At 73.3% G+C, this 43,743-nt stretch carries 40 protein-coding genes, 1 pseudogene and 1 riboswitch; of the genes and pseudogenes, 18 read left to right on the top strand and 23 right to left on the bottom strand.

Annotation, left to right across the window (positions count from 1 at the left end; genetic code table 11):
* Positions 1–1,401 (bottom strand): GTP-binding protein (locus ABD224_RS23740; protein WP_344053219.1); only part of this gene is annotated, 1,401 nt, incomplete at its 3' end.
* Between the two features lie 7 nt (positions 1,402–1,408).
* On the bottom strand, positions 1,409–2,728 hold the full coding sequence (gene selA, locus ABD224_RS23735; RefSeq protein WP_344053217.1) for an L-seryl-tRNA(Sec) selenium transferase: 1,320 nt from the start codon (positions 2,726–2,728) through the stop codon (positions 1,409–1,411).
* Between the two features lie 336 nt (positions 2,729–3,064).
* Between selA and ABD224_RS23730 the strand changes: the two genes are divergently transcribed.
* Positions 3,065–3,676 carry a hypothetical protein gene (locus ABD224_RS23730; protein WP_344053215.1) on the top strand — a complete coding sequence of 204 codons (612 nt, stop codon included), beginning with the start codon at positions 3,065–3,067 and terminating at the stop codon, positions 3,674–3,676.
* Positions 3,677–3,713: 37 nt separating this feature from the next.
* On the opposite strand, the gene ABD224_RS23725 is transcribed toward ABD224_RS23730, so the two are convergent.
* The 3 genes from ABD224_RS23725 to ABD224_RS23715 all read right to left on the bottom strand — a co-directional run bounded on the left by ABD224_RS23725 (position 3,714) and on the right by ABD224_RS23715 (position 6,347).
* On the bottom strand, positions 3,714–4,127 hold the full coding sequence (locus ABD224_RS23725) for an SRPBCC family protein (RefSeq protein WP_344053213.1): 414 nt from the start codon (positions 4,125–4,127) through the stop codon (positions 3,714–3,716).
* Between the two features lie 82 nt (positions 4,128–4,209).
* Positions 4,210–5,382 carry an AI-2E family transporter gene (locus ABD224_RS23720; protein ID WP_344053211.1) on the bottom strand — a complete coding sequence of 391 codons (1,173 nt, stop codon included), beginning with the start codon at positions 5,380–5,382 and terminating at the stop codon, positions 4,210–4,212.
* A 218-nt stretch (positions 5,383–5,600) separates the two neighbouring features.
* Positions 5,601–6,347: an SOS response-associated peptidase gene (locus tag ABD224_RS23715; RefSeq protein WP_344053209.1), complete on the bottom strand. Its 747-nt coding sequence runs from the start codon at positions 6,345–6,347 to the stop codon at positions 5,601–5,603.
* A 127-nt stretch (positions 6,348–6,474) separates the two neighbouring features.
* A riboswitch (cyclic di-AMP (ydaO/yuaA leader) is annotated at positions 6,475–6,647 on the top strand.
* A gap of 9 nt (positions 6,648–6,656) precedes the next feature.
* Here ABD224_RS23715 and ABD224_RS23710 point away from each other — a divergent pair.
* Together ABD224_RS23710 and ABD224_RS23705 are read left to right on the top strand one after the other, a co-directional pair.
* A complete protein-coding gene (locus ABD224_RS23710; RefSeq protein WP_344053207.1) occupies positions 6,657–8,669 on the top strand; it encodes an NlpC/P60 family protein in 2,013 nt (670 codons plus the stop codon).
* 526 nt (positions 8,670–9,195) lie between these two features.
* Complete coding sequence (locus tag ABD224_RS23705; RefSeq protein ID WP_344053205.1) at positions 9,196–9,396, top strand: hypothetical protein; 201 nt, start codon at positions 9,196–9,198, stop codon at positions 9,394–9,396.
* A 117-nt stretch (positions 9,397–9,513) separates the two neighbouring features.
* Here ABD224_RS23705 and ABD224_RS23700 read toward each other — a convergent pair whose 3' ends face one another.
* A complete protein-coding gene (locus ABD224_RS23700) occupies positions 9,514–10,788 on the bottom strand; it encodes a SpoIIE family protein phosphatase (RefSeq protein WP_344053202.1) in 1,275 nt (424 codons plus the stop codon).
* A gap of 458 nt (positions 10,789–11,246) precedes the next feature.
* Between ABD224_RS23700 and ABD224_RS23690 the strand changes: the two genes are divergently transcribed.
* Both ABD224_RS23690 and ABD224_RS23685 read left to right on the top strand, forming a co-directional pair.
* Complete coding sequence (locus tag ABD224_RS23690) at positions 11,247–11,789, top strand: DoxX family membrane protein (RefSeq protein ID WP_344053199.1); 543 nt, start codon at positions 11,247–11,249, stop codon at positions 11,787–11,789.
* Positions 11,790–11,875: 86 nt separating this feature from the next.
* Positions 11,876–12,409 carry a hypothetical protein gene (locus ABD224_RS23685; RefSeq protein ID WP_344053197.1) on the top strand — a complete coding sequence of 178 codons (534 nt, stop codon included), beginning with the start codon at positions 11,876–11,878 and terminating at the stop codon, positions 12,407–12,409.
* Between the two features lie 157 nt (positions 12,410–12,566).
* Here ABD224_RS23685 and ABD224_RS23680 read toward each other — a convergent pair whose 3' ends face one another.
* The 5 genes from ABD224_RS23680 to ABD224_RS23660 all read right to left on the bottom strand — a co-directional run bounded on the left by ABD224_RS23680 (position 12,567) and on the right by ABD224_RS23660 (position 18,441).
* A complete protein-coding gene (locus ABD224_RS23680) occupies positions 12,567–12,740 on the bottom strand; it encodes a CsbD family protein (protein WP_344053195.1) in 174 nt (57 codons plus the stop codon).
* Positions 12,741–12,992: 252 nt separating this feature from the next.
* On the bottom strand, positions 12,993–14,495 hold the full coding sequence (locus ABD224_RS23675) for an MFS transporter (protein WP_344053192.1): 1,503 nt from the start codon (positions 14,493–14,495) through the stop codon (positions 12,993–12,995).
* 391 nt (positions 14,496–14,886) lie between these two features.
* Positions 14,887–16,470, bottom strand: a complete 1,584-nt coding sequence (locus ABD224_RS23670) for an FAD-dependent oxidoreductase (protein ID WP_344053190.1) — start codon at positions 16,468–16,470, stop codon at positions 14,887–14,889.
* Positions 16,467–17,198 carry a methyltransferase domain-containing protein gene (locus ABD224_RS23665; protein ID WP_344053188.1) on the bottom strand — a complete coding sequence of 244 codons (732 nt, stop codon included), beginning with the start codon at positions 17,196–17,198 and terminating at the stop codon, positions 16,467–16,469. The genes ABD224_RS23670 and ABD224_RS23665 overlap by 4 nt, the downstream gene beginning before the upstream one ends.
* A 49-nt stretch (positions 17,199–17,247) precedes the next feature.
* Positions 17,248–18,441 carry a lycopene cyclase family protein gene (locus ABD224_RS23660; protein WP_344053186.1) on the bottom strand — a complete coding sequence of 398 codons (1,194 nt, stop codon included), beginning with the start codon at positions 18,439–18,441 and terminating at the stop codon, positions 17,248–17,250.
* A gap of 430 nt (positions 18,442–18,871) precedes the next feature.
* Here ABD224_RS23660 and ABD224_RS23655 point away from each other — a divergent pair, with 430 nt between their 5' ends.
* Genes ABD224_RS23655 through ABD224_RS23645 form a run of 3 tightly spaced genes read left to right on the top strand, consistent with a single transcriptional unit; the run spans position 18,872 to position 22,547 of the window.
* Positions 18,872–20,413 carry a phytoene desaturase gene (locus ABD224_RS23655; RefSeq protein ID WP_344053184.1) on the top strand — a complete coding sequence of 514 codons (1,542 nt, stop codon included), beginning with the start codon at positions 18,872–18,874 and terminating at the stop codon, positions 20,411–20,413.
* Positions 20,410–21,447 (top strand): phytoene/squalene synthase family protein, encoded by a 1,038-nt coding sequence (locus ABD224_RS23650; protein WP_344053182.1) that lies wholly within the window; start codon positions 20,410–20,412, stop codon positions 21,445–21,447. The genes ABD224_RS23655 and ABD224_RS23650 overlap by 4 nt, the downstream gene beginning before the upstream one ends.
* Complete coding sequence (locus tag ABD224_RS23645; protein WP_344053180.1) at positions 21,444–22,547, top strand: Rieske (2Fe-2S) protein; 1,104 nt, start codon at positions 21,444–21,446, stop codon at positions 22,545–22,547. Before ABD224_RS23650 ends, ABD224_RS23645 begins: the two co-directional genes overlap by 4 nt.
* A gap of 111 nt (positions 22,548–22,658) precedes the next feature.
* On the opposite strand, the gene ABD224_RS23640 is transcribed toward ABD224_RS23645, so the two are convergent.
* Entirely contained in the window at positions 22,659–23,576 is a 918-nt protein-coding gene (locus ABD224_RS23640; protein ID WP_344053179.1) for a DMT family transporter, read from the bottom strand.
* Between the two features lie 170 nt (positions 23,577–23,746).
* On the opposite strand from ABD224_RS23640, the pseudogene ABD224_RS23635 reads away from it, so the two are divergent.
* The 3 genes and pseudogenes from ABD224_RS23635 to ABD224_RS23625 form a co-directional block, all read left to right on the top strand.
* Positions 23,747–24,528 (top strand): annotated as a pseudogene (locus ABD224_RS23635) (hypothetical protein); the annotation flags it as partial.
* A 127-nt stretch (positions 24,529–24,655) separates the two neighbouring features.
* Positions 24,656–25,753, top strand: a complete 1,098-nt coding sequence (locus tag ABD224_RS23630) for a YihY/virulence factor BrkB family protein (protein WP_344053177.1) — start codon at positions 24,656–24,658, stop codon at positions 25,751–25,753.
* Positions 25,754–25,900: 147 nt separating this feature from the next.
* Positions 25,901–27,181 (top strand): hypothetical protein, encoded by a 1,281-nt coding sequence (locus ABD224_RS23625; RefSeq protein WP_344053223.1) that lies wholly within the window; start codon positions 25,901–25,903, stop codon positions 27,179–27,181.
* 37 nt (positions 27,182–27,218) lie between these two features.
* Here the strand turns inward: ABD224_RS23625 and ABD224_RS23620 are convergent, their stop codons facing one another.
* A complete protein-coding gene (locus ABD224_RS23620; RefSeq protein ID WP_344053175.1) occupies positions 27,219–28,376 on the bottom strand; it encodes a hypothetical protein in 1,158 nt (385 codons plus the stop codon).
* 216 nt (positions 28,377–28,592) lie between these two features.
* Between ABD224_RS23620 and ABD224_RS23615 the strand changes: the two genes are divergently transcribed.
* The 3 genes from ABD224_RS23615 to tgmB all read left to right on the top strand — a co-directional run bounded on the left by ABD224_RS23615 (position 28,593) and on the right by tgmB (position 30,243).
* Positions 28,593–28,934: a YkvA family protein gene (locus ABD224_RS23615; protein ID WP_344053173.1), complete on the top strand. Its 342-nt coding sequence runs from the start codon at positions 28,593–28,595 to the stop codon at positions 28,932–28,934.
* 118 nt (positions 28,935–29,052) lie between these two features.
* Positions 29,053–29,244, top strand: coding sequence for a putative ATP-grasp-modified RiPP (gene tgmA, locus ABD224_RS23610; protein ID WP_344053171.1), 192 nt, complete (start codon positions 29,053–29,055; stop codon positions 29,242–29,244).
* 15 nt (positions 29,245–29,259) lie between these two features.
* A complete protein-coding gene (tgmB, locus tag ABD224_RS23605) occupies positions 29,260–30,243 on the top strand; it encodes an ATP-grasp ribosomal peptide maturase (RefSeq protein ID WP_344053169.1) in 984 nt (327 codons plus the stop codon).
* A gap of 85 nt (positions 30,244–30,328) precedes the next feature.
* Here tgmB and ABD224_RS23600 read toward each other — a convergent pair whose 3' ends face one another.
* From ABD224_RS23600 to ABD224_RS23590, 3 genes are all read right to left on the bottom strand, one after another.
* On the bottom strand, positions 30,329–30,586 hold the full coding sequence (locus ABD224_RS23600; RefSeq protein ID WP_344053167.1) for a DUF5133 domain-containing protein: 258 nt from the start codon (positions 30,584–30,586) through the stop codon (positions 30,329–30,331).
* A gap of 138 nt (positions 30,587–30,724) precedes the next feature.
* Complete coding sequence (locus tag ABD224_RS23595; RefSeq protein WP_344053221.1) at positions 30,725–30,970, bottom strand: WhiB family transcriptional regulator; 246 nt, start codon at positions 30,968–30,970, stop codon at positions 30,725–30,727.
* Positions 30,971–31,287: 317 nt separating this feature from the next.
* A complete protein-coding gene (locus ABD224_RS23590) occupies positions 31,288–31,833 on the bottom strand; it encodes a hypothetical protein (RefSeq protein WP_344053165.1) in 546 nt (181 codons plus the stop codon).
* Between the two features lie 185 nt (positions 31,834–32,018).
* Between ABD224_RS23590 and ABD224_RS23585 the strand changes: the two genes are divergently transcribed.
* Together ABD224_RS23585 and ABD224_RS23580 are read left to right on the top strand one after the other, a co-directional pair.
* Positions 32,019–32,249 carry a DUF397 domain-containing protein gene (locus ABD224_RS23585; RefSeq protein WP_344053163.1) on the top strand — a complete coding sequence of 77 codons (231 nt, stop codon included), beginning with the start codon at positions 32,019–32,021 and terminating at the stop codon, positions 32,247–32,249.
* A 97-nt stretch (positions 32,250–32,346) separates the two neighbouring features.
* Positions 32,347–33,270: a helix-turn-helix domain-containing protein gene (locus ABD224_RS23580; protein WP_344053161.1), complete on the top strand. Its 924-nt coding sequence runs from the start codon at positions 32,347–32,349 to the stop codon at positions 33,268–33,270.
* Positions 33,271–33,280: 10 nt separating this feature from the next.
* On the opposite strand, the gene ABD224_RS23575 is transcribed toward ABD224_RS23580, so the two are convergent.
* Together ABD224_RS23575 and ABD224_RS23570 are read right to left on the bottom strand one after the other, a co-directional pair.
* On the bottom strand, positions 33,281–34,099 hold the full coding sequence (locus ABD224_RS23575) for an SAM-dependent methyltransferase (protein WP_344053159.1): 819 nt from the start codon (positions 34,097–34,099) through the stop codon (positions 33,281–33,283).
* A 391-nt stretch (positions 34,100–34,490) separates the two neighbouring features.
* On the bottom strand, positions 34,491–34,769 hold the full coding sequence (locus ABD224_RS23570; protein ID WP_344053156.1) for a GlsB/YeaQ/YmgE family stress response membrane protein: 279 nt from the start codon (positions 34,767–34,769) through the stop codon (positions 34,491–34,493).
* Between the two features lie 330 nt (positions 34,770–35,099).
* Between ABD224_RS23570 and ABD224_RS23565 the strand changes: the two genes are divergently transcribed.
* Positions 35,100–36,299, top strand: a complete 1,200-nt coding sequence (locus ABD224_RS23565) for a glycoside hydrolase family 64 protein (protein WP_344053154.1) — start codon at positions 35,100–35,102, stop codon at positions 36,297–36,299.
* A gap of 154 nt (positions 36,300–36,453) precedes the next feature.
* On the opposite strand, the gene ABD224_RS23560 is transcribed toward ABD224_RS23565, so the two are convergent.
* The 3 genes from ABD224_RS23560 to ABD224_RS23550 form a co-directional block, all read right to left on the bottom strand.
* Positions 36,454–36,894, bottom strand: coding sequence for an Lrp/AsnC family transcriptional regulator (locus ABD224_RS23560; RefSeq protein WP_344053152.1), 441 nt, complete (start codon positions 36,892–36,894; stop codon positions 36,454–36,456).
* Between the two features lie 50 nt (positions 36,895–36,944).
* Positions 36,945–38,294, bottom strand: a complete 1,350-nt coding sequence (locus ABD224_RS23555; RefSeq protein WP_344053150.1) for a transaminase — start codon at positions 38,292–38,294, stop codon at positions 36,945–36,947.
* Between the two features lie 636 nt (positions 38,295–38,930).
* On the bottom strand, positions 38,931–40,490 hold the full coding sequence (locus ABD224_RS23550) for a helix-turn-helix domain-containing protein (protein ID WP_344053148.1): 1,560 nt from the start codon (positions 40,488–40,490) through the stop codon (positions 38,931–38,933).
* Positions 40,491–40,855: 365 nt separating this feature from the next.
* Here ABD224_RS23550 and ABD224_RS23545 point away from each other — a divergent pair, with 365 nt between their 5' ends.
* On the top strand, positions 40,856–41,476 hold the full coding sequence (locus tag ABD224_RS23545; protein ID WP_344053146.1) for an L-threonylcarbamoyladenylate synthase: 621 nt from the start codon (positions 40,856–40,858) through the stop codon (positions 41,474–41,476).
* A gap of 59 nt (positions 41,477–41,535) precedes the next feature.
* On the opposite strand, the gene ABD224_RS23540 is transcribed toward ABD224_RS23545, so the two are convergent.
* Both ABD224_RS23540 and ABD224_RS23535 read right to left on the bottom strand, forming a co-directional pair.
* Entirely contained in the window at positions 41,536–42,513 is a 978-nt protein-coding gene (locus ABD224_RS23540; RefSeq protein WP_344053144.1) for a TauD/TfdA dioxygenase family protein, read from the bottom strand.
* 193 nt (positions 42,514–42,706) lie between these two features.
* Complete coding sequence (locus ABD224_RS23535; RefSeq protein ID WP_344053142.1) at positions 42,707–43,237, bottom strand: hypothetical protein; 531 nt, start codon at positions 43,235–43,237, stop codon at positions 42,707–42,709.
* Between the last annotated feature and the right edge of the window lie 506 nt (positions 43,238–43,743).

Genomic DNA, 43,743 nt, shown 5'->3' with positions numbered 1-43,743 from the left:
GTACAGGCGTCCGCCGCGCCGCTGCAGCCGCGGCTCGCCGGGTGTCCGGGCGAGTGCGTCCACCAGGGCCCGGTCGGGCAGGCCGAGCAGGTGCCGGGCCGCTTCGGCCGGCAACCCCGGCTCCAGGGGGTGCCGCTGCGCGTACCGCTCGACCTCGGCGGCCAGCCGTTCCCGCAGCCGGGCCCAGTGGTCCCGGTCGGCCAGCCAGTCCCCGGCGACGGGCTCGCAGGGCGGGGGCACGCCCATGGCCAGCAGGCGGGAGCGGCGGACGAGGCCGCGGCGCCGCAGCTCCGCCGCGCCGTCGGGGCGGCCCGTCATCGTGGCCAGTTCCGCCGCCCTGGCCCGTCCGGCACCTCGCCGGGTCAGCTCCGGCGGGCACACGTCGAGCACGGTCGCGGCGCGGGGCATCCGCCGCCCGCCCGGTTCGCGCAGGACCGCCCGGTCCCCGACGCGCAGGGGCAGCGGACGGCGCAGGGCCAGCCGGGCGGTGTCCTCGCCGAAGGGGCGGACGGTGACCTCCACGGCCGCCGTGCCGATGTGCAGGGCGACGGAGCGGGGCAGTTCGCCGACGGCTCCGCCGGTGACACGGACGTCGATCCGGTCGGTGGACAGCCAGCGGCCCGGGGTCAGCAGCGCCTGTCCGCGCCGCAGTTCCCCGGCGAGCGGGCCGTGCACATTGACCGCGACCCGGGCGACCCCGCTGACGGTGTCGCGCTCCTGGCGCAGGCACTGCAGCCCGCGCACCCTCAGGGGGGCGTCCGGGCCGGCCCCGGCCACCAGCAGCCGGTCGCCGACGCGCAGGGTGCCCGCGCCGAGGGTGCCGGTCACCACGGTGCCGTGCCCGCGCACGGTGAAGGCGCGGTCCAGCCACAGCCGTACGTCCGCGTCGGCGGGCGGCACGGGCAGCGCGCGGGCCAGCCGGGCCAGTTCGGTGCGCAGCTCGTCCAGTCCGGCGCCGGTCACCGCGCTCACCGCGACGGACGGCACGGCGCCGAGCGAGGTCCGGGCCAGCCGTTCGAGGGCGGCGGCGCGCACCGGTTCCGGGTCGGCCAGGTCGCTGCGGGTCACGGCGAGGACGGCGTGCCGGACGCCGAGCGCGTCGAGGATCACCAGGTGCTCCTCGGACTGCGGCTGCCAGCCCTGGTCGGCGGCGACCACGAACAGCACGGCGGGCACGGGGCCGACCCCGGCCAGCATGGTGGCCACGAACTTCTCGTGCCCGGGCACATCGACGAAGGCGAGGTGCCCGCCGTCGTCGAGCCGGGTCCACACGAAGCCGAGGTCGAGGGTGAGTCCCCGGCGCCGCTCCTCCTCGTAGCGGTCGGGTTCCATGCCTGTCAGCGCCCGCACCAGGGCCGACTTGCCGTGGTCGACGTGTCCCGCGGTGGCCAGGACCCGCATGGCCCGTCTACCTTTCCGCCGCCGACCGCACGGCGTCGGCCAGCCGTTCGTCGTCCTCCTCGGGCACCGCCCGCAGATCCAGCAGGCACCGTCCGCCCTCCAGCCTGCCCACGACCGGCACCGGGCCGGTGCGCAGGGCGGCGGCGTACCGCTCGGGCAGGGACAGGGCGGCGCTGGGCAGGGCCACGCCGGGCGCGCCGCCGCCGCCGACCGTGGCGGCGCTGGGAACGGCCCGGACGTCGATGCCGGCGGCGCCCAGCGTGGCGGCGAGCCGTTCGGCGCGGCGTGCGAGCCCGGCCGCGTCGGCGGCGAGGAATACGGCGGTGGGGGTGTCGGGGCCTCTCAGTGTCGCCTCCAGGGCGGCCAGGGTGAGCTTGTCCACCCGCAGGGCGCGGGCCAGTGGATGCCGGGACAGGGTGCGCACGAGCTCCGCGTCGCCGAGGAGCAGTCCGCACTGGGGGCCGCCGAGCAGCTTGTCCCCGCTGGCGGTGACCAGGGCCGCGCCGGCCCTCAGCTGGGTCTCGGCGTCCGGTTCCCCGGGCAGCAGCGGATGGGGGGCGAGCAGCCCGGAGCCGATGTCGGAGACCACCGGCACGTCCAGCGCCGCCAGTTCGCGGATGCCGGCGGCGCGGGTGAAGCCGGTGATGCGGAAGTTGGAGGGGTGCACCTTCAGCACGAAGGCCGTCTCGGGGCCGATCGCGGCGGCGTAGTCGTCCATAGTCGTACGGTTCGTGGTGCCGACCTCACGGAGCCGGGCCCCGGTGGACACCAGCAGGTCCGGCAGCCGGAAGCCGTCCCCGATCTCCACCATCTCGCCCCGGCTGATGACGATCTCCCGGCCCGCGGCGAGGGCGGTGGCGGCGAGGACGACGGCCGCGGCGTTGCTGTTGACGACGTGCGCCGCCGCGGCGGACGGCACCCGGCCGCGCAGCGCCTCCAGGGCGGTGCGGCCCCTGCGGGCCCGCACGCCGGTGCGCAGGTCCAGTTCGACGTCCGTGGGGCCGGCGGCGTCCTGCACCGCCTGCCGGGCCGCCGCGGACAGGGGGGCCCGGCCGAGGTTGGTGTGCAGCAGCACCCCGGTGGCGTTGATCACCGGGCGCAGTCCGCCGACCGCGCGCGGCAGCAGCGCCACGGCGGTGTCCGCCACCTCCTCGGGGGCGAGGGCGCCGTGGCGTGCCCGCTCCTGGGCCTGCCGGACCGCGGCCTTGACCGGTCCGGGCCCGAGCCTGCTCGCCGCGTCCACCAGACGCGGGTCCCGCAGAACGGCGTCGGTGCGGGGGATCCGCCGCCGGGCGTCGCTCACCCGCCCCATGACCTGTTGTTCCATTCGGCCCTCCGTCCCCGGCACGCCCCCGTGACTGTCCCGGCAGGCCCATCGTCCCCCGGTGCCCGGGGCCGCCCACGTGACACGCCGTACGGCCGTACGCCAGGACGCGGGTCGCTCGCTCCCCCGGCGTACGGCACACCACCGTGCCGCCGCCCGTGTACCCGGGCGGCGGCACGGGAACCCGCACAGGCTCCGCCCGCCTCCGCCGGCGGCGGGAACGGACCAGGGGCGAAGGAACGGAGCAGGGGCGAAAGCGGCCCGGGAGCGAACCTGGGAGCGAACCTGGGAGCGAACCTGGGAGCGAAGGGGAGTGAAGAGGTGCCGGAGAACAGCCGGATGAGCGGAAGACGCGCGCGGTGGATCTTCGACGGTCATGTCGCCGGGATCGGCACGGCCTCCGGCACCCGCCTGGTGCTGGGGTGCTGGGCGCACTCGCCGTTCGGGCCGTTCGGCGACGTGATGATCGAGCGGCGCGACGGACACCGTGTGCTGCTGGCCCCCGACCCCCGAACGGCGCGTTTCATCGCCGCCACCTATGTCTTCGACGAGGTGCGCGTCGAGCCGGTCCGGGTGACGGCCAAAGGCGGCGGCTGGACCGTCGCCTCCGACTCGCTGGCCCTGCGTTTCACCACCGGCCGGCGGGGGCCGCCGGGGCTTGTGCTGCGCGCCGTGCCACGGGTGCTCGCCGTCCGTCCGCGCTGGATCGAGGCGGTGGGGCTGCCCGCACGCCTGCTGCGGGGAGTGCGCACCTGCGGCACGGCCGGCGCCGGCCGCCACGAGTGGTACGGCGCGCGGGACCTGCACCCGATCCGGAGCGCCGGCGCCGTCTTCGAGGGCGCGGACCTGGGGCCGCCGGCGGCGGTCGTGCCGCCCGTGCGCTTCGGCTTCGGGTCGACTCCGCGCCGGCCCTGTCTGGTGCGGGTCACCACGACGGTGGAGGAGCGGTGAGGAGGACGGACGGCGGGCACGGCGGGCGCCGGCCCGGTCAGCCGGCCGTGTTCCCGCCCCGCAGACGTACCTGCTCCTCCAGACGGCGCAGGCTGCTGTCGAGGGCGTCGCGGGCGGCTCGTTCACCCGGGTCGTGCGTGTCGTCGAAGAACGACAGATGGACGGTCACCTCACTGGTTCCGCCGTCGAGACCGGCGACCTGGAGCCAGCCCGCGTAGCCGCCCCGTTCCCGGGTGCCCCACTCGATGCGCATCCGGTCGCGTTCGGTGCGCAGCAGGGCGGAGGTGTCCTCGCCGGTGCGGTCCTCGTGCACGGTGACGGCGGGCGGCTCCTCGGGATGCACGTGCAGGGCGTCGGGCAGCCAGGCGTCGAACTGGGTGATGTTGGCGGCCTGGTCGAAGATCTGCTCGGGCGCTGCGGGCATGGTGCGTGAACGTTCGTACTCGGCCATGGCGGCACCGTTCCTCTGCTCGGGGGTCGTACCCCGACCGCGTGCCCCTTCTGACGCGGCCGAAAAGCCCCGGTCCGGGGTGTCAGGGCGGGGTGGAGCGCAGAGCGCGCAGGACCGCCCAGACGACCGAGACGAACGGGACGGCGACAACGGCGCCGACGATGCCCCCGACGATGCTGCCCGCGACGACGGAGACGGCGATGACGAGGGGGTGCAGACGGACCGCCCAGCTCATGACCAGGGGGTGGAGCAGATGTCCTTCGAGCTCTCCGATGACGACGATCAGGACGAGCACGGCCAGCGCGGTGAGCGGGCCGCGTCCGGCCAGGGCGACCACCGTGGCCACGCCGAGCGCGACCGGTGACCCCACCAGCGGCACGAACGCGGCGAAGAACTCCAGCAGCGTCAGCGGCAGCGCGAGCGGGACGCGCAGCACCAGCAGAGCGACACCGACGAGGACGGCGTTGACGGCGGCCACGACGATGATGCCGCGGGTGTATCCGGAGAAGGCCCACCAGGCCGCCCGCCCCGCGCGGTCCCACACCGGCCGGGCCCCGCGGGGCAGCAGCTCGTCGCCGGCCCATCGCCAGAGTTCCTCCCCGGAGTGGATGAAGAAGACGGACAGGAAGAGGGCGAGGGCACCCGCCGTGACCAGTTCCACGAGCCGGCCGAGCCCGCTCAGGAGCGTGTCGAGCAGGCCGGCACGGTGGGTTGACAGATAGGACAGGGCCTGTTTCCACAGGTCGGTGAGTGTGCCCGGGCTGATCCGGAACGGCGGGCGCTCGAGCCATTGCTCGATCCGGTGGACGCCGCCGCCGAACTCGCCCGCCAGCTTCGCCCACTGCCCCGCCACCGTGTTGCCCACGAGGGCGAGAAGAGCGAGCAGGACGAGCAGGCTGCCGACCAGGGCCACGGCGACGCTGAGCGGCCGTGGCAGAAAGCGGTGCAGCAGGTCGGCCGCAGGGCGCAGGACCGCGGTGACGACCAGGGCCAGGAAGACGGCCACGGCGATGAGCTGGAAGCGGCCGAGGACGGTGAAGGCGCCGTAGACGACGATGCCGACGAGGATGATCCGCCAGGCGTAGGCGGCGGCGATGCGCAGCCAGGGGACCGTGCGCTCCGCCTTCGTGGCGGCGGGAGCGGGCCGGGCGCGCGGCGGGAGGCGTACGGAGTACGCCGGGCGGCTGCCCAGCACGGTGCCGCCCGCCCGGCGCCTGCGGCCCCGCTCGGGCACCGGACCGCCCGCATCCGCCACCGTGCCTCCCGTTGTTGACCGGCCGTCACCTCCGGACCGTCCTCACGCCGCCTGTGACGGTCGCGTCCAGAGCACGGTAAGGGCCGAGGGGGCGGGGACGCGGGTGCGGTTCGTCCGGTCGGGCGGTCGTCGGGGCATCGGGGGGAACGGATGCCCGTCCGGCGTACGGCGTCGCGCGAGGCGGGCCGGCACCGGTGGCCGACCGGTGGGCCGGCCGGTCACGGCGGGGGCTCCTCCAGCAGGGCGGGGCCCTTGTTGCGCACATTGTTGACGGCCGGGGAGACGGGCCGGGCTCCGAGGTGCCCGCCCGCCGGAGGGCTCAGCAGTTCCCGCAGCTCGTCGGGGTCCTGGTGACGGGGGTCGAGCCAGGCGTCGTAGTGCTCGGGATCGAGGGCGAGCGGCATGCGGGGGTGGATGCGGCCGGCGGCATCGGTGGCCTCGGTGGTGATGATGGTGCAGGTCGTCAGCCAGGCGGCGGGGTCGTCGTCCCGCTCCACCTCCGGGTCCCGCCAGTATTCGTACAGTCCGGCGAGCGCCATCAGCCGGCCGTCCTCGGGGCTGATGTAGTAGGGCTGCTTGCGGGTTTTGCCGGTTGTCCCGGACGGGACCTGCTGCCATTCGTAGAAGCCGTCGGCGGGCAGCAGGCAGCGGCGCCGGGCGAAGGCGCGGCGGAAGGCGGGCTTCTCGTGCACGGTCTCGGCCCGCGCGTTGATCAGCCGGGCGCCGATCCGCACGTCCTTCGCCCAGGGCGGGACCAGACCCCAGCGCAGCGGCCGCAGCTCCCTGCGCACGGAGGCGGCCTCCTCGCGGCTCTCCCGCGGGGCGCGTTCCAGTACGGCCCACACCCGGTTGGTCGGGGCGATGTTCCAGCTGGGCTCCAGTGCCTCCTCCGGACTCCACTCGGTGACCCCGAAGTGCCGGACCAGGTCCTCGGGGCTGCGGGTGGAGACGTAACGACCGCACATGGCCCTATCCAAGAAAGATCACATTTACGTATCGGACATATCGCACTTCAATCTTCACATGAGGCACACACGTTCGCTAAGTTGACGTCCAGGCCGCACGATTGCCTCCGGCGAGTCCCGTCGGATCGTGCGACCTCCGCCGAGTCCGGTACGCCCCACGGCATCCGGAGCCGGGGACCCGATCGGCATCGGGGTGAATCGGCTTCCCCGTCCCTTCGGACAGGAGCCGCGGGGCACGCCTTCCCAGAACATCCGCCCGAACCCGGCAGCTGACTCGGCGGGCGGCCTATGGTAAGGAGTGCGTCTTCCTTGGCGCCGGAACGACCGAGCGACGACAAACCCAGTCCCGCCGAGGTGCAGCAGCGGCTCAACAGCCTCTACGACCAGGCGGAGAGGGCCACGGGGAACCTCAATGCCACCCGCGTGATGAGCCAGAAGCAGCGTGCGCGGGGTGGTTCGGGGTCGCGGGGCGGTTCCCCGGAATCCGACCCGGCCCTCGAGCAGTTGACCAAGCGGTGGTTCGACGTGGCGCGCGCCCAGTTCGGCCCGATCGTTCCGGCGGCCCTGCCGCCCGACCGTATGCCGAGCCGCGCCGACTCCCGTACCGGAACGCCCGGCAAGCGTGCGGCGGACGCCCTGAAGGGACGGGGCCTGGAGGGCGGGTCGTCCCGGCTGGAGCTGACCGCAGGTCCGGCGCAGGCCGGGCCGGCACCCGCGCTCCCTGCCACCGCATCGGCCGCGCCGGCAGGGGAGTTGCCCATGGCGGCACCTGCCACCCCACCGGCCGCCCCCCTCGGGGAGCTGACCAGCCGGCCCATGCAGCCTCCCTCCACCGGAGCGGCGGACGCCCCCACCACCGGCACCATGGATCCTCAGTCCACTGGTTCCGTGCAGGCCCTCACCAGCCGGTCCATGCAGCCTCCGTCCACCGGTGCCACGGACACCTCCACCACCGGCTCCATGGGCGTCCTGCCCACCGGCACCATGGACCCCCAGACCACCGGCTCCATGCAAGCCCCCACCACCGGCACCATGGATCCTCAGTCCACTGGTTCCGTGCAGGCCCTCACCAGCCGGTCCATGCAGCCTCCCTCCACCGGAGCGGCGGACGCCCCCACCACCGGCACCATGGATCCTCAGTCCACTGGCTCCATGCAGGCCCTCACCAGCCGGTCCATGCAGCCTCCGTCCACCGGTGCCACGGACACCTCCACCACCGGCACCATGGGCGTCCTGCCCACCGGCACCATGGACCCCCAGACCACCGGCTCCATGCAAGCCCTCACCACCGGCACCATGGACCCCCAGACCACCGGCTCCATGCAAGCCCTCACCAGCCGGTCCATGCAACCCCCGTCCACCGGTTCCACGAACCCCCTGCCCACCAGCGGCATGGAACCCACCACAGGGATCGTCGAGGCACTGCCCCCTCGATCCACCGAACCCCAACCCACCGGCTCCATGGGCGTCCTGCCCACCGGCACCATGGACCCCCAGACCACCGGCTCCATGCAGGCCCTCACCAGCCGGTCCATGCAGCCGCAGTCCACCGGTTCCACGGGCGTCCTGCCCACCGGGCCGATCGAACCGCCGGCCGCCGGTCCTGCGCAGCCCGCTCCCGCTGCCGGGTCCGCGATGACGCCCCCGCCTGCGGCCGGGGCGCAGCCGCAGGCCCCCGGCACACCGCGCGCCTCGGTGGCCGGCCGTCGGCAGCCGGTGCAGAGGGCGTCCAAGGGCCAGTGGCAGACCAAGCTCACCCAGGCCCGCGAACTGCTGTCCCAGCAAGCCGCTCAGCAGGGAGCGGCACAGTGGCAGCAGCGCTCCACCGGGATGTTCGACACCACCCCGCCCCTGGACGGGAACTCGCTCTTCGACGCCAGTCAGGCCGCCGGCCAGGGAGCGGCCGGGGACACCGCGTCCGGCTCTCCCGGCGCCGCCGAGGCATCGGCCTCGGCCTCCTACGAGCGGAAGGGCGCCAAGGCGCTCGAGTTCGCCCGTGCGCAGATCGGCAAGCCGTGCGTATGGGGGGCGACCGGGCCGGACTCGTACGACTGCTCGAGCCTCATCCAGGCCGCCTGGCGGACCGCAGGGGTGGAACTCCCCCGCACAGCCACCGAGCAGGCCGGCTTCGGCACGCCGATCGAACTCGCCGACCTCCGGCCCGGAGACCTGATCTTCTTCTACAAGGAGGTCAACCACGTCGGTCTTTACGCCGGCGACAGCAAGATGGTCCATGCCCCGAGCCCGGGCGCGTCGATACGCGAGGAGTCGATCTTCTTCGCCGGCCCGCAGGCCATCCACAGTGCGGTGCGGCCCGCCTGAGCCCCTCAGGTCCTCCCTCGTCGGGCGGCTTGTCGCATGAGTCGCATGAATGGAGGCCTCCGTTCGAGGGGTGTTCTCACTCGATGCGGTGAGGCGCTGGAGTATGGCGCGTGCGCGGGGGCGTACGCGCCGTTTGCTCTGGGGCATGGACAGCTCTTCCCGGGCCGTGGAACCCCCCAGAGGGCCCAGTGACCTCCCCTCATCCGCCCACCCGCATCGTCCGCCGCGGCCGGGCACTCCCGGACGCGGGCCCGGTGCACCGCTGCTGCGGTCGTGGGGCGTCGGGTCCGGCGAGGTGCCGTGGGGAGCGCCGGCCGGGTCGCCGTTCAGGGTGCCCGCGGTGCCCGTGCCTCGGGGGCTCCCGCTCCTGTGAGACCGGCGGGGAAGAGCGGGAAGAGCATCGGCCCCTTTCCCCTCGCCCGTGCCCGGTCCGCCCGGGGCACTGCTCGTTCACGACCCGGTGACGGCGGCATCACGATGGCGGGCGCGGGCGTTGCCCGGCCCCGGGCACATCGTTGAGCGCGGCATGGAAGCGTGGGAGGACAGCGACTGCCCCAGGTGCCGCTCGCTGCTCGGTCCGGGCCGCGGCCCCGCCGCCCCGCACGGCGACGACCGCCCCCGGCTCCACGACGGCTCCCGGCCGGCCTGGATGGAATGCGCACACCTGTTCATACTGTGCCTGGCAGCACTCACCGTGATGGCCGCGCTCGTGGCGGTACTGGCCTGACACCGAGGTGCCGGCGATCGCCCTCCACCGTGCGGGTGTCCGTGCGAATTTCCGTACGGATGTCCCGTGCGCCTCCGTATGCGCCCCGCTGCCGGGGAAGGAGTCCGGCCGTGTTCGTCAGGGCCGGGGCAGCAGACGGGCCGCGATCACAGAGCTGCCGCCGCTCGTGCGGCCGGCCCCCGGCCCGTCGGGGGCGTCGTCCGGGCTCCCGGCCGGAAGGCCGGCCAGGAGTTCGTCCAGGAGTTCGCCGACGCTCCGGCCGGGCCGTACACGCAGGGCGGCCAGGCGCCCGAGCGAGGTGTCGATGTCCTCGCCGCGCCGTCCGATCAGCCCGTAGGTGAACATCACCAGGGTGTCGTCCGGCGCGAGGGGCAGGCTGGTCGCCCGGTAGGCGCTGCCGCCGGTGCCGAGGGGAGGTCCCTCGGGCAGCACGACCGGGGCGGCGGCGCCGTCGGCGTGGACGACGACCGGGGGCGGGTGTCCCGCTCCGGTGAGCAGAGCCGTGCCGTGCGCGGGGTCCAGCAGGGCCAGCAGGCAGGTCGCCGGACGGCGGCCGCTCTCCGTGGACATCGTGGCGTCCAGCCGGCGCAGGATGCCGTGCGGCGCGAGGTCGGTGGAGGCGATGTACCGCAGCAGGCAGCGGTAGGCGTTCATGTCGACCGCCGCGTCCAGGCCGTGCCCCATGACGTCGCCGGCGACCAGCAGGGTGCGGCCGGAGTGCAGACGTACCGTCTCGCACCAGTGGCCGCCCACCGGCCCGGGCAGATGGCGAAGGGCGAGGTCCACGTCGGGACGGGGGCGTCCGGGGTCGGCCGGCAGCACCTTTTGCAGGTCCCACACCCTGGGGCCGGCCTCCCGCTGGTCGTCCGCGTACCGCAGATGGGCGGCGGTCAGCCGGGCCGCGTAGTGGACGGCCGCTGTCTCGTCGTCGTCGAAGGGGGGCCCGGCGCGCAGGGCGAGGGCGACGCCGTGAACCCGGTCCCGGGTCAGCAGCGGCACGGAGAGGGCGACCTGGCCCGTGCCCCTGCCGGGGGTGAAGGAGACGGTGAGGGGATGGCCCGCGTCCAGGGCACGGACGGAGACGTTCTCGCGCGGACCCTTCCCCAGGCTGTCGAGGAGGTCGCGCCGGCCGGCCGTGGCAACGGGCTGCAGGAACTCCCCCTGTCCGCGGTGGCCCTCCCGTGAGCGGTAGAGGTCGACGGTCGCGGAGTCGCACAGCTCCTCGACCAGGAACGCGGCGAGTTCGGCCGCCGTCCTGCGGTCGTCGAGGGTCGTACCGATCGCGCGGAGCGCCCGCTCCGCCCGTACGAAACGGTTCGCGGCAACCCTCTCGAGGCCCGTCGCCAGGTCGCCGTCCACGATCACCCCTTTCTGCCGCTGTGCCGTCCTCATCCCAGCACTGCGCGAGGGCGCCGACGGGGAGCGACCCGCGGTGACGGGCGGCACCGGAGCGGATTCTCACCAAACGGGGTGAGGTGAGGGGTGGTGTGCGCGCGGCCGTCCCTCAGCCCGTCTTGCCGCGGCCGGACAGCGCCACCCGGCTCCGGCCGGACGTCGGGCCAGGGCACACCGGCGAACCGGGTCAGGCGGGAGCGGTGCAGGGACAGGCCGCACACCGTCTGATTGGTGCCCTGCTCCCAGGCGTGGACCTCCCCGGCGGACAGCCGGCGGCCGTCCTCCTCGTCCCGCCACTGACCGGAGGCCGCCACCGCGTATCGCCGGGGTCCCGCCATCGGTGCCGGGTGCCCCTCCCGGCCGCCGGCCATGCGGGATGCGCGGGGCATGGTTGCGTTCGCCGGGCACGGGAACTCGGGCGAACGCCGCACTCACCCTCACCCTCGGAGAGAGTCATGAGTCTGCTGCGCGTGGTCGGTCGCCCTCTGCTCGCCTCCATGTTCGTCGCCGGAGGCCTCGAGGCCGTTCGGCGTCCCGAAGAGGTGACCTCGCTCGCCGAGCCCGTCGTGGAGCGGATCAGGGGGTGCGTGACGGTGCTGCCGGAGCGCACCGAAGAGGTCGTACGGCTCAACGGCGGTGTCCAGGTCGCCGCCGGTGTGCTGCTGGGGCTGGGGCGCCTCCCCCGGCTGTCCGCGCTGGCCCTCGCCGTCAGCCTGGTGCCCACCACCCTGGCCGCCCACCGGTTCTGGGAGGCGAAGGACGCCACCGAGCGCGTCCAGCAGCAGGTCCACTTCCTGAAGAACATGTCCATGCTGGGTGGTCTGCTGATCGTGGCCGACGACACCGGCGCCGCGCCGTCCCTGCTGTGGCGCGGCCGTCACGCGGGCCGTGAACTGCGGCGCGAGGCCCGCCTGGTGCGTCGCTCCGTCCAGGCCACGGCCCGCCCGGCCGCCACGGTCGGCGGGATGCGCGCCAAGCTGGCCAAGCTGTCGGCCTGACCGGGGTGAGCAGGCCGGCCGCCCCGGGGCCCGGCCCGTTCCCGTCGTTCCGTCCGGCCGTGCGTCGTCGACGAGGAGGACACGCGATGTCCCATCACGCCCGTTCCCGGATCCATCTGCCGGTGCCCACCGCGCGCTCCGGTCACGACCTGCTCGGGATCTACCTCAACGACCATCTGACCGGTGCGACCGTGGGCACGGAGCGGTCCCGCCACCTCGCCGAGGCCTGCCGGGGCTCCGAGATCGGCGATGCGATCGCCCCGCTCGCGGACGAGATCGCCGAGGACCGGCGGACGCTGGTGGGGATCATGCGCCGGCTGGGCATACCGGTCCGGCGCTACAAGGTGTACGCCGGGCTCCTCGGTGAGCGCTTCGGACGGCTGAAGAGCAACGGTGCGCTGGTACGGCGCTCTCCGCTCAGTTCCCTGCTGGAGCTGGAGCTGCTGCAGGTCGGCGTGGAGGGCAAGGTGTGCCTGTGGGAGACGCTCCGCAAGCTCGCCGACCGCGACACACGCCTGGACCCGCGGCAGCTCGACGGCCTGCTCGAGCGGGCCCGGCGGCAGCTGGGCATCGTCGAGGACGTGCGCGGACTTCAGGCCGGGCAGGTCTTCGCGCACTGACGGCCCCGCCCGCCGTCGGCGGCCCCCGGGGGGCCGGCGGGGCCCTCGGAACCGCCGGACGGAGCCACAGCGGTCATCACTGTGGTCGTCACTGTCGGCGCTGACAGCTCCGTCATCATCCGTCTTCACTGACAGCACCGACAGCACTCACGGTCTGTCAATCCTTGAAGACGTCCTTGGTCTTCTCCTTGGCCTGACGGGCGTCGCCCTTGGCCTTCTCGGCCCGCCCCGCGGCCGTCTTGCCCTCGTTGCCCAGGGCACGGCCGACCGTCTCCTTGGCCCTGCCCTTCATCTGTTCCTTCTTGGCCTTGGCCTTCTCGTCACCCGCCACTGTCGCTCACTCCCAGCCGGAATCGATGTCGGTGTCCGGTCCTGCGGGTGCTCGGCAGGGCGGTGGTCAAACCTCCCCCGCGCCTTTCGGTGCCGCGCTGCGTCCGGCGGCTGCGTCCACGGCGACGGCCTGGGCAGAAACGCCCCCGCGGCCACCCGTTTCGCCTCCCCGCCGGCCGGGGGACGGTGACGCGACGACGGAGGGGATGACGCCGCCACCCGGCAAACCAGGGCGCCGGGACCCGTCGGCCCGTCAGCCGCGGCTCGCGGAGAAGTGCCCGGCGCGGACCTGACGCGGACCGCCCCGGCCACGGCGGTGCCGGTCGCGGTGCCAGTCGAGGAATGCGACGGCCAGGGCCGCCAGCACGGCCACGAGGGCGAAGGCGACGGAGAGGAACACGGCGGTGCGGTAGTTCCTGCCGTCCGCCGCGAGCACCAGGTAGAACAGACCCGGCAGGGCCGCCGTTCCCACCGCGCCGCCCAGGCGCTGTCCCGTCTGCAGGGCGCCGCCCGCGGCCCCGGCCATCCGCACCGGCACATCGCGCAGGGTCATCGTCACATTCGGGGAGATGACGCAGCCGCTGCCCAGGCCGCCCACGAACAGCGCGGGCGCGGCGAGCCAGGCCACCGTGTCCGGCGGTGCCGTGCGCAGGATCAGTGCCGTGGCGGTCAGCCCCATCAGGACCGTCACGAGCCCCCAGACGGTCAGCAGCCGCCCGAACCGCTCCACCAGCCGTCCCGCGATCACCGCGGCGCCGGCCGAACCGATCGCGAACGGCGTCACCGCGAGACCGGACTCCAGCGGCGTGTACCCGAGTCCGTTCTGGAAGAACAGCGCGAACACCAGCCACACACCGCTGAATCCCACGAAGTACAGCGCGCCCAGGGCCGCACCCGGGGCATAGCCGCGGGTGCCGGTCAGCAGCCGCGGGTCCAGCAGCGGCCGGCCCTCGTCCGCGGCGACCCGCCGCTCCCAGCGGACGAAGAGGACCAGCAGCAGCGCCCCTGCCGGGAACAGCCACCACAGCCGGTGCACTCCCCCGCTCTCGGCGAACGCCAGCGGGAGCATCAGCCCCAGCACACCGGCGCCGAGCAGGGCCGTGCCCGGAAGATCGAGCCGTTCCCGGCGGCCGGGGGCCACCCGTGGCAGCAGCCGGACGCCCAGCAGCAGCGCGATCGCCCCGACCGGCACATTGACGTAGAAGATCCAGCGCCATCCCTGGTCGCCGTGCGCCAGCGCCAGGATCAGGCCGCCGATGACCGGGCCCAGCGCGCTGGAGATGCCGACCGTGGCCCCGAACAGGCCGAAGGCCCGGCCGCGTTCGGCACCGCGGAACATCTGCTGGATCAGCGCCGAGTTCTGCGGGGCGAGGCAGCCCGCGCAGGCGCCCTGAACGATCCGGGCCACGACCAGCCAGGCAATCGTGGGCGCGGCGCCCGCCGCGGCGCTGCACAGCACGAAGCCGGCCAGGGCCCCCAGAAAGATCCTGCGCCGTCCCACGGCATCGCCCAGCCGGCCCGCCGGCACCAGGACGAGGGCGAACGCCAGGGCGTACCCGGACACCACCCACTGCACGGAGGCCGCCGAGGCGTTCAGCTCCCGCTGCATCGACGGCAGCGCCACGGCCACGATCGTCACGTCCAGCAGGCTCATGAACCCGGTGGTCAGCGTCACCCACAGAGCCTTCCAGCGCCTGAGGTCGGGCGCGTCCGCCGGATCGCCGGTGCGTCCGCCTGCCCGCGCATCCGTGTTCACGAAGGCTCCTTCCGGTCGCCACCGGAGCACCCGGCGTCCCGGCACCACGCCTCACCGCCGTGCGCGGCGTCCGCCGGGCCGTCCCGTGCCCGTTGACGCGAACAAGAGAACAAGACAAGAGAACAAGAGAGAACAAGACAGAGAACAAAAGGGTTAAACGCGCAGGATCTCCCGAGTCTTCCCGACTTCGGATGAAGAACGCCGGGTGACCGCAGCCGTGACAGAGAGCAGAACACCAACAAGCAACGCGTACGACGCTTCTGTGATCATCTCGCCGAGGAAGCAGGCGCCGGACAGGCGGGAGCGGAACCGGTCCGCTGCCGCGCTGCGCCACGGCGCCGCCTGGGTCGGCGTGTGACGACGTGCCGCTCGTCGGGGAGACGCGGGGGGGTCATGACGAGCCCCTCCACGTCGCGCGGCGTGCCAGGGCACGCAGCACACGGCTGCGTCCTCGGTCCGGGACCGTCCACAAGGTCTGTCCGCGCACCCCCCAGCGCTCCAGCAGGGCGTTGGCGGCCAGGAAGCCGCTGGTGGCCGCCCGTTCCATGAGCGCCACGGGCAGATCCGTACGGACCAGGTCGCCGGCGAGCACGAGATACGGGTCGGCGGTGCGCACCGGGGGCCGGTCACGGTATCCGCCCACCGGGAACAGGGGGCAGTCCGCGCGCCACTCGTGCCGTTCGTCCACCACGCGCGCCTGCCGTGTCTCGGGGTACACGCGGTGCAGTTGCGCAAGGAGGCGTTTGCGCTCGACGTCGACGGCCGCGTTCTCGGGCAGGGCGTAGGCGTGCAGTTCCACCACGGAGCCGCCGGTGCGCGCGGCCCAGCGGGCGGCCTCGCCCTCCCACCGTTCCAGCACGCTGACGTTGTCGAGGGTGCCGTAGCCGCTGGTGCCCAGAAAGCCCGGCCGGTCACGGGCCACGGGACGGTCCAGCCAGAGGCGGGAGACCAGGAAGGGCGGTGCGGTGCGCAGGCGGCCGATCCGCTCGCGCCACGCGGGGTCGCCGAGTCCCGCGGAGCGCGCCACGAGGGAGCGCAGCCCCGCGGTGTCCAGGGCGAGCACCACGGCGTCATGGTGGTGCCGCCCGTCCGGCAGCGTCACGGTGAAGCCGCCGTGCGGTGCCGGTACGACGCTCTCCACGGACGCCGAGGTGCGCAGTTCGGCACCGTGCCGCCGCAGGTAACCGGCCAGGGGCGTCCACAGGGCGGCCGGGAACGGTTCGGCCGGGACGTCGAAGAGGAGTCCCTCGGACGAGCCCAGGAAGTAGATGTGGAACATCAGGACCATCTCCGCGGCCGAGAGCTCCCGCGGATCGGCGAAGAAACTCCGGGAGAAGACCTCGAACGCGAGGTGACGCGCCGCCTCGGGGAAGCGGATCGCCTCCAGGAAGTCGTGGGCGCTGACGTGGTCGAGGCGGGCGTACACGTCGGGGACGCGCACATCGAACAGCGGCAGCGCCGCGGCCGGGCGGATCCGGATCAGCTCGCGCGGCGGGAAGGACGGGCTGCGTGCCACGAAACCGAGAGCGCTCCACGGCGGGGTCCGCGGAACGCGCCGGAAGCCGTCGCGCATCCCGGACACGTGCCACAGCGGGTAGTCCGGCAGACCGCTCAGGCGCTCCAGGCGCGGATCGGTCCGGCGCAGCAGACCGCGCAGGTTGTAGTACTGACGGAAGAAGGCGTGGAACCCTCTGCTCATCGTCACCGGGGTGCCGTCCCGCAGCGTGGTCGGCCATCCCGCCAGCCGGCCGCCGAGGACCGGTTCGCGCTCGTACAGGGTGACCCGTACACCGCGCTCCGCCAGTGCGGTCGCCGCGGCCAGCCCGGCGATGCCGCCCCCGACGACGGCCGTGCGAGGGGGTTCCCCGGTGATCCGCGGCGCTCCCGCGGCCGGCAGCAGCACATGGGCCCGCCGGTCCCGGCCGCGGCGGGCCGCCCGGACGCGCCCGGAGTTCATCGGGTGACCGGAGCTCATCGGGTGTCCTCCGTGCGCCGGCCCGCGCGTTCGGCGACGACGGTGTGGGCGATGCCGGTCTGCCAGCCCGGCAGGGGCAGCACCCGCACCCGGGTGAAGCCCGCCGTCCGGACCCGGGCCGCGAAACGCGGGGCGGTGTCGAAGTCGACGACACTGCGCCACAGGTGGCGGTAGAGCGCGCCGTCACCGAGGAGCGTCGCCGCCGGCAGCACGATGCCGGCGCACACCGCCGTCCACACCATGCGGTGCACCGCACGGCCGCTGAGGAGGTACTCGTGCACGGCAAGGCGCCCGCCCGGTGCCAGCAGGCCGTGCACCGTGGCGAGCGCACGGTCCGGGTCGGTGACGTTGCGGAACAGATAGGCGGCGAAGACGGCGTCGTACGGGCCCCGCACGCCTGCCCCGGCGAGGTCCTCCACCGCCGCCTGCGCGAAGCCGACCCTCGCGGGCCAGGTCTTCTCGGCGGCCCGCCGGAGCATGCCCGCGGAGGCGTCCACCGCGGTGATCTCGGCGCCGGGCAGCACCGCGGCCAGCGCGGCGGTCGAGGCACCGGTGCCGCAGCCCAGGTCCAGGACGCGCAGCCCGTCGCCTCTGCCGGCGAGGCCGAGCCGGCGGGCGGAGCGCCGCAGGTGTGCGTGGTAGCCCGGATTGGCCGCCGTCAGCGTGTCGTAGCCGCGGGCGGCACGGTCGAAGGCGGCGATCAGCTCGTGGTCGCGCAGCACGGTCACGGGATCTCGGAGTCTCCCCAGGGTCTCGGGTGGGCGCTGATGACGGCGGTCAGGGGCCCGGGAAGGGCCGGCGGGGCAGGAGGGGCAGTTCGAGGGCGGAGCGCAGCATGGGCAGGACGGGAGTGCGCAGCCCGATGGACAGATCCTCGTACAGCCGGGTCCGGCCGTCGAGGAAGCACAGCAGCCGCCGTACCGGAACCCGCCGGAACAGCCGGGTGAAGAAGGCCGGCCCGTCGACACGGCCGCTGTCGAGGGCGTGCAGCAGGACGGCGTCCATCGCGCGTGCGCGGGCCCGGTGCGGGGGCGGCGGCAGCGGATGCCGTCCCGCGTGGAGCGCGGCGGCCACGGCACGCGTCTGGCGCTGCACGGCGGTGAAGGTGTATCCGGTCGACGGGCGGGTCGCTCCGGAGGCGGCGCCGATCCGGAAGACCGACGGTCCGCTCTGCCGGGCGAACACGGCGTCGGTCATGGGGATCACCCCGGACTCGGTGCCGGTGACCTCGAAGCGGCCGAGACGCAGCACGTGCGCGGTGTAGCGCCGCAGGGCGGCCTCGTACCGCTCGCGGGCCAGGACCCGTGAGGAGAACTCGGTGTACTCCACCAGTGCGTGCCGCCGGCCGGTGGGCAGCACATAGCCGAACGACAGGCCGTGCGCCGGCTGGGGGGTGCGGAAGTCCATGAACTCCACGGTCCCGGGGTCGAAGACCGGCCGGTCGTGGCGTACGAACCAGCCGTGGAAGTGCTGCAGCAGCGTCGTCCGGGCCGCCGGAAGGCCCCCCAGCGGACGTGAGTCGAACACCCAGCGTGCCCGCACGAGGACCGGCCGCCCGCCGGCGGTGCGGGCGCGCACCTCGGCGCCGTCGTCCGCCGGCTCGACGGTCTCGACCGCGGCCTGCAGCCGCAGGGTGTCCGGGTCGTCGGCCAGAAGGCGTGCGACGAACGACGCGAAGTCGTCCGACCGGAGCATCTTGTAGCGCAGCGGTGCGATGTCCCGTTCGATGCCGTGCCCGTCGGGCCCGTGGACGCGCAGCCGCTGCCAGGACGTCGTGAGCGCCGCGTCGTACGGACCGGGCCGCGGCTCCCAGTAGCACCATGTGCGCTCCGGTGGCCGCAGCGGCCCCGGCGGTGCCTCCAGGAGAACGACCGACACGGGGCGTGCCCCGGGCGGGCGCCGGGCCAGCCAGTGGGCCAGGGACCAGCCCGCGGCCCCCGCTCCGACGATGGCGACGTCCGCCTCCAGCACGGCTGAGGGCCTCCTTTCCGGTGGCTTTCCGATGACTTTCCAGCAGCTTTTGGTGTTTTCCAGTGATTTCAGCGGTTTTCCGGTGACGCCCGCGCGGGCGCGGGCGTTCTCGAAGCATCCCGGGTGCTCCGGCCGTCGGGACGGATGCGGCGGGGACGGCGTGTCGGCGCCGGACGGGCCGGTGCCGCGGGCGGCCCGCGCACTGTCCCCCGTTCGGCGCATCCGTCGGTGCCGCCGCCGAGGAATGACTCAGACGAACCACGCTCAGACGAGCCCCGCTTCGGCCGCACGAGAGGAACGGACATGCACTCCACGCAGGCGAAGGGTCACCGGCCGCAGGAACCGCCGCCGGTACCGGATCGCTCCGCCCGGCTCCTCTCCGCGCGGCGGCCGGGCCCCGGCGCGCCGGGGACGGCGGGGTGAGCGGCCGATGACCAGAACCCTTCCGGGGCGCACCGACCATGTGGTGGTCGTCGGCGCCGGACTGTCCGGCCTGTCGGCCGCGCTGCATCTGCTGGGCGCGGGCCGCCGGGTCACCGTCGTCGAACGGGAGCCGCTGCCCGGCGGGCGGGCGGGACGGCTGGTGCGGGGCGGTTACGTCATCGACACCGGCCCGACCGTGCTGACCATGCCCGGCATCGCCGAGGAGGCGTTCGCCGCGGTCGGTGAACGCCTGGACGACCATGTGCGGCTGGTCCCTCTGCACCCGGCGTACCGGGCGAGGTTCGCCGACGGCAGCACGCTCGACGTGCACACCGACGCGGCCGCGATGGAGGCGGAGGTGGAGCGCTTCGCCGGCGGCCGGGAGGCGGCGGGGTACCGGCGGCTGCGCCGTTGGCTCGAGCAGATGTACCGGGTGCAGATGCGCCGGTTCATCGACGCCAACTTCGACTCCCCGCTGCACCTGCTGGGCGCCGATCTGGCCCGGCTGGCCGCCCTGGGCGGCTTCGGGCGCCTGGACGCGCGGGTCGGCCGGTATCTGCGGGACGAGCGGCTGCGCCGGGTCTTCACCTTCCAGGCGCTGTACGCGGGGGTCGCGCCGCACCGTGCGCTCGCCGCGTACGCGGTGATCGCCTACATGGACACCGTCGCCGGGGTGTACTTCCCCCGGGGCGGTGTGCACGCGCTGCCGCGGGCCATGGCGGACGCCGCCGCCCGCGCGGGCGCCGACCTGCGGTTCGGCCGGACCGTCACCCGGCTGGAGCGCACCGGTGCCCGGATCACGGCGGTCGTGACGGCCGACGAGCGCATCCCGTGCGACGCCGTCGTCCTCACCCCGGACCTGCCGGTCGCCTACCGGCTGCTCGGCCGCACGCCGCGCCGTCCGCTGCCGGTGACCCACGCGCCGTCCGCCGTGGTCCTGCACGCGGGGTGCGACCGCACCTGGCCCGGTCTCGCGCACCACACGCTGTCGTTCGGCCGGGCGTGGCGGCGGACGTTCGACGAGCTCACCCGAAGCGGTGAGCTCATGAGCGATCCCTCCTTGCTGATCACGCGTCCCACGGCCACCGACCCCGGGCTCGCTCCGCCGGGCCGCCATCTGCACTACGTCCTGGCGCCGTGCCCCAACACGGTGCTGGGGCCCTCCGCCGCCCAGTGGGAGGAACTCGCGCCGCGCTACCGCGAGGAACTGCTCGCCGAGCTGGACCGGCGGGGCCTGACGGGCATCGCCTCGGCGATCGAGCAGCAGTGCCTGGTCACGCCCGCCGACTGGCACCGGCAGGGGCATGCCGCGGGCACCCCCTTCTCCGTCGCCCACACCCTCGCGCAGACCGGTCCCTTCCGGCCGCGCAACCTCGTGCGCGGCACGGAGAACGCCGTGCTGGCCGGATGCGGCACCACGCCCGGCGTCGGGGTGCCCACCGTCCTGCTGTCCGGCAAGCTGGCGGCCGCCCGCATCACCGGCGGGGCGGCCCGGCCCGCGCCGCGCCGGCGGCCCGTGCACACGGCGGCCGTGGAGGCGGGCTCATGACCGGCCGTGAGCTGGATGCCGCGGGCATCACCGACCCGGCGCTGCGTGCGGCGTACACCCACTGCCGCCGGCTCAACGCCCGCCACGGCAGGACCTATTTCCTCGCCACCCGGCTGCTGACCGCCGAGCGCCGGCCGGCGGTGCACGCCCTGTACGGGTTCGCGCGCTGGGCCGACGACATCGTCGACTCCCTCGGTCCCGCGGTGGGCCCGGACGCACGGGCGGCGGCGCTCGTCCGGCTGCGCGAGGAGCTGGAGGCGGGGCTGCGCGAGGGCCGCAGCAGCGAGCCGACGGTGCGGGCGGTGGCCGACACCGCCCGCCGGTACGCGATCGACCACCGCCACTTCGGCGACTTCATGGATTCGATGCGCCGCGACCTGGAGGTCACCGAGTACGCCACCTACGCCGATCTGTGCGCCTACATGCACGGGTCGGCGGCGGTGATCGGGCTGCAGATGCTGCCCGTCCTGGGGACGGTGGTGCCCCGCGAGGAGGCGGCCCCGTACGCCGCCGCCCTCGGCGTGGCCTTCCAGCTCACCAACTTCCTGCGGGACGTGGGCGAGGACCTGGACCGCGGCCGGGTCTATCTGCCCGCCGACCTGCTGGCGGCGTACGGGGTCGACCGGGAGCTGCTGCGCTGGAGCCGGGACCGGGGACGGCCGGACCGGCGCATCGTGGCGGCGCTGCGCGCCTTCGAGGATCTCACCCGGCAGGTCTACCGCCGGGCCGCGCCGGGCATCGCCCTGCTCGACCCGGTGTCCCGCCCCTGCATCCGGACCGCCTTCGTGCTGTACGCGGGCATCCTCGACGCCGTCGCCGACTCCGGGTACGCGGTGGTGCAGCGGCGGGCCGTGGTGCCCCGCCGGCGCCGTGCCGTGGTCGCCGCGGACGGTCTCGTCCGTGTGGCCGCGGCCCGTCTCGCCCGGCGCCGCGCGTCCCGCCGTGGTGCGCGGCGGCTCCCCGTCCCCCCGAAGCGGCCTGTGGCCCCACCGGTCACCGGGCCGTCCGCACCCCCGTGTGAGGAGGTCGTATGACGTCCCGCCTCTCCGCCCTCCGCGGGCGTTACCCCCTGCGGCTGCGCCGGCGCCCCGTCGCCTGGCACAGTCAGCGCCCGACCTGGCGGGATGCCCGGCCGTCGGTCATCGCCGAGGCGCTGAAGCGGGCCCGGGCACGGCCCTCGGGCAACTGGTACGTCGTCGGCGCCGCCCGTGACGTGGGCGGTGGGCGGCCCCTGGCCCGGACCGTCGGCGGCCGGGAGATCGTCGTCTGGCGCGATGCCCGGGGGAAGCCGGTGGCCGGCCCGGGCATCTGCCCGCACCTGGGGGCACCCCTGTCAAAGAGCCCGGTCCGGTGCGGCACGCTGATCTGCCACTGGCACGGACTCGCCCTCGACGGCACCCCGTGCGCCGGCTGGGAGCCGCTGCCGGTGCACGACGACGGCGTCCTCGTCTGGGTGCGGCTGGACGACGTGGGCGGTGAGCCGGGCACCCCGGCGCCGGCCGTTCCCCGGCGGCCGCCCGCGTCCGTCTCGGTGGCGGCCGTCTACACGGGGGTCGGCGTCTGCGAACCCGAGGACGTGGTCGCCAACCGGCTGGACCCCTGGCACGGTGCCTGGTTCCACCCGTACTCGTTCGTCGATCTGACCGTCGTCGGCACGCCGGGACGGGCAGCCGCACCCGCGGACGGCGGCGGGGCGCGAGGCGCTGAAGAGGACGGCAGGGGAGACGACCGGGAAGGGGACGACAGGGAGGGCGGCGACGGGGAGGGCGACGACGGATTCACCGTCGACGTCTCCTTCAAGGTCGCGAGGCGTCTGGTGGTGCCCGTGCGGGCGGTGTTCACCGCACCGGGGCCGCGCACGGTGGTCATGCGCATCACCGAGGGGGAGGGGCGGGGTTCGGTGGTGGAGACCCATGCCACCCCGCTCGGCCCGGACCCGCAGGGCCGGCCGCGCACCGCCGTGGTGGAGGCGGTGGTGGCCGTCTCCGACCGGCCGGGATTCGCCGCGGTCCGCAGGGCGGCGCCGCTGCTGCGGCCGCTGATGCGGGCGGCGGCGGGGCGGCTGTGGCGGGACGACCTCGCCTATGCGGAGCGCCGCTGGGCCCTGCGTTCCACCGGCCGTTTCCCGGGGTGACCGCGCCACCGCGCTCCGGGCCGGCGCCCGCGCCCACGGCCCGGAGCGCCGGCCGGGTGCCCCGTCGGCAGCGAGGGCGGCGTGGGCGGGACCGGGTCCCGGGTCCGGTCGTCACACGTCCGGCGACCGCCGGGGCATGCGGTCGTCCGCGCGGTCCCGGGTCCTGCTCTCACCGACCAGGGTCTGCTGGATGTGCGGGACGACGCGGGTCAGCCGCAGCACGCCCCACAGGATCAGCCCGACCCCGATCATCTCCGGCACGAGCCACCAGCCGGTACGGACCCGCTCGTCGAACAGCGTGACGCCCAGCACCAGGCTGACCGTCGCGTCACCGATCGTCAGGGCCGGCTGGGAGGCCTCGAGCGCACCGGCCTGGAGGGCGTTCTCCAGCAGCAACAGGGTGCCGACCCCGGTGAGGGCGAAGCCGTAGGTCTGCCAGGTGGTCAAAAAGGCCGGAAGACCCGAGGCGGCGAAGGTGCCGGTGGCGGACTTCAGCAGCGCGGCGGTCAGGGCGTTGCCGATGGCGGCGGCCGCGGCCAGCACGGCCGCGCGGAACAGCGCGGAATGCCCGGTCCGGGCCAGGACCACCGCGGTGGCCATCGCCCCCAGGCACAGCGCCAGGGCGGGGATCCAGCGCTCCATGGACGCCTGGTGCTTCACTCCGGCGGGGGCGGCCGAGACCAGGAGCAGCGTGAGACCGGCGACCACGCCCGCCACGGCCCGCCAGCCCGCGGAGGGCAGTCCGCTGTGCAGCAGGGGAATGGCGATGAGCAGGGCGAAGGGCAGTTCCAGGATGAACAGGGGCTGGACCAGCGCCAATGGCCCGTTGACCAGGGCGAGCGCCTGGAACAGGGCGGCTCCCGTCACTCCGCCGATGCCGACCAGCCAGACCGGGCGGCGCGCCAGGGCGAGCAGCAGGCGCAGCCCGCCGCCGCGCGGAACGGTGGAGGCCGCCTTGCGCTGGCAGGCCGTCCCCAGGGCGTTGCTGGCGGCTCCCGCGACGGCGAATCCCACGGCCAACTCGATCACAGCTCCACGATGCCCGACGGGAGGCGTGCCGTCCTGCCGGCCGCCTTGGCCATAAGCCGGCCTTATGACCTCATGGAACGGACGCGCGTACCGGCTCAGGTGTGCCTCACCCAGGGTGGCGGTCGCCTGCCTTCGGCAGTCGTCCGTCCTCGTCCGAAGGGAACCTGCTCATGCCCCGCCCTCCGCGGGTGACCGTCGTCGGAGCCGGCCCCGCCGGGATCCGCGCCGCCGACGCCCTGCTCACGTCGGACGCCGCCGCCGCGCCGGGCGTGTCCGTCGAGCTCTTCGAACGCCTGCCGGCCCCGTTCGGTCCGATCCGCTGCGGCGTCACCCCGACACCCCCGGATCAAGGGCATCACCGCCTCGCTCCACCAGGTGCTCGGCACACCGCAGATCCGGCTCTTCGGCAATGTCGCCCATCCGGAGGACACCGGCCTGGACGACCTGTGCGCGTTCCACGACGCAGTGCTCTTCTCCACCGGTGCGTCGGCCGACCGCCCGCTGCCCGTCCCCGGCATCGGCCTCGACGGTTCCTACGGCGCCGCCGACTTCGTCTCCTGTACGACGGGCACCCGGAGTCTCCTGGTACGACGGGCACCCGGACGTGCCGCGCACCTGGCCGCTGACCGCCGAAAAGGGCGAGCATGTGCGGTCCCTGTACGTCACCGGCTGGATCCGGCGCGGCCCCGTGGCCCTGACCGGCCGCACCAAGGGCGACGCCGACGAGACGGTCGCCCACCTGCCCGACGACTTCACGAACGGCCGTCCGCACACCCCGGTCTCCCCCGCCCCGAAGGCCGTGGACGCCTTTTTCGCCGACCGGAACGTCCGCTTCACCACCTGGGACGGCTGGTACCGGCCGGACGCCGCGGAGCGGGCCCCGGGCGAGACGCAGGGCCGGGAGCGGGTGAAGATCGTCGATCGCGAGGGCATGCTCCGCGCGAGCGGCGCGCAGCCGCCGTGCCCCGGCGGGCGGGGACGGCACGGGAACGGCGGCGGGGCCGGTGCCGGCGGGGTGCGGTCGCACACCCGACGGGAACGTCACGCGTGTTCATGGCGAACGGGGACACCCGGACCTCATGAACCGTCTGCACTTTCCCGGTCACCGGGATCACTCCACCGGCAAGGACACCGGGACGCGCGAGAGGGCCGACGGGCGGGCACGGAACCCCGGACCGGAGACGGGGGCCGGGACGGCCGGGCCCGACGCCGCGGTCGAACGGCGCGCTCCCGACTCGCCCGCCGGCCTGCCCGGCCGTTCCTGGCGCGCGGTCTTCCGTCGCGTCCTCAGGGAGTTCAAGGAGGACGAACTGACCGACCGTGCCGCCGCCCTGACGTACTACGGGGTGCTGTCGCTGTTCCCGGCGCTGCTCGTGCTGGTCTCCCTGCTCGGTGTGGTCGGCCGGTCGGCCACCACGCAGGTGCTGGACAACCTGCAGAAACTCACACCGGGTGCGACACGGGACATCATCACCAACGCGGTGCAGCAGCTGCAGAGCAACGCCGGCCTCGGTTCCGTCCTGGCGGTGGTGGGTCTGCTCGGCGCGATCTGGTCGGCCTCCGGGTACGTCGCGGCGTTCATCCGCGCCGCCAACGCGGTCTACGACATCCCCGAGGGGCGCCCCGTGTGGAAGGTGCTGCCGCTGCGGGTGACGCTGACCGTGACCCTGATGGTGCTGGCCGTGGCCAGTTCCCTGATCGTCGTCTTCACCGGTTCCCTGGCCCGGCAGGCGGGCGCCCTGCTCGGCGTGGGGGACGCGGCGCTGACCGCCTGGTCCATCGCGAAGTGGCCCGTCCTCGTCCTCCTGGTCACCATGATGATCGCGCTGTTGTACTGGGCGACGCCCAACGCCAGGGTCCGCGGCTTCAGGTGGATCACCCCGGGCAGTCTGCTCGCCCTGCTGATCTGGTTCGCCGCCTCGGCCGGTTTCGCCTTCTACGTCGCGAACTTCGGCTCGTACAACAAGACCTACGGTGCTCTGGCGGGTGTCATCATCTTCCTCGTCTGGCTGTGGGTGACCAATCTGGCCATTCTGCTGGGCCTGGAGTTCGACGCCGAGCTGACGCGTCAGCGTGTGATCGACGGCGGGCATCCGGTGGACGAGGAGCCCTATGTGGAGCCCCGGGACACCCGCACCTGGGACGAGCGGGACCAGCGGCGCGCGGACAAGGGCTGAGCCACGCCCGTCGCGGCACGCGCACGGCCGTGGCGGGCGGGCGGTGCCGGGGCCGTCGGCGTGGCAGGACGGGCGTCGACCCCGCCGAATCGGGCATGATCCGACATGGCGATACTGAATATGCACGCCTCCGCTCCCAGATTGGCCATGTCGAACTCTGCTACTTCTCGACCTCCGGCCCCGCCCACGGTGTGGCCGGCCCGCGGCCGTTGTGAAGGCCTGGCCGCGGTGGACGCCGTACGGCGTCGCCTGCAGCAGCTGAAGGCCGAGGGCGTCCTTCAGGACCACCTCGTGCCGGAGGACGCCGACTCCGCCCGTGAGCCGGTCTTCGAGGCCCGCTGGCTCGCGCCCGGCGACGTGACCGTGCGGGCCCGGCTCGCCCTGTCGCCCCCGCGGGGCTCCGGACCCAGGCAGGTGCGGGAATGGGTGCTGATGGCCGAGGCGGAGCAGCACTGGGACCTGCGCTGGCCCTCTCCCGCGGCCATGTTCTGGCCGCAGCACTCCGGCGCCGGCTGGGACCGGGAAGCCGTCACGGGTCTGCGGCTCGGGGACGTCAACTCCCTTCCCGAGGACGACAAGGAGCTCCGGCGCGTCCTGAAGCACGCGGTGCGGGACACCTGGGCCGTCCATGTCGTCGTGCACGAGGCCATGACGCCGGACGAGCGCGGCCGGCTGCCGCTGGTGCGGCTGCTGCCGGAGAGCCTGCGGCACCGGGTCGTGGAGCACCGCGCCGCGCCGCACCGGTTCCGGGCCGTCAACTGGGTGCTGGACGACTTCGGCACCCGGGTGCCCCGCGGCGGTGCCGTCGTCCTGCCCGGCAGCCCGGCGGCGCCCGGCTACGACACGAACGGGTTCTCCGTGCGCAGTGTCTTCCTGGACGGCTCGGAGCCCACGGAACTCCTCGACGCGATCACACGGTTCGCCGCGCTGCCCCGGCCCCTGCCGCCCGGCGCGGACGAGGCGCTGACCGCGCTGCGCGAGGACTGGCACCTGATGACCCTGGAGGAGGAACTCGCCCACGCGCGCAAGCTCGCCGCCATGTACGCCGAGGCCCTGGAGGCGATGACGAGGTCCCGGGACCTGTACCGGGAGGCCGCCGAGCGGGCCCACGAGGCGCTCGCCGCCTACCGGGAGGCGGAGGCCAAGGGGGTGCTGCCCGCGAGGAAACCGGGCCGGATGTCCGTGGGACTGCCTCTCCAGCAACTGGCGCGCGGCTTCGGGCGCCTGAAGGACACGGCCCTGTCGCTGCGCCCCGGCACCGGTGCGGGCGGGACCTCCCGGGAGGAAACGGCCTCCCTGGCCGACGACGGCTCCGGTGCCGACTCCGGCGCGGGCTCCGGCGCGGGCTCCGGCGCGGGCTCCGGCGCGGGTTCCGGGGACGTAACCGGGCCCCCCGTCTGGCCCACGCGGCCCCGGACCGGGGACTGAGCCCGGCCCGGGACGCGTCGCCGCGTGGGCGGGGTGCTCACGGCACCGGCGGATCGATCCCCGGTGAGCCCGGTGCGACCGACCGGGGCGGGGGATGTCTCTCGGCCGCCTGGACCATCAGCAGCAGGGTCAGTGCGGCCAGACAGGCCAGTGAGGCGCACACCGCGGTGAGCCCGGCGCTGCGCGGCGGTGCCACGGTGATCTCCACGGCCCGGGTCAGCCCGGCCGAGGCGAGCCTGCCTTCGACGTAGCCGACCGCCGCGAGCACCGCGGGGAGCACCGCCCCGGTCACCAGGGCCACGACGCCGGTGCGCAGGGCCAGGACGAGGGCCAGCGCTCCGCACAGCGCCGACACGGCGAGGGCGAGGAGGCAGAGCGGGACGGGCGCGCCCTCCCAGCGCGTCGGGAAGTGCGCCGCGCCGCACACCGCGAGCGCCGCCGCGGCGACCCAGCCGGGCCAGAAGACAGGGCGTCCCGCCCCCTTCCCCGGCTCGCCGGCGACCGGCTGCTCCTTCACGGCCCCCGTGGTTTCCGTGGTTTCCGTGGTTTGCGTGGTTTGCGTGGTTTGCGTGGTCTCCGCAGTCCTTGCGGTCCTTGCGGCTTCGGCGCTCTCCACGGTCCCCGCGGCCTCGGCGGCTCGCGCGGCGCACGGTTCGCCGTACGTCTCGTCGTGCCGTTCCCGGGCCAGCCGCCCGATCAGCTGCACCAGGTCCTCGACCGTGCGTCCGGTGGCGGCCGCACGGACCGCTTCCCGTGCGCAGTGCGCCTGCTGCGGTATCCGGTGCAGCAGGGCCACCAGCCGGGCGACGTCCGCCACACAGCGGCTCATGACCGCGGCGCGGATCGCGTCGTCGGCGCTGTCGGCCGGGCGCGGCGGCCGGGTCAGCTCGGCGACCAGCCGGGCGACGTCCGCCACGGGCCGGTGCAGGGCGGCCGTGCGCAGGGCGTGGCGCACGGCACCGGTGTACTCGGGCCTGTCCTCCAGAAGGGCGACGAGCCGGACGAGTTCCTCCACCGGGCGGTCGTCGGCGACCGCCCGGACCAGGCCACTGAGCGGATCGCCGTCCGCACTGCCGTCCGCGCCGCCGTCCTCCCCGCCTCCCGCCGTGCCGCCGGGTGGCCCGGACCAGTGGATCTCCTCGGGGAAGGCGATGACGGACTGGTTCGACTGGGGTGGTGGGGTGCGGGTGGTCATCTGTGCTCCATGGCAGGGGTGCGGCCGCCGCTGCGCCCCCGAGGGCGACACGCCATTTACCCTGACCATTACCGAATGCCTCTCCACGGCGTGCGACCCGAGCAGCGCAGTCGGGTGACCCCCGCCCGTGCCCCGCTCGGCGGCCGGGAAAGCACGGCGGCCGGGCATCCGGCAGGAGCAGCCGCCGGCGAACAGGACGACAGGAAGGGGCGGAACGTGAACTCCACCGAAAAGGTGCTGCTGGCGGCCGCCGTGCTCGCGGCCGCCGTGCTCGGTGTGGCCGTCGCTCTGCTCGTGCGGCTGGTGCGCACCCGGCGCGCTCTGCGCCGCGCCGGTCTTCCCACGGGTCCGCGCTGGGTCTTCTGGGGTGCCGCCGCCTATCTGATACTGCCGGTGGACCTGCTGCCCGACCCGGTGTACCTGGACGACATCGGTGTCCTGCTCCTGGCGCTGCGCTCGCTGCACGCCGCCGGAGGAGGGCGGCTGCTCTCCCCGGCACGCCGAACGGGACGTTCCGGGCGTCGCGGACCCGCGGACGCCCATGACTACGCCTCGTAAGGAAACCAATCACCCGTTCGAACCGTATAAGTGGGCGGGACCCGAAAAACCAGCGGGTCAAGCGATGCCGCAAGGACGACCACCGCTTGATCTCGGCTGCACCGACAGGGGAGAGACGATGCAACCGTTCGCGCTCAACTACGCACGTCCGGCAGTGGAACGGGAAGCGACCACGCCGTACGTCTACGACTCCGGGCTGCAGTTGAACGTCACTCCGGACGGACGGATCGCCGCATCCGACCACGCGCTTCTCAGAGAGCTGGGCACCACGACCTCCACCGCGGGATCCAAGACGCACTTCGACGACTGAGCACGGCCCGCGACGATGACCGTACTGATCCTGACCGGCGAGGAGGACGTGACGGCGGACATGGTGGTGATGCACCTGAACGCCGCCTCCGTCCCGGTGGTCCGGCTGGACCCGGCGGATCTGACCGCGGGTGCCGCCCTCTCGGGCGAGTACGTCCACGGCTCCTTCCACGGCCATCTGTCCACCGGCGGACGGCTGGTGAGCATCCACGGCCTGCGCTCGATCTGGGTGCGCAGGCCGGGAGTCCCGGCGGCCCGGGCGGCGCAGCCCTCCGCCTGGCTGACCGAGGAGGCCTCACAGGCCCTCTACGGGATGCTGCGCGGCTGCACCGCCCGGTGGATGAACCACCCCGACGCGGCACGGCGCGCCCGGCACAAGCCCTGGCAGCTGCGGCTCGCCCAGCGCAGCGGTCTGCCCGTACCGGCCACCCTGATCACCACGTTCCCGCAGGCCGCCCGGGAGTTCGCCGAGCGCTTCCCGGACCTGGTGGTCAAGCCGGTCTCCGGCGCGCATCCCCAGGAGCCGCCGAGGGCGGTGCCGACCAGCCGGGTCGCGCCGGACACGGACTTCAGCGCGGTGGCCTACGGACCCACCCTGCTGCAGCGCAGGATCGCCAAGCGCGCCGACATCCGGCTGACCGCCGTCGGCGACACACTGCTGGCCGCGCGCAAGGAGACCCCGGCGGACGCCGACCCCGACGAGGTGGACGTCCGGTTCGCCACGTCCGATGCGCCGTGGCGGCCGGCCGAGGTGCCGCGGCGGGTGGCCGAGTCCGTGCGCACCTATCTGCGGGAGGCCGAACTGACCTACGGGGCCTTCGACTTCGTCGAGGACGCGGACGGGACCTGGTGGTTCCTGGAGTGCAACCAGTCCGGGCAGTTCGGCTTCATCGAGGTGGAGACCGGCCAGCCACTCGCCCGTACCATCGCCGAGTGGCTGGCCCGTCCCTCCCCGCGGGACCGTGAACGGGCCGACGGCAGGCGCACGGTGACTTCCTGAAACCGGCACGCAGTGCCACCGAAAGATCCGGTGAAGATCCGCAGGCCGCCGCGCCCGTCCCTGCCCGCACGGACGCCGGACGGCCTCAGACAGCCAGGGAAAGGTCGTCCTCGTCGTCCGTCTCCTTGGCGGTCCTCGTCGACCGCCCCGCGGCGAGCAGCAGTGCGTCTCCCTTTCTGATCGCGTCATCGATGCTGGTAGTGCCCATCATGACGCACAAGGTGTAGCTGACGTCCGCCAGCTCCCGAGCCGTCTCGTCCCGCTCCCTCTCCGCCTGCGCGATCTTCAGCGATGCGTACCGCGTCAGCAGCGTCCTGACGACCTTCGGGTCCGGAATCAGCACGAAGCGCCCCTCTCCATGGTTTTTTTGCTGCTCCTGCCCCAGGCACGCCGTGCCATGCATAACAAATCCCTTGCGACACACCTTTGCCCTGGTTGAGCCGCATTCGGGTGATCCGGCCGACGGTCGTCAGCAAAGTTTCTAGCGGCCGCGGCCCCCGAAGCCGCGCCCTGCCGCAGCGCGGCGCTCCTTCGCGGTCATGCCGCCCCATACGCCGTCGCACTCACGGTTGCGCAGAGCCCAGGTCCGGCACTCGCGCAGCACGGGGCACCGGTGGCACACCGCACGGGCCTGCTCGATCTGCAGCAGCGACAAGCCGCTCTCCCCGAGCGGGAAGAACAGCTCGGGATCCTCGAAGCGGCACGCCCCGCGCTCGCGCCAGTTCATCCGTGGGCCGACACTCATCGGGACCTCCGCTCACACTCGGCCGCACTTGTCCGGGCGGTTCCCGCCCACGGCGGCGGGACGCCGCATGCCCCGGCAGAGGCATGCGCAATATAGGTGCATTTCGGTCTCGCGGCCAAGGTCCCTTCTGGTGCGCACGAGACACTCAGGAAAATGCGCTGCCGTCCGCCCCGAGGAGCGGACGGTCCATGACCATCGAGGGAGGTCCGGCGGAAAAACAGCGGAAGAGCACGCGCACCGCCGGCCGGATCCGAGGAACCGCCGAGCGGCCGGGGCGCCCCTGAGGCCCCGGGCCCCTCTCACTCGGCGAGCGCGTCGGCGAGTTCCGTCGTGGCCCGGGCGATGTCCTGGTCCCGGTCCGCCAGCAGCGCCGAGAGCGCATCGCTCCGGGCGCGCACCGCCTGCCGTGCCCGGCGTTCCCACACCACCGGGTTCTCGGGGTGGTTGAGGACCTTGGGATAGACCGAGGCGACGCTCTCCCACTGCCGGGCGCCGGCGATGTTCTTGAGCAGCCGGATGATCTGCGGACGGCAGGTCACCCGCGGAAGCTGGGCGAGCTCCCACAGGAACGGGACCGTGGCGGCGGTCGCCTGCTCCACGACGAAGCCGTACTGGCAGATCCGTTTGCGCAGCTCCTCCAGGGCGATGCGGGCCGTGCGGGCATCGCCGCAGGCCACACAGGCCAGCAGCAGGGGGATGGCGGTCGCGGAACCGGTGGAGTCCCTGATCTCGCTCCAGGGCACCCGCCCCAGGCCCGACAGTGGCATGGCCGTGGCCGCACCGCCCGACGGCGTCGTGCGGTCGGCGCGCTGTGTGCTCGGCTGCTGCGTCGGTGCGGTGCGCATGGCGTCGGGCCTTTCAACGGCGGTCGTTGGGGGGCGCATCTGCCTGATGCGACGTCAGCGTGAGGCGTCTACCGACGGGTTGACGTCCCGGTTATTATCCACAGCAAAGGCGTCGGCGTGCAATTGCACGCGAAATTTCTCGTGAAAGTGCGCGGGCGCGGAACGTGGACAGCGAGGGGACTGCGATGCCACCAGTGCGAAACGGAGTGCGGGCAAGCTCGTTGGACGCCCGTTGGATCAAGAGCCGGCACAGCAACGCCGAGGGCAACTGCGTGGAGGTCGCCGCACTGGCCGACGGCGGCATCGCGGTGCGCAACTCCCGTGATCCCGACGGTCCCGCCCTGGTCTACACCCCGGCCGAGATGGCCGCGTTCCTGGCCGGCGCCAAGGAGGGCGAGTTCGACCATCTACTGTGAGACGCAAGGAAGTTGGCGTCTTGCACGGCACATGCGCCCTGCGACGGGACGGTGCGGTAGTGTGGCTTTCACATCTGCCGGTCCACTGGGAGCCAGGATGTCCGCCGAGCCGCATCGTCTCTCCCGTCTCGAACCCTACCTTGACCGGCCCGAGCCGGCCCCGACTCTGCTGAAGATGCTGATCGGCGTCCAGCTGGCAGGCCTTCGCGAGGACGCCGGCCTGTCCCAGGACCAGGCGGCGAAAGCACTCGGGTTCAGCGCCGCGAAGCTGTCGCGCATCGAGTCCGGCAAGGGACGCCGCCCTCCGGCCGAGGGCGATGTCCGCGCCCTGCTGAAGCTGTACCGCGCCGACGCCTACGAGTCCTCGGTGCTGCTCAAGCTGCTGCGGCGGGCCGGTGAACCCGGCTGGTGGCAGCGCTACGACAAGCGGCTGATGCCCGAGTGGTTCGACCGGCTGGTCGGTCTCCAGGAGGCGGCCGCCGCGATCCGCACCTTCGAGATCCAGTACGTCCCCGGTCTGCTGCAGACCCCGGCGTACACCCGGGCCGTGGTGGAGCGCGGTCTGCCGACCGCCTCGGCGAGCGAGGTGCAGCGGCGCGTGGAACTGCGCGCCCAGCGAGCCCGGTTGCTGCTGCGTCCGGACGCTCCGCAGCTGTGGGCGGTCATCGACGAGTCGGTGCTGCTGCGTGTGCTGGGCAGCCGCGAGGTCATGCGCGAACAGCTCGGCCATCTGATCGAGATGGCGCAACGCCCCAATGTGACCGTGCAGATCATCCCGCTGGACGTGACCAACGCGTCCGCACCCGGCTTCCCGATCACCTATCTCCGCTTCGGCGGGCTCGATCTGCCCGACATCGTCTACCTCGAGCACATCAGAAGCGCCAACTTCCTGGAGGACCGCGACGAGACGGAGGAGTACCGGATCGCCCTGGACCGGCTGGCCGACGAGGCGCTGACACCCCAGGAGTCCCTGGCGCTGCTGCGCAGGACGGTCAACGACCGCTACTCCCCCGCCTCCTGAGCGACACGGCTCAGCGGACCAGGCCCATGCCGCCGAACTCCACCCATTCATAGGTGAGCTGACGGGGCACCACATCGTTGTCCGGCCGCCAGGTGGACACCTCCACCAGCCCCGGCTCGATGATCTCGAGTCCTTCGAACCACTCGGCGACGTCCTTCTCCTGGCGCACCCGGCCCCAGTTGCCCTGCGTGACCTCGGCCATGAAGTCGGTGACGAAGGCGCGTACGTCCGGGTCGTCGCTGACCAGTTGGCACATGAGCATGAGGCTGCCGGGCACGAGCCGTTCGCGTACCCGCCGGACCACCGCGAGGGGGCCGTCGGTGTCACTGTCCGGGATGCAGTGGAACACCGAGTTGAACAGCACGGCCACCGGCTGCGAGAAGTCGATCAGACGCCGGGTCTCGGGGTGCGAGAAGATCTCGTCGGTGTCCCGCATGTCGGCGTGGATGACGGCGGTGCGCTCGTCCTGCTGTAACAGGGCCCGGCCGTGGACCAGCACCATCGGGTCGTTGTCCACGTAGACCACGTGCGAGCTGGGGTCGACGCGCTGTGCTATCTGGTGGACGTTGTCCTGGGTGGGCAGACCGGAGCCGTGGTCGAGGAACTGGCGGATCTTGTACTCCTCGGCGATCACACGGACGGCGCGCTGCAGGAAGCGCCGGTTGTTGAGGGCGAGACGGCGGGTGCTGGGGACGACCTTGTCGAGTTCCTCGCATGCCGCGCGGTCCGCCGCGTAGTTGTCCTTGCCGCCCAGGTAGTAGTCGTACATCCGCGCGGCCGTCGGCACCTTCTCGTCAATTCTCGTGGGCAGGTGCTTCTCCATGGGCATCGATCCCCCAGACTCGCCGTTTCCGCCGCGCCAACCAGGCCGGTTCGACCGAGAGTACAGCGTGGAGGCCCCGCTGACCGGCCGAACGGGACCACGGATGAACGGCACTTCGCGATCGCCTCGCCGTCTGTCCCGATCGTCACGGTTTCCTCATCGCACCCCACCTGTCAACGGCACGGTGCGAAAGCCTCCGGAGTCCGTGCCGGCCCAGGTGCCTGGTGGTGCTCGCCGCCGTTCCCCCGGTCGCTCCCGTGCCGTTTCCCGCGCCACGCTCGCCGACGGCCGGTCCGCACGGGCCGGCCGTCGTTCTGTCCGGCGGGAGGGCCCGGCCGGAACGTCCCCTGCGAGGCGTCCGCCCCCGGGGGCGGACGCCGGGCGCGGCCGGAACGGCTCAGGCGTGCCGATGGGAGCTCCGGTTGCCCGTGAAGAGCCGGTACAGCACGAGCAGGATCAGGGAGCCGACGATCGCGGCGATCCAGGTCGACAGCTGGAAGAAGCCATTGATCGACTCGACGCCGAAGATGACCTTTCCCAGCCAGCCTCCCAGGAGTCCGCCCGCGATGCCGATCAACATGGTGACGATGATGCCGCCCGGGTCCTTGCCCGGGAGGAGCAGCTTGGCGATGGCGCCGGCCAGCAGGCCGATCAGAATCCAGGCGATGATGCCCATGTCCTCATCCTTCTTCCCCTCCGGAAACGTGTGTCCTTATCGGATGCACACAATGAGCGCGGGCAAACCCGGCATGCGCATTTCCGATGTCCAGGCGGCCCGCCCGAGGCCGGGCCGATTCCTGATCGAATCCCCTTCTGTCTCCCAAGCAGCCGCACACCGCGAGGACATGAAGGACCGTTGGACCTGTTGGCACGAGTGATTGCGATGCGTACTATCGAGCCCCAACGGCGGCCTGAGAGCGCTCTCAGAGCCGGTATGCGCTCGTGCCCGCTTCTCTCCCGGTTCGCCGTCATCCCCCCACGTACGACATCAAGGAGATCCCCCCACATGGCCTCTCGACACCAGCGTCCCCTTGGCCGCAGAAAGTTCCTCGCCGCCCTCGGCGGCGCGGCGGTGGCCGCACCCGCCATCGCGGCGATCGCCCCCCACGCCCTCGCGGACACGGCCTCGAAGAACGAGACGTCCGCCGCGCAGTCGCTTCCGCTCACGATCGTCAACAACAGCGGCGCCTTCAACAACACCTCCGTCCACGTCTACATCGTGGGCAACCAGGATGGCCGGCAGGTCCGCGTCACCCCCGACGGGAGGCTCGCGCCGATCTCCCTGTCGGACAACGGCGGCGACGGTTTCACCGACTACGCGATACCCCTGGCGAGCAGCGGCGAGACCCGGCTGTCCCTGCCGCAGATGTCCGGCCGGATCTATGTCGCCCTCGGCCAGAAGCTGAAGTTCAAGGCCGTCGTCGACGGCAACGGCAACCCCGCCCTGCAGTACCCGGCGGGCTGGGTGTCCTCGGACCCCAACTACCGCGTCCTGCACGACTGTGTGGAGTTCACGTTCAACTCCGCCGGCATGTTCTGCAACACGACCATGGTCGACATGTTCAGCGTGCCGCTGAGCATCCGTCTGACCGGCGCCCGGAACCAGACGACGGGCGCCGTCCGCAGCGGCGGACGGGCGGCCGCGTTCAACGCGCTGCGGCAGACCGAGGGATTCTCGAGGCTCGTCCTGGACGACCTGCGGGTCATCGCCCCCGGGCACGGCCTGGACGCGGGGCTGTTCGCCCAGGACTACTTCGCGCCGTACATCGACGAGGTGTGGGGCACCTACACGGGCAGGGATCTCAGGGTCACGACCAACGCGGGCACCTTCACCGGCCGGGTGCGCGGCGGACGGTTCAGCTTCGACGGCCCGGCCTCCTTCGCCTTCGACAAGCCCTCCACCCGGGACGTCCTGTTCTGCCACGGCGCCCTCGCCGCCCCCAACGACGGTACGAGGGGTCCGGTCGCCGCGGTGCTCGGTGCCGGTTTCAACCGCTCGACCCTGCTGTCCTCGGCCACCCAGCCGACGACCGACGCCGCCTCCTTCTACCGCACCCCGATCACCAACCACTACGCCAAGGTCATGCACTCGGTGACGGACAACGGCCGGGCCTACGGGTTCGCCTTCGACGACGTGGCGGACTTCGCCTCGTACATCGAGGACAACGCCCCGGCTGAGATCCGGCTGACCCTCACGCCCTTCTAGAAACGCCCGTCCCGGAAATGCCGTCCGTCCCGCACGCCAAAGCCCGCGGTTTCCGGCGTGCGGGACGGTGACGGCGGCCGTGACGGCGTGAGGCTGCCGGGACTCATGTCACCCGCCCCGGGGCGTGTCCCGGGGCGCCGGTGAGCCCGGCCGGTCAGCCCACGTCCCACAGGAACCGGTGGGTGTGGATGCCGAAGTACGGGAACGACTGCACCTGCCGGACGCCCTCGATCGGGCGGACCACGTCGTTGACGAAGTCCAGCAGATCCCTGGGGCCGGGGGTGACGACCTCGACGAACAGGTCGAATCCGCCGGAGGTCAGCACCGCGTAGATCACTTCGGTGCGCTCGGCCAGTTGGTCGGCGACCGCCCGGGGATCGCCGTCCACGCCGATGCCGAGCAGCGCCATGGCCTGCCCGCCCATGGCCATCGGATCGGTCACACCGACCACCTGGACGACCTTGGAGTCCAGCAGCCGTTGCAGCCGCTGACGGGCCGCGGACGCGGAGAGGCCCACCTTGGGCCCGAGATCCGCGTATGCGATGCGCCCGTCGGTCTGCAACTCGCGCAGAATGGCCCGGTCGATCTCGTCCACGTGCCTCGCTCTCCCTCTCCGGCCGACTCGGCCCAGCGTAATGGCGGTCGTCAGCCGTGCAGTTCGGACAGGGCGGCGGCGAAGACCTCGGTGTGCGTGTCCACGTCCTGCTCGGTGGTGTCGGGGCACATCAGCGCCATGTTGTGGAACGGGGTGAGCAGGATGCCCCGGTTGGCCAGGTAGAGGTGGAGGAAGTCCTCCAGCTCGGGGTCGGCGGCGGCGGCCGACTCGGTGCCGGTGCGCGGAGCGGGGGAGACGAAGCGGTACTCGGTGCGGGCGCCGAGGCGGCTGACCGACCAGGGCAGGCCGTGGGCCTCGATGCCCGCCCGGACACCGGCCTCGAAGCGTTCGGACAGCTTCTCCATGCGGGCGAAGGCGTCGTCGGTGAGGACGTGCTCGAGCGTGGCGCGCGTCGCGGCGACCGACAGCGCGTTGCCCGCCAGGGTGCCGCCGACACCGCCCATGTCCACCAGGTCCAGGTCGGTACGGCCCAGCAGCCGGTCGGCGAGGTCGGCGGACAGGCCGTAGGCGCCGGCCGGGATGCCGCCGCCGATCGCCTTGCCGATGGTCAGCATGTCGGGCTCCAGGCCCCAGGCCGCGGTGCAGCCGCCCGGTCCGGCGGAGAAGGTGTGCGTCTCGTCGTTGATGAGCAGCGTGCCGTACTGCCGGGTCAGCTCGCGCACACCGGTCAGATAGCCGGGCTCGGGCAGCACGATGCCGATGTTGGTGAGCGCCGGTTCCATGAGGACGGCGGCCACGTCGCCGTGGGCGAGTTCGCGCTCCAGCTGGTCCAGGTCGTTGAACTCGGCGACGCGGCTGGTCAGGGTGACGTCGCAGGGTGCTCCGACGTTGCCCTCGCGGGCGGTGCCGCGGCCGTCGGGGCCGACGACGATGAGCGACTCGTCGACGCTGCCGTGGTAGCAGTAGCTGTTCACCAGGATCTTCGGGCGGCCGGTGACCGCGCGGGCGAGCCGGATCGCCCAGCGGTTGGCGTCGGTCGCGGTCAGCGAGAAGCTCCAGCGGGTGAGCCCGAAGCGCCGGGTGAGCTCCGCGCCGACCCATTCGGCGTCCTCCGTGGGCAGCATCGCCGTCGCCCCGCCCAGCTCGGCGTACCGCCGCGCCACCGCCTCGGCCACGGGTGCGGGCGAGTGACCCGCCATGGCGCCGGTGTCACCCAGGCAGAAGTCGATGTACTCGTGCCCGTCGATGTCGGTGACCCGGGCGCCCCGGGCGGAGTCCAGATAGCGGGGGAAGGCACCGGCGGTCTTGTTCATCCAGGTCATCGGCACCCGGCCGAAGAGATGGTCGGCGCGGTCGTAGGCGGCTCTGGAGCGGGGGTTGCGCCGTTCGGCCTCGGCGCTCTCGCGGGCGAGGAGGTGGCGCAGACGGGTGCGGTCCATGAGGGCGTCCTGACGGTCGGAGACTACGAACGACTACGGATTGAGCGGATCGTACGATTGGATCAGCTGTACAGGCAAGAGAATGTTGCCGATACGAGCGATACAGCAACTGATTCGTGCGTGCAGAGGTTGTGGCCGCGCTTCCCTCGCTGGGGACGGAGAGGAGGTTGATCGTCCCTTGAGGCAGGCTCAGAGGGGCGGGACGAGACGGACAACCGGAAGAAACCGGAAGAAAGACGAGGGGTTGGTTCTCGTACGGGACCGGACGGCTTGCCGTGCTGTGCCGCCAGGAGCGGCTCGGCGGTGAGACGTGGCCCGGCAAACGGCGGCTGTCCGTCCTCACGGACACCACAGGCCAGGCCGCGGGGCCGCCAACGGTCCCCACGGATCGCCGCTCGCCTCAACTGCCGCTGTACGAACTGGAGTCGGCCGCGCGGTGGCGTTCCCCGCGAGCACCGCACGGGGCTGTGACCCGCGTCGTGCTGCTCGGCGGGGACGGAACTGGTCCCCCGCGCCGGTCCCGTCCCCGGGCACGACGAATCTATGGGTCCGGTGCGACCTCCGGGTACCGTGCCGGTGCCCTCTCCGCCCGGCCGGAGGCTCACCCGTGCACAAATGAGTCCCGGATGTCCGTCTTCATCCTCCCTTTCCTTCTCCCCTTCCTCCTTCTTTTCCTCCTCCTTCAAGGGCAGGCGGGTCGAGGTCGCCCACCGCGAGGTGCGCCAGGACGACCTCGTACAGGTCCCGGCCGCCGTCGAGGAGCCGGCGTTCGAGGACGGGCTCCGCACCGCGTACGTGTTCCCGGACGGTCTGCGCGTGGATGCCGAGCAGCCGGGCGGCGCGCTCGGCGTTGCCGTCGGCGGTGATCCAGGCGCGCAGCGTGCCGCGCAGATCCCGGGTGCCGGCCGTCAGACGGCCGAGGAGTTCGTGCGCCCAGCCGCGCAGCGCCGGACCGGCCAGCAGGTCGCCGAGGCGTACGGCCCCCGGACCGGGCGCCGTCCCGGAGGCCGGGCGGTGGCCGAGCCCCGCCCGGGTGTTCAGGGCGAGGTGGACGACGGCCCGGACGGTCAGACGGCTGAAGTCCGCGCCGAGCAGCCCTTCGACCCGCTCCATCCGGGCGCGCACCGTGTTGCGGCTCACACCGAGGATCTTCGCGGTGCTGACGGCGGTGAACTCCAGGCCCAGCCGGGTGGTGGCGAGCAGTTCGGCGTGCATGTGGTGCGGCAGGGTGTCCAGGGGACACAGCAGCCGGGCGGACCAGGCGTGCAGTGCCTCGGGGTCCATCAGGCGCTCGGGGCGGGTCCGCTCGGCGTACACGGCCGTGCGGTCCGGGCGGAAGCGGGCGACCGCGAGCGCGCTCACGGCCTGTCCGTACGCCGTCGCGGTCCGGGCCAGGCTGTGCCGGGTGCTGCCGCCGAGGAACGTGTGCGGCCGTCCGCCCACCAGGGAGCGCAGTGTCCCGCCGGTGCTCTCGGCGGGCGCGACCACGATCACATGCTCGTCCACCGCCGGGCAGCGCACCACCAGGGCCCGTCCCCCGGTGGCCTCCAGGCACTCGGCGGCCAGCCGGTCGCGTGTGCCACGGCGGGTTTCGAGGACGTAGACACAGGCGGTGTCCGTGTCGAGCAGGCCGGGCCACAGTCCCGCGGCCACCCGGCGGGCCGAGACGGTGTCCTCGACCATCAGCAGTTGCAGGACGGCCAGCCGCAGCGCGGACGTGGCCTGTGCGAGGCGGCGTCCGGTCTCGTCGGTCCCGCGGGCCCGCAGCAGCAGGTCGAGCACGGCGGCGGTGCGGGTGACCATGCCGGCGGACTGCCGGTCGAAGGGCTCGGCGCGCAGCACGGCCAGGACACCGGCCGAGGACGCGGGCGGACCGCCCACCCGCACCAGACGGATGTGGCGCCCCCGGTCCTGCAGCGCGGCGGCGGCCAGCCGGCCGGTGACCACGTCCGCGACCAGGTCCCCGTCCAGGCCCTCGGCCGAAGACGGCGGTTCCCCGGCGAGGAGGGTGCCGGCGCCGTCCAGGAGGCAGGCGGTTCCGTGCGCGGACGCGGCAAGCCAGGCGACGACCTTGTGCACGTCCCGTCCGGCCGGCCGCAGTTGGTCGAGGAGCTCCTCGGCCCAGGACGTCTGTGGGCCTTCTCCTCCCGGGGCTTCTTCCGGCTTCCCGTCGGTCCTGCCCTCGTGCCCGGTCATGCCCGCCCTCTTCTCCGCCGTACATTCGTGGCTTTGACCTCGGCTTTTCGGCCGAGGACGTTACCAGCGGACGGCCCGGCGGTCCGGGGCCGGGAACACCGCACGGCCGGCGGACGGCCGACGGGGAAAGGGCGGCCTCGCCGGCGGATCACAGGGGGGGGAGGTGATGTGGCCGGCGAAGCCGCGCGCCCGGGGCCGGGGGGCAGCTCCCGGGCGGTGTGTGAGTGCTGGTTCCCCGGTATCCGCCGGCTACTCCTGAAAAGCCGAAATACGATGCCCCGTCGGCGGCGTGCGGAGGCACACGGCACGGGAACGGGACAGACCGCTTGCACGGCGACCGCCGGCGCACGGCATAAGCTCGGTGAATGGCGAAGTATTTCGATGTGCATCCCGACAACCCCCAGCCGCGCTCCATCCGTCAGATCGCGGACAGCATCCGCGAGGGGGCGCTGATCGCGTATCCGACCGACTCGTGCTACGCCCTCGGCTGCCGCCTGGGCAACCGGGACGGCATCGAGCGGATCCGGGCGATCCGCCGCCTGGACGACCGGCACCACTTCACCCTGGTGTGCCAGAACTTCGCGCAGCTCGGCCAGTTCGTACGGATCGACAACGACGTCTTCCGCCTCATCAAGGCGTCCACGCCCGGCAGTTACACCTTCATCCTGCCCGCCACACGGGAGGTGCCGCGCATGTTGCAGCACCCGAGGAAGAAGACCGTCGGGGTGCGCATTCCCGATCATGTCGTCACCCAGGCCCTGCTCGCGGAGCTCGGCGAGCCGCTGCTGTCCAGCACGCTGCTGCTGCCCGACGAGAAGGAACCGATGACACAGGGCTGGGAGATCAAGGACCGGCTCGACCATGTCCTGGACGCCGTGGTCGACTCGGGCGACTGCGGGACCGAGCCGACCACGGTCATCGACTTCTCCGGCGGGGAGGCCGAGATCGTACGGCGGGGGGCGGGCGACGTCTCACGGTTCGAGTGAGCCTCGCAGCGGCCTCGGGCCGACGGCGGATCCGCCGGCAGCGGGGGAAGCCGGGCCGGTCACCAACGGCCCGGCGCGCTGCCCGTGATCGGCTCGGACGGCCTGCCGTCCACGCCGACCGGTACGTCGCCGGAGAGCATCACCCGGTGCATGATCCGCGGGAGGCCGAGGTGGGTGTGGTCGCTGGGCGCGAGGTGAATGGTGGCCCGGTTGTCCCAGAAGGCCACGCTGCCCGGCTCCCAGCGGAACCGGACCGTGTACTCGGGCCGTACCGCCTGCTCGAGCAGCATCTGCAGGATCGCCGCGCTCTCGGCGCGGGAGAGGCCCTGGATCTGTTCGACGTAGTAGCCGTTGACGAACAGCACCCGCTCCCCGGTCTCGGGGTGGACCCGCACCAGCGGGTGCACGGTGGCGATCTGATGGTCCAGCAGATGCCGGACGTAGGCGTCGTCGCCGGGCCTCGGCTGGTAGCCGACCCCGAGCCGGTGCTCGGCGCGCAGGCCGTCGACGAAGGCGCGCACCGGAGCCGACAGCCCGGCGTACGCGGCGGCCAGATTGGACCAGGTGGTGTCGCCGCCGTACGGCGGGACGGTCTCGGCGCGCAGGATGGTCGCGGCCGGCGGGTCGACACGGGCGCCGTGGTCGCAGTGCCAGCCGCGCAGCAGCGTGTGCCTGCGGCGCCGGAGCCACTCCTCGTGGTCCATGCCGAACCGTCCGCCGAGTTCCAGCCGGTCCGCGGTCGTCTCCACCTCGGGGAAATCCGGCGGCGACGCGCTGCCCCGCCTGCGCAGCACCACGGGGTCGCCGAAGCGGCGGGCCAGGGCCACGTGCCGGGCGTGGTCCAGCCGCTGCCCGCGGAAGAACACCACCTTCCAGCGCAGCACCGCCGCGCGGATCTCTGCGACCACGCCGTCGTCGAGCTCCCCGGCCAGGTCCACCCCGGTGATCTCGGCTCCGATGTGCCCGGCGACCGGCTTCACCTCGATCCCGCCGGTCTGCCGCCCGTCCGCCGTGCTCCTGCCTGTGTCCGTCGTCATCCGTGCGCTCCGATGCTCGTCGTGACGGTCCTCACCGATCGTGGCAGCGATGTCCGTGCACGGCGACAGCGCCTGTCGGCCACGGGGAGCGGGGCCTGCGGGGCGGCGGAGGGGAGCGCGGCGGGCACCGGCGGCTGCGGGCGTGCCACGGCACGTACGGGCCGCCGGGCCACGGCCGGCGGGGCCGGCCGGGTCAGTCGGCGGGGCCCGGCCCGGCCTGGTCGCGCAGGAAGTTGCTGATCTGGTGCGCCAGGCCGCCGGCCCCGCCCGCCGTGTGCACGCCGGCGACGACGGACTCCTCGTACACACCGATGCCGCCGGTCCACAGCCTGCGCTCGGTCCACTCGTCGTCGACCCGCAGCTGCACCTGGACGTCGATCTGGGACAGGGTGTTCTCCGGTCCCGCCGCGTACAGCACCGCGGTGGCCCGGCGCAGCGGATAGATGTCGTAGCCCTCGATGAACTGCGAGTTGCGCCAGTCGACGAACGCGCCCTCCCCGTCGGGGCCGACCCGTACGTCGATCTGCCCGTCCTCCAGATGGACGCCGAAGCGCCGCGGGCCGCGGTTCTCGACGGTCACACGGAGACGGAAGTACGTCAGCCCCTCGGCGGCTTCGTCGCGTCCGCGCGGCGGCTCGGCCCGCTCCAGGCGGTGGACGCGGACCCGCAGACCGGCATGCTCGTCGTACTCCTGCCAGTCCCCGACCACATTCGGCTCGTACACAGTGCACCTCTCGACTTCCAGGGCTGCTTCCTATCCGCGCGCTCAGTGCACTGTCAAATGAACGGAATGCACCGTGTCCCGGTAATTCCCCGTCTTTGATCACTGATCAAGCCGTGTGCAGGAAGAATCCTCCACCGGGCCGTGCGGGCGCCGGCGGGAGCGTGCCGCACATCACTCCGGTGGCCGCCCGCCGGACGCCGTCAGCGGGGCGGGCCGAGCAGCCCGGCGGAGCGGGGCGCCGGGGCCCCGGGGCGGCCATGGGCATCGGGCCGCCCCGGTGCCGCGGTACCGGTGGGGTCCCGGTCATGCGGTGCGCGGCCACCGGGACCGTCGTGCCGGGGCGGCGCGACGGCACCGCTGTGCTCCCGCGCCGTGCTGCGAATGATCAGGTCCGTGCCGGTCACCGGCCCGACGGGAGCGGCGGACGGGAACCAGGGGCGGAGTGCCGCCCGGGGCCCGGACGAGTTCCCCGCGGATTCCCCGCCCGGCGGCGGGCGAGCACGGCG

This window comes from Streptomyces thermoalcalitolerans, from assembly GCF_039525155.1.
GTDB lineage: Bacteria > Actinomycetota > Actinomycetes > Streptomycetales > Streptomycetaceae > Streptomyces > Streptomyces thermovulgaris.
Note: the sequence above shows the minus strand (reverse complement) of the source record. Positions and strands in the feature narration are given on the sequence as shown.

Bases quoted from the DNA above. Each gene is read 5' to 3' on its own strand.
- selA (WP_344053217.1), bottom strand. From the start codon at position 2,728: ATGGAACAACAGGTCATGGGGCGGGTGAGCGACGCCCGGCGGCGGATC.
- ABD224_RS23730 (WP_344053215.1), top strand. From the start codon at position 3,065: ATGAGCGGAAGACGCGCGCGGTGGATCTTCGACGGTCATGTCGCCGGG.
- ABD224_RS23725 (WP_344053213.1), bottom strand. From the start codon at position 4,127: ATGGCCGAGTACGAACGTTCACGCACCATGCCCGCAGCGCCCGAGCAG.
- ABD224_RS23715 (WP_344053209.1), bottom strand. From the start codon at position 6,347: ATGTGCGGTCGTTACGTCTCCACCCGCAGCCCCGAGGACCTGGTCCGG.
- ABD224_RS23705 (WP_344053205.1), top strand. From the start codon at position 9,196: ATGGAAGCGTGGGAGGACAGCGACTGCCCCAGGTGCCGCTCGCTGCTC.
- ABD224_RS23700 (WP_344053202.1), bottom strand. From the start codon at position 10,788: ATGAGGACGGCACAGCGGCAGAAAGGGGTGATCGTGGACGGCGACCTG.
- ABD224_RS23690 (WP_344053199.1), top strand. From the start codon at position 11,247: ATGAGTCTGCTGCGCGTGGTCGGTCGCCCTCTGCTCGCCTCCATGTTC.
- ABD224_RS23685 (WP_344053197.1), top strand. From the start codon at position 11,876: ATGTCCCATCACGCCCGTTCCCGGATCCATCTGCCGGTGCCCACCGCG.
- ABD224_RS23670 (WP_344053190.1), bottom strand. From the start codon at position 16,470: ATGAGCTCCGGTCACCCGATGAACTCCGGGCGCGTCCGGGCGGCCCGC.
- ABD224_RS23655 (WP_344053184.1), top strand. From the start codon at position 18,872: ATGACCAGAACCCTTCCGGGGCGCACCGACCATGTGGTGGTCGTCGGC.
- ABD224_RS23650 (WP_344053182.1), top strand. From the start codon at position 20,410: ATGACCGGCCGTGAGCTGGATGCCGCGGGCATCACCGACCCGGCGCTG.
- ABD224_RS23645 (WP_344053180.1), top strand. From the start codon at position 21,444: ATGACGTCCCGCCTCTCCGCCCTCCGCGGGCGTTACCCCCTGCGGCTG.
- ABD224_RS23630 (WP_344053177.1), top strand. From the start codon at position 24,656: ATGAACCGTCTGCACTTTCCCGGTCACCGGGATCACTCCACCGGCAAG.
- ABD224_RS23625 (WP_344053223.1), top strand. From the start codon at position 25,901: ATGTCGAACTCTGCTACTTCTCGACCTCCGGCCCCGCCCACGGTGTGG.
- ABD224_RS23620 (WP_344053175.1), bottom strand. From the start codon at position 28,376: ATGACCACCCGCACCCCACCACCCCAGTCGAACCAGTCCGTCATCGCC.
- tgmA (WP_344053171.1), top strand. From the start codon at position 29,053: ATGCAACCGTTCGCGCTCAACTACGCACGTCCGGCAGTGGAACGGGAA.
- tgmB (WP_344053169.1), top strand. From the start codon at position 29,260: ATGACCGTACTGATCCTGACCGGCGAGGAGGACGTGACGGCGGACATG.
- ABD224_RS23595 (WP_344053221.1), bottom strand. From the start codon at position 30,970: ATGAACTGGCGCGAGCGCGGGGCGTGCCGCTTCGAGGATCCCGAGCTG.
- ABD224_RS23590 (WP_344053165.1), bottom strand. From the start codon at position 31,833: ATGCGCACCGCACCGACGCAGCAGCCGAGCACACAGCGCGCCGACCGC.
- ABD224_RS23585 (WP_344053163.1), top strand. From the start codon at position 32,019: ATGCCACCAGTGCGAAACGGAGTGCGGGCAAGCTCGTTGGACGCCCGT.
- ABD224_RS23580 (WP_344053161.1), top strand. From the start codon at position 32,347: ATGTCCGCCGAGCCGCATCGTCTCTCCCGTCTCGAACCCTACCTTGAC.
- ABD224_RS23575 (WP_344053159.1), bottom strand. From the start codon at position 34,099: ATGCCCATGGAGAAGCACCTGCCCACGAGAATTGACGAGAAGGTGCCG.
- ABD224_RS23570 (WP_344053156.1), bottom strand. From the start codon at position 34,769: ATGGGCATCATCGCCTGGATTCTGATCGGCCTGCTGGCCGGCGCCATC.
- ABD224_RS23565 (WP_344053154.1), top strand. From the start codon at position 35,100: ATGGCCTCTCGACACCAGCGTCCCCTTGGCCGCAGAAAGTTCCTCGCC.
- ABD224_RS23555 (WP_344053150.1), bottom strand. From the start codon at position 38,294: ATGGACCGCACCCGTCTGCGCCACCTCCTCGCCCGCGAGAGCGCCGAG.
- ABD224_RS23550 (WP_344053148.1), bottom strand. From the start codon at position 40,490: ATGACCGGGCACGAGGGCAGGACCGACGGGAAGCCGGAAGAAGCCCCG.
- ABD224_RS23545 (WP_344053146.1), top strand. From the start codon at position 40,856: ATGGCGAAGTATTTCGATGTGCATCCCGACAACCCCCAGCCGCGCTCC.
- ABD224_RS23540 (WP_344053144.1), bottom strand. From the start codon at position 42,513: ATGACGACGGACACAGGCAGGAGCACGGCGGACGGGCGGCAGACCGGC.